Genomic DNA, 57,490 nt, shown 5'->3' on the forward strand with positions numbered 1-57,490 from the left:
CTCGTCCGTTGATCTGTTTCAACGTGCCTTGTGGCGATGCGACTTGCGTGTTGAGTACACAGCCGACCGAGCGGGGCCAGCCAGGGGTGGAAGGCGTCCCGCCCCGCCGTGTCGCGGTCGGCGGCCCCGTCCGCCCTGCTCAGCCCTTCGTGCAGCTCGGCAGGCCCTTGGTGTCGCCCGAGCGGATCTTCTCCAGGGACTTCGTCGCGTCGGCGATCGTGTCGACCTTGACCAGCGTGAGGCCGTCCGGGACGTCGTCGGCGGCGCCGGCGCAGTTGTCGGCGGGGGTCAGGAAGAACTGGGCGCCGGCCTTGCGGGCGCCGACGAGCTTCATGTCGATTCCGCCGATCGGGCCGACCTTGCCGTCGTCGTCGATCGTGCCCGTCCCCGCGACGAACTTTCCTCCGGTGAGGTCCTCCGCCGTCAGCTTGTCGACGATCCCGAGGGCGAACATCAGGCCGGCGCTCGGGCCGCCGACGTCGGCGAGGTGGATGTCGATGGTGAACGGGAAGGTGTGGTCGGTACCGGCCTGGATGCCGACGATCGCGCGGTTGTCGTCCTGAGCCCTCACCGTGGTGATCGTGACCTTGCGGGTGTCCTGGGGCTCTTTGCGCGCCTTCTCCGCGGCGGCGGCGGCCTTGGCGGGGACGACGGTGAAGACGACGTCCTCGCCCGGCTTGCGCTTCACGACCTGCTCGGCGACGTCCCCGGGCTTCTTGATCTCGGTGCCGTCCACCGCGCGGATGACGTCGCCGGCGTGCAGCTTGCCCTCCGAGGGGGAGCCCTTGACGACGCTGGAGACGACCACCCGCGACGCCACCGGGATCTTCAACTGCCGCAGCGCCGCCACCTTGGCGCTCTCCTGGGACTGGTTGAACTCCTCGGCGTTCTCCTGCGTCGACTGCTCCTCGGTCTTCCCGTCGGGGTAGAGGGTGTCGTGCGGCACCACCACGTTGTCGTGGGCCAGCCAGCCGTACAGCGCCTCGACGAGGCTCATCTCGTAGTCCGCCCCGGTCACCCTCACGGTCGTCATGTTGAGGTGACCGGTGGTCGGGAAGGTCTTGTGGCCGGAGATCTTGAGCACCGGCTCGCCGTCGGCGGAGCCCAGCGTGTTCACCGTCGGGCCGGGCGACATCTCCGCGTACGGGACCTTGAAGAAGACGCCTGCGCAGAGCAGCGCGATGAAGACGAGGGTGGAGGCGAGCATCGTCGCAGTGCGGCGTGGCATGGAACGACAGTACGGGACGAGCCTGTGCGAGTACGGCCGGGGCCGGTCCGTACGAGGGCCTCTCGGCGCCTGCGTACGCTCGGGATCACTGTCGGACGACATCCGTACCGGAGGCGGCCTTCTCCATCGCGTCACGGAAGCGCGCGTACCCCGCGAGCTCGGCGATGTCCCCGCTCGTGCGGTTCCGCTGGGCCCAGCCGGCCCATATCGCCGCACCGACAGCAGCGAAAAGCGGAATCAGCAACCAGGCCAGAACTGCCATCGCGACCTCCCTACCCCATGAGTGAACGACTGAGTGATCAGCAGATTAGTCTCATCTGCGAGATCAACGCTCATGGCAGGGGTGCGGTTACGCAAATCGGGGCGGATGAGCCCGGACCGGGTTTCACGGGCGGAATCGCACTGACGACTCGTCAGGGAATGGCCGCGCAGACGGCTCCGGCTCTCGGCAGACTCCCACCCTTCCCCCTGCCTTCGGCGGGTGAACCACCGGTCCCGCGCCTGAGGCTCAACAGGCTCCGACCCACTCCTCGGTGCCGTCCGAGAATCGCTGGTGCTTCCAGATCGGCACCTCGTGCTTGAGGTCGTCGATCAGCTTCCGGCACGCCTCGAACGCCTCCCCCCGGTGCGGGCACGAAACCGCGACGACCACCGCGAGATCCCCGACCGCCAGGTCGCCCACACGGTGGACGGCGGCGAGCGCCCTGACGGGGTACTCGGCGGCCACCTTCTCGGCGATGCGGCGCATCTCCGCCTCCGCCGTCGGATGGCAGGAGTAACCCAGTGTGTCGACATCGGCGCCGCCGTCGTGGTTGCGCACGGTGCCGACGAACAGCGCGGTGCCGCCCGCGGCGTCGTCTCCCACCGCCGCGAAGACCTCGTCGACGGAGAGCGGTGTGTCACGGATCGCGAGCAGCCGGATGGGGTCCTGCGCCGCCTGCTCGCCGGGGTGGTCGTACGTGCGTGCCATGGAGCCATCGTGCCGTACGGCACCGACAGCGCGGAATAGCCCTTCCCACGGATCGGCCCCGGCCGGGCTTGGAGCCTCCTACAGGGACGCCGCGCTCCGCCTAGATCCGGCGGCGTGCCTTGCGGGCGCGTCGCACCAGCGCCGCCGTGCCCAGCAGCGCGACCGTCGCGCCCGCGGCGCCGGCGGCCGTGGCGTCCTTGCGGCCGAGGCGGCGGCCCGCGACGGTGTGCCGGCCCTCGACCTCCTCCAGCAGGGCGGCCAGCACCTCCTCGTTCGTCCACTGCGGACGCCAGCCCGCGTCGTGCAGCCGGCTCACGCTCACCACCCAGGGGTGCATCGTGTACGCGAGGTCGCCCGCGGGAGAGGGCGTGAGGCCGATGCGGTGCAGACGGGCGGCCGCGCCCAGCGCCACCGCCGAGGGCAGCTCCATCCGGCGGATGCCGCTGAGCTCCTCGACCTCCTCCTGCTCCAGCCATCCGTCGCAGCCGACGGCGAGCTCGCCCTCGACCTTCTCCAGCGCCGCGTACTCCAGAGCGCCCACGAGGTCCTCGACATGGCAGAACTGCCAGGTGGGCCGGGATCCGGCGACCACGAGCAGCCGGGGCGACTCGAAGTAGCGGGTCAGCGCGGTGTCGGTGCCGCCGACGAGAACGGCGGGCCTGACCACGGTGACGTTCAGCCCGGGATGGGCGCGGGGCGCGCGGCGGCCGAGGCGTTCGATCTCCAGCAGGTCTCCGACGCCGGTCGCCTCGGCGGTCGCCCGCAGCTCGGCGTCCTCGGAGAGCGGGATGTCGTTGTCGGGCAGCGCCCCGTAGACCATGGCGGAGGTGCACAGGACGACCCGGCGGACGCCCGCCGCCGCGGCGGCGGTCAGGACGGTCTGCGTACCGCGCACGTTGTACGCGGTGCGGGCGGCCGAGTCGGTCTCCAGGTCGAGGTCCAGCGCGAGGTGCACCACGACGTCTACGCCCCGCAGCTTCTCCGCGATCGCCGGGTCACGGACGTCGAGCACGTGCCAGTGCGCCTCGGGGACCTCACCGCGGCGCTCGTCGATCGCGACGACCTGCTTGATCTCGTCGGACGCGGCAAGGCGCCTGGTGAGCAGGTCACCGACGCCCGTGGCGGCACCGGTGACGGCCACGACGGGGCCACGCCCCTCGGGCAGGCGACCGGCGGCCGCGGTTGAGCGGTTTCGCGCTGCGCGAACCTGCGGATCTGGGGAACTCACCAGGCGTCTCCAGCGGTTGTCTTCAATACGCAAGCGAATGACGCATACGCACCAGGTGGCGTCCATCCTGCCGCAGGCCACGTGCCGGCGGGGCACCGAGCCCGCAAGCGGCCCGGATGTCGAAGCCGCACGGCCCCCCGGCCGCATAGGCTGGGTGGTGTTGTCGGGCAGTCGCCGTCGGCGGAGAGCCGGCGGCCCTACGAGCCGAGGAAACCCGTGAGTGACACCCCATTCGGATTCGGCCTTCCGCCGGAGGAGCCGGAGAACGGCGACGAGGGCAAGAAGAGGAATCCCGCCGGAGGTGGCCAGGGCTCCGGCGGATCCCCCTCCAACCCCTTCGGCTTCGGCGAGGGCGGCGGGGACAACCCCTTCGCCGCCATGTTCGGCTCGCTGAACCCCAACGATCTCGGCGCGGCGTTCCAGCAGCTCGGCCAGATGCTGAGCTACGAGGGCGGCCCGGTGAACTGGGACATGGCCAAGCAGATCGCCCGCCAGACGGTCGCCCAGGGCACGCCCGACGGGACCAAGGACGCGAGCGTCGGCCCGGTGGACCGCACCGCGGTCGAGGAGGCCGTGCGGCTCGCCGACCTGTGGCTGGACGGCGCGACCTCGCTCCCCTCGGGCGCGAGCACGGCCGTGGCGTGGAGCCGCGCGGAGTGGGTCGAGGCGACCCTCCCGGCCTGGCAGCAGCTCGTCGACCCGGTCGCCGAGCGCGTCGGTCTCGCCATGGGCGACGTGCTGCCCGAGGAGATGCAGGCCATGGCGGGCCCGCTGATCGGCATGATGCGCTCCATGGGCGGGGCGATGTTCGGCCAGCAGATCGGGCAGGCGGTCGGCGTCCTGGCCGGCGAGGTGGTCGGCTCGACCGACATCGGTCTGCCGCTGGGCCCGGCCGGCAAGGCCGCGCTCCTCCCGTTGAACGTGGACGCCCTCGGCAAGGACCTCGGCGTGCCGAAGGAGGAGGTGCGGCTGTACCTCGCGCTGCGCGAGGCGGCCCACCAGCGGCTCTTCGCCCATGTGCCGTGGCTGCGCTCGCACCTGTTCGGAGCGGTCGAGGGGTACGCCCGCGGGATCAAGGTGGACACGTCCAAGCTGGAGGACGTGGTCGGCCAGTTCGACCCCTCGCACCCCGAGCAGCTGCAGGAGGCGCTGCAGCAGGGCATGTTCCAGCCTGAGGACACCCCGGAGCAGAAGGCGGCCCTGGCCCGCCTGGAGACGGCCCTCGCACTGGTCGAGGGCTGGGTCGACGCGGTCGTCCACGAGGCCGCCTCCTCCCGTCTCACGTCCGCGCCCGCGCTGCGCGAGACGTTGCGCAGGCGCCGCGCGTCCGGCGGCCCGGCGGAGCAGACGTTCGCCACCCTGATCGGGCTGCAGCTGCGTCCGCGCAGGCTGCGGGACGCCGCCCGGCTGTGGGCCTCGCTCACGGACGCGCGCGGTGTCGACGGGCGGGACGCCCTGTGGGAGCACCCGGACATGCTGCCGACCGCGACCGACCTGGACGACCCGGACGGCTTCGTGCACCGCGAGCAGCTGGACTTCTCCGAGCTGGACAAGATGCTCGGCGAGGCCGCCGGCGGCACGTCGCCGAACCTCCACAAGCCGGACGCCGCCCAGGGGAAGCCGGGAGAGTCCGGCGAGGAGCCCGAAGGACCGGCCGGCGGCGAGGACGACACCGACAAGTGAGCCTCCACGACGACGCCGTCCTCGTGCTGAAGGGCTACCCGGCCCGCGAGGACGGCCAGGCCGCGCTGCGGCAGACGTATCTGGACCATCTGGCGGCACACCCGGACGGGATGTGGAAGTCCTGCGGTGCGGGGCATCTCACCGCGAGCGCCCTGGTCGTCGACCCGGAGCACGGGCGAGTGCTGCTCACGCTGCACCGGAAGCTCGGCATGTGGCTGCAGATGGGCGGCCACTGCGAGCCGCAGGACACGACCCTGGCCGCGGCGGCGCTGCGCGAGGCCACGGAGGAGTCCGGGATCCCCGGGCTGTCCCTGCTGCCCGGCGGCCCGGTCACCCTCGACCGGCACGCGATCCCCGCGCCGTGCCACTGGCACCTGGACGTGCAGTACGCGGCACTGGCCCCGGCCGGTGCCGAGCCCGCGATCAGCGACGAGTCACTGGACCTGCGCTGGTTCCCGTACGACGAGGTGGCGGACGTCGCCGACGCCTCGGTCGTGCGGCTCCTGGAGCGCACGCGGGCCGCGCTGTAGCACCTACGGGTGAGGGGCGGCCGGCTGAGGTCTCCCGCCGGGAGCGGGGGACGCCGACCGCCCCTGACGCACGTCCCGTCAGTTCCAGGCGTTGTTCTGGTTCTGGGCGTGTGCGCCGTGCTGGCCCACGCCGTACTGGGCGCGCAGGCCCTGCCCGAGGTCCGCGTTCTGCGGGGGCATGACCTCGCTGGGCTGGACGAGGGCGAAGCCCTGCCCGAGGAAGCTCAGCTCCCAGCCCTCCCCGGTGTTGCCGCGGCGGCGGCGCACGTTCGAGTTGTGCGTCTGGGCCTGCATCTGCACGCGGAGCGCGGAGGACCAGGCCACGATGGCGTCGGCGTCCACACTGACGTACTTGTCCGGCGTCACCTGCATCATCAGCGGCTGGCCCGAGGTCATCAGCGCGACCTTGCCCCGGCCGGAGATGTTGAGCTGGTACTTGCCGGATCCGGAGATGCCGTACTGGCTGTCCACCGCGATGACCTCGGTGTGCAGGGTGGAGTCGAGCGCCAGCACATAGGCGCTGTCGACGGTCATGCCCTCCTGGTCCACGTCGACGACGTGGACGTACTGGGCGAGATTGGCGAAGTAGACGGTGCCCTGGCCCGAGCAGCGCATCAGGTCGAGGCCCTCGCCGGTGTTGGCGCGGGCCCTGCGCTGGCTGCTCGTCTGGTACTCGCCGTCGAAGTCGACCAGCCCCTGGTAGGCGACCATCGCGCCCTTGCGGGCGAGGATGTCGTCCTGCCCGGTCAGGGTGACCCTCAGCAGCTGCGGGTTCTGCACGACGTAGCGGTCCTGGGACTGCTGCTCGGCGTAGCCGAAAAGCGGACTCTGCATGGTGTGTTCTCGCTCCCCCTCAGCCCCGGATCCGCAGGCGGTCGGTGCTGTCCTCACTCGGCTGTACGACGACGATGCCCTGGCCCGAGAAGGCCATCTGGTACGCCTCTCCGCTGCCCCGCCCGATCAGGGAGGAGGCCTTGAAGCTGCGCTTGCCCTTCACCTTGAGGTTCGGGGACCAGGCGACGAGGGCGTCCGGGTCGACATACGTCTCGTCCTCGCCGCGGCCGCAGTCGACGACGAGGGGCGTACCGCGGGAGGTCAGGGCGACCCATCCGGTGCCGGCGACCTCCACGTTCCACAGGCCCTGGCCGGCGAACTTGGCGAGGCCCTTGACCTTCTCGACGCCCCACTGGAGGTGGGCGTCGAAGGCCAGGAGGTTGGTGCCGTTGACCGAGATCGAGTCGTTGTTGAGGTTGATCACGACGACGTCGGCGCCGTAGTCGGCGAGGTAGAGCAGCCCGTCGCCGGAGCACTTCATGAGGGGCGCGCCTTCGCCGGTCACCCACTGGGCGGCGATCTGCCGGACGGCGGGCGGGTTGGGCTCGTACTGGACGAAGCCCTCGTAGGCGACCATCGAGCCGGTGCGTGCGTACAGGTCCTGGCCGGTGGCCATGGCGACCTTGAGCATGGTGCGGCCGTGGTTCTCCATCCGGGCCGCGACGGGGGTCGGGGCGAAGCCCGCGAGTTGCTGGTTCATGATCCGGGCTCCCTCAGACCTCGTAGGGCTGGACGACGATGAAGTTGCCGGGGGCGCCCCGGAACTGGAGGTTCACGGTCTCGCCGCTGTGTCCCGGGTAGGCGTTGCGGCGCAGCCGGACCTGGCTGGAGAGGATGACCTGCGAGGCCGCCGACCAGGCGACGATCGCGTTGCTGTCGGCGAACGTCGTGGGCGTGACCGGGAGGACGACGGGGACGCCGTGCGTCTTGACGACGACGGTGCCCGTGCCCTGGAACATCATCGTGAACAGCGCGCCGCCGGGGATGCCGTGGCCCTCGATGCGCCGGACCTCGTGCTGCAGCGACTCGTCGAAGGCGAGCACGTTCTCGGCGGAGACGCAGATGCCGTCGCCCTGCAGCTCGATCGAGTGCAGGTGCGCGCCGTTCTCGGCGAGGAAGACCTGGCCGCGGCCGCTGCAGCGCATCAGCTGCATCTCCTGGCCGGTGGCGTTGCCGACGATACGGCCGGCGAAACCGGCGCCCTTGTAGCTGAAGTCGACCTTGCCCTGGTACATGACCATGCTGCCCTGGCGGGCGAGCACGGGCGTACCGCCCATGGTGAGGTCGACCCGCATCATCTGCTGGTTCTGCGGGGTCCAGCGCTGGCCGGTGGGCGTCTCGCGGTACGGCTGGAGGGCCGACTGGAGGCCGGCGCCGGTCTGCGGCACGCCCTGCGGGACTGCCTGCGGGGCGCCCTGGGGCATGCCGGGCTGCTGGCCGTAGGGGGCGGGTGCGGGCTGGCCGTACGGCATTCCCGGCGGCGGGACCTGCCCGGGCATCTGGCCGGGGACCTGCCCCGGGACCTGGCCGTACTGCGGCTGCTGGGGGTGGGGCTGCGGCTGCTGGGGCTGCGGCTGGCCGTACGGGGACGGCGCCGGCGGCGGCACGGTGGCGGCCGGCGGCGTCATGGGGGCCGCCATGGTCGGAGCCGCGTGCACCTGCGGGCCCGGAGCGGGAGCCTGCTGGGCGGGAGCCGGGGCAGCGGGGGCCCCGTAGGCGGGGGCGGGCTGCGGGGCCTGAGGAGTCTGCGGGGGCTGAGGGGCGCCGAAGGCGGGCGCGGGCGCGGCGGGCGTCGCGGGCGGCGCGAAGGAAGGCGCGGCGGCCTGCGGCTGCTGCGGTGCGGGCTCCTCCTCGGCGACCTCTCCGCCGAAGTTCTTCAGCAGCGCCTCGAGGCCGCCGTCGAAGCCCTGGCCGACGGCGGCGAACCGCCACACGTCCTTGAGGTAGAAGTCGCCCAGCATCACCGCGCGCTCGGTGCTGAACTCCGAGCCGTCGAAGGCGTACCTGACGACCTCTTCGCCGCCCGCGACGATCCGGATGTAACCGGGGCCGATCTGCGACATCTGTCCGGCGCCGTCGATCGTGGCGGTGAAGGACAGCTTGTGGATGCTCGCCGGGATGCGGTCCAGCGTGACGCGGAACGACTCGGTGTCACCGGCCTGCGCGCCGAGAAGCTGGATGGACTCCTCCGGCGACTTCGGCTGGTTGAAGAAGATGAAGTACCGGTCGTCGGAGAGCTGCTCGTTCGCGTCGAGGCCGAAGCAGCTGATGTCGAAGGTCAGTCCAGGAGCAGCGATCTGCACACCTACGTACAGATCCGTTCCCGGTGTCAGATCACTGATCTTGGCCTTGTGGCCCCGTTGGAATTCCCTGGCCATGCGTTACGACCGTCCCCCATCCCGAAATACGAATGCGTCGCGCCAGGCTAACCGCTTGCGGCGACATTGAGCCAAGCCGGTACACATTCGGTACAGGACCGTCGACACCCGATCCGGAACGGGTCGTTGACGGCCGCACTTCGCACCGGGCCGACGCTCCGCGCCCGGCGGCCCTCACTCCTCGCGTGCGGCGGGCAGGTGCGGCAGCCGGCCCGCGGCGACGACGCCTTCGAGGTAGCCGCGGGCCCGTTCGGTACGGGGATAGGCCTCCAGCAGCCGCCAGAAGCGCGGCCCGTGCCCGGGGACCAGCAAGTGGGCGAGTTCGTGGACGAGCACGTAGTCGACGACGTACTCCGGCATGCCCTGCAACCGGTGCGAGAGCCGGATGCTGCCCTCGGCCGGAGTGCACGAGCCCCACCGGGTGTTCTGGTTGGTCACCCACCGCACGGAAGCCGGCCTCGCTCGTCCGTCGAGGTACTGCTCCGACAACCGCTCGGCGCGCTCGTACAGTTCACTGTCGCCGAGGACGCGCTTGCTCTCCTGCGCCGCGAGCTTGTCCAGCATCACGCCGACCCACCGGCGCTCCTCGGCCTCGGACATCCGGGCGGGAATCAGCACGATGGTGCGGTCGCCCTCGCGGTACGCGGAGACCGTTCTGCTGCGCCGGGCGCTCCTGCGGACCTCGACCGCACTCGTGACGGGCCCGCGGTGCGGGTGACGACCGGCGTTTCGCGTGGCTCCCGCGCCGCGCGCTGAGTTCTCCCCGGTGAGTCGCGGGGAAGGGTCGACGGGCACGCCCCGACGTTACCCGCTGTCAGTACGGGAAGTCCCGCCCCGGGGACGGTTCTCGCTTGATCCACTCCATGGCTGCACGATTTGAACGACTAATACGCCGCACCTGTGGACAACTTTCCCCACGCCTCGCCGCGGCCGGGCATTCTGACAGCGGTCCGAAGAGGGAAGACCAGGGAATTCACCGGGGGAACGGGGACGGATATGCATCCGATGATGAAGCCTGCCCTGCGGCGGGCATGGCGCGACCGCCAGTCCGTGCAGGTCGGGGTGACACGCGCGCATGCGGTGACGGTGGGGCCGCTGGACACCGCGACCGGCTCGCTCATCGACCTGCTGGACGGCACCCGGGGACTGGATCTCCTGCGTGCGGAGGCTCGCACGAGGGGACTGCCGGACGGGCGCGCCGACGCTCTGGTGGGCCGGCTGGCGGCCGCTGGGCTCCTGGACGACCCCGGAGCCGGCGGACCGGCCGCGGACTCGCTGCGCAGGAGACCCGACGCCGTCGACCGGCTGCGTCCGGACCTGGCGTCCCTGTCCGTGGTCCACTCCGAGCCGGGCGGAGCGATGCGGAGGCTGGCGGCGCGGCGGGCCGTACGGGTCCAGGTGCGCGGCGCCGGACGCGTCGGCGCCGTGATCGCGGCGACGCTGTCCGCGGCGGGAGTGGGGCGGGTCGAGGTCCTGGACAGCGGGTTCACCGAGCCGGGGGACGTCACACCCGGCGGACTGACCGCCGAGGACATCGGGCAGCGGCGGGACGCGGCGGCCCGGCGTCTGGTCCGCCGCTCGGCGCCCGACCGCGCTCCGCGCAGGGCGGAGGTCGCGGAGCCGGGGGGCGGCGAGCCGGCGCTCGCTCTCGTCGTGGTGGCCCCGCGCGACGGGCTCGGCGTCTACGCTCCGGACCCGTTGCCCGCCGAGGACTGGGTCACCGCCGGTATTCCGCATCTGTACGCGGGAGTTGTGGAGGCGACGGGTGTGGTGGGGCCGCTGGTGGTGCCGGGGAGCACGGCCTGCGCCACCTGTCTGGACCGTGAGCGGACCGAGCGCGATCCGGCCCGGTCGATACTGCTCGCGCAGTGGCGTTCCGGGCGGCGCAGGGCGGTGCCTTCGGCCTGTGACGCCGCGCTGGCCACGCTGGTCGCCGGGCTCGCGGCGTGTCACGCGCTGTCCTTCCTCGACGGTGACCTGCCCGCGAGCGCCGACGCCCGCTGGGAGGTGTCGCTGCCGTCGGTGCAGTGGCGGTCCGAACGGATCGCGCCCCACGCCGACTGCCCGTGCGGTGCCGCGGGCAGGACTGAGAGCAGAGACACCTCGGGGATCGGTCCGACGCACGAGACAATGGCCGGGTAGCCGCCGTCAACGGCGCGATGCCGTGAGGCAAGTGCGGCACGCCGGCTGGGAATTGGAGGGGCGTATGTCTGATCTTCCCCGGAAGGCGGTCACTCGTACCGCGAAGTTGGCCGCACTGCCGCTGGGCTTCGCCGGCCGTGCCACATGGGGACTCGGCAAGCGGATCGGCGGCAAGTCCGCGGAGATCGTGGCCCGTGAACTGCAACAGCGGACGGCGGAGCAGCTGTTCAAGGTGCTCGGCGAGCTGAAGGGAGGCGCGATGAAGTTCGGGCAGGCGATGTCCGTCTTCGAATCGGCGCTGCCCGAGGAGGTCGCCGGCCCCTACCGCGCGGCACTGACCAAGCTGCAGGACGCCGCTCCCCCGATGCCGACGCGCACCGTCCACGCCGTGCTTGCGGAGCGGATGGGCGAGGAGTGGCGCGAGCTCTTCCTGAGCTTCGAGGACAAGCCCTCGGCCGCCGCTTCCATCGGCCAGGTGCACCGGGCGGTGTGGCACGACGGTCGCGAGGTCGCGGTCAAGGTGCAGTACCCGGGCGCGGGTGACGCCCTGCTGTCGGACCTCTCCCAGCTGAGCCGCTTCGCCAAGCTCCTGGGCCCCCTCGTCCCGGGGATGGACGTCAAGCCGCTGATCGCCGAACTGCGCGACCGGGTCTCCGAGGAGCTGGACTACGAGCTGGAGGCGCAGGCACAGCGCGAGCACGCGGCGGAGTTCGCGGGCGATCCCGATGTGGTCGTGCCGGACGTGGTCCACCAGTGCGACCAGGTGCTGGTGACCGAGTGGATCGACGGCATACCGCTGGCCGAGGTGATCGCCGACGGCACACCTGAGCAGCGCGACCGCGCGGGCCAGCTGCTCTCCCGGTTCCTCTTCTCGGGCCCCGCCCGTACGGGACTGCTCCATGCCGACCCCCACCCGGGAAACTTCCGGCTCCTTCCGGGAGAGGACGGCGAGCCCCTGCGGCTCGGCGTGCTGGACTTCGGCACGGTGGACCGGCTGCCGGGCGGGCTTCCGCCCACCATCGGCGCATGTCTGCGGATGACGCTGGCGGGCGAGGCCGAGGCCGTCTACCGCATGCTGTGCGAAGAGGGCTTCGTCAAGGAGACGATCGACCTCGACCCGGAGGCGGTGCTCGAGTACCTGCTGCCGATCATCGAGCCGGCGGAGGCCGAGGAGTTCACCTTCACCCGCGGCTGGATGCGCGCGCAGGCGGCGCGGATAGCCGACATCCGCTCCCCGGCACACCAGTTGGGCAAGCAGCTCAACCTGCCGCCCGCCTATTTGCTGATACACCGTGTGACATTGAGCACCATCGGTGTGCTCTGCCAGCTGAACGCGTCGGTGCGGCTGCGGGAGGAGCTGGAGGACTGGCTGCCCGGGTTCCTCGATCCGGAGGAGGCGGAGAGCGGCACTCGCGAGGCGGTCGGGGAGCGGGACGTACTCGGCGCGGACGTGGCGCTGGAAGCACAGGGCTGACCGGAGGACCGGCCGGCGAGCGGCGGTCGGGGGCGGCTGGTGCGCGGTGTCACCACCAGGTCGAGTCGAGCCTGCCCTCGATCGCCCGGAGGTTGGCCCGTGCGCAGTCCTCGCACAGGTAGAGGCGGACCCCGTTCTCCACGGAGAAGGTCCAGGTGACCGGCGTGCCCTCGGCGGTCGCACCGCATGCTGAGCACACGGTGCTCTCCGCGTCCGGTGCCTGCTCCCCCTGCTGTCCGGGCTGCGGCGTCTTGTCCTGGTCCACCTCGCGACGATACCGCCGCGTCGGCCTCCCGCGCGGGCAACGCACCGCGGGGGCCGGTCCGTTCGGACCGGCCCCCGCGGGGACAGCGTGTGCCGTCAGTGCATGACGGCCATGGCCAGTGCGCGGCGGGCGCGCATCGACACGCGCTCGGCGCGGCGCTGCATCCGCCGGGCGGCGACCAGGCGCACGGCCTGGCGTTCCGCATCGGCTTCGCGCCGGCGCTCATGCATATGCGCACGTGCCAGGGCTTCTGGGATGAGTTGCATTTCGCGAGTCCTGTTCTGACGCGAGGCGTTCGCGCCGATGGTGGTGACAGCTGGGGTGGCGGAGCCTGACGGCTCGCTGGCGGAAGAGGTCATCGGGGCCTGCTTATGGGGATCGTGCGTGACGGGTCGGTCGATGGTTCCTGCGGTGCTCATGCCGCGACCGGGTTCTTGCGCGGGCGACCACGCGGCCGCTTGCGGGCGACGACGACACCCTGGACGAAGAGCTCTCCGCCCCACACACCCCACGGCTCACGCCGCTCCTTGGCGCCGGCGAGGCACGCCTCGATCAGCGGGCAGGTGCGGCAGAGGGACTTGGCGTACTCGACGTCGGCCGGCGACTCGGCGAAGAAGACCTCCGGGTCGTAGGAGCGGCAGGGAACCGGTACGCCGAGGTTCTCGATGGCGTCGTCGAGCGCGGTCAGCGCGGTGAGGGGAGTCAAGGTGGAGTCCTCGGGAAGGGCGGGCGGGGAGATCGGCTGGGAAGGCGGTACGGACGGGGCGTGCGCTTCGAGTTGCACGGTGTGTTGTTCCTCGTCTGTCGTGCCGGCCGGTCGGCCGGTTGGCTGTTGGTACCGGGTGCTTCTGGTCCCGAGGCCCCTTCGCTCTGTCATCCCTCTGGGGAAAACAGAAGGGCCGCGGATCCCGGGTGGGGTTCCGCGGCCCTGAAGGCGCCGGCCTGATGCTGGATCAGGCTGGATCACTCCAGGGTTCGAGCCCACGGAAGGCCCACGTCGAGTGGTGGTGCGTCGTCTGCTGCTGGGTCTTGGCACTGGCCGCCGCGAAGGCATAGGCCCGAGCCTCTGCCGCTGCTACTCCTGCTTCCAGTGCCTTGGTCGGTCGCTCATTGCGCTCCAGGAGGGGGAGACCGCCCAGGCCGGACACGGGAAGCGCGGCGAAGTCGCCGGACATACCGGTGCCGATGAACGCGGAGGAGAAGCCGAGCGAGCAGGCGGAGGCGGCAGAGCGATCGGTCATTTTGGCGGTGCTGATGAAGCTGGTCTTGATGCTGATCACTGGAATCGCCTCCTCTCGGCGTCTCGGGGACCGGGCGAGCCGGTCGCGGTATTCGGATAAGTACAGCACGAGGACAGGGCTTCAGAGAAGCCGCCGTGCTCGTGGTTAAGAACCTATGGGGCTTGCCTGGGCGGGCGCAAACTATTTTTTCGACGAGTTTGCATCAGTCCTCCTCGTCGGCCCCCATCGGCTCATCACCTGCGCAGATGGCCAGAACATCGGCGCCGAAGCGCTCCAGCTTCCGGCCGCCGACCCCGGAGATGCCGGCCAACTCGCCCTCGGTGTCCGGCACCGCCTCGGCGATCGCCATCAGCGTCTTGTCGGTGAACACGCAGTACGCGGGCTGGCCGAGCTCCTTGGCCCTGTCCGAGCGCCACTCGCGCAGCCGCTCGTACAGAGCCTCGTCCATGTCCGAGGGGCAGTCCTCACAGCGCATCAGCTTCATCTCACCGGCATCAGTGAGGGTCTTGCCGCAGACCCGGCACAGCACCGGCCCGCGCCGCTTGCGCCTGCCGCCGCTGCCGCGCTCGACACCGCTCGTCCCACCGGCCCCGCGGCTGCCCGGCGCGGCCGATCCGGGACGCAGGCCGTTCAGGAAGCGGCTCGGGCGGCGGGAGGCGCGGCCGCCCGGCGAGCGGGACAGCGCCCACGACAGGCACAGGTGGAGCCGGGCGCGCGTGACGCCCACATAGAGCAGTCGGCGCTCCTCCTCGACCTGCTCGTCGGTCTTGGCGTAGGTGATCGGCATCATGCCCTCGGTGAGGCCGACCAGGAACACCGCGTCCCACTCCAGTCCCTTCGCCGAGTGCAGGGAGGCGAGGGTGACGCCCTGCACCGTGGGGGCGTGCTGCGCGGCGGCACGCTCGTCGAGCTCGGCGACGAGATCCGCGAGCGTGGCGCCGGGCTTGGCGCGGGCGAAGTCCTCGGCGAGGCGGACCAGTGCCGCGAGGGACTCCCAGCGGTCGCGCACCGCGCCCGACCCCGCGGGCGGCTCGGTCGTCCAGCCCTTCGTGGAGAGTACGGCCCGGACCTGGGCGGGCAGGTCCTGCGCGTCGTCGAGCAGGGAGTCGTTGGACCCCGCCCGGGCGGCGCCGCGCAGGGCGACCCCGGCCTCGCGGACCTCCTGGCGCTCGAAGAAGCGCTCCGCGCCGCGCAGCTGGTACGGCACGCCCGCGTCGGCCAGGGCCTGCTCGTAGACCTCGGACTGGGCGTTGATCCGGTAGAGAACGGCGATCTCGCCGGCCGGGACGCCCGCGGCGATCAGGTCGCGGATGCGGCGGGCGGTGCCTTCGGCCTCGGCGGGCTCGTCCCCGTACTCCACGTAAGCCGGCTCGGGGCCGGGATCGCGCTGGGAGACCAGCTCGAGACGGTGCTCGGCGGCGCGGCCGCGGGCCTGGCCGAGCAGTCCGTTGGCCAGGTGCACGACCTGGGGTGTGGAGCGGTAGTCGCGGACCAGCTTGACCACGGTCGCGTCGGGGTGGCGGGTGCGGAAGTTCAGCAGGTGGTCGGGGGTGGCGCCGGTGAACGAGTAGATCGTCTGGCTGGCGTCGCCGACCACGCACAGGCTGTCCCGGTCCCCGAGCCACAGGTCCAGCAGGCGCTGCTGGAGCGGGCTCACGTCCTGGTACTCGTCGACCACGAAGTGCTGGTACTGGCGGTGGACCTGCTCGGCGATGTCGTGCCGGTCCTGGAGGATGCCGACCGTGAGCAGCAGCACGTCCTCGAAGTCGATGGCCGAGCGGTCGCGCTTGAGCTGCTCGTACATCGCGTAGATCTGGCTGATTTCCGCCGGGTCGCGCGGAGCCTCCCGCAGGGACTTGGCGACCGCGGCCGGGTAGTCGGCGGGCACGGTCTGGGTGACCTTGGCCCACTCGATCTCGCTGGTCACGTCCCGCAGCTCGTTGCGGTCGAGGCGGACGCGGCAGCGGGCGGCGGCCTCGGCGACCAGCTGGATCTTGCGCTCCAGGAGCCGGGGCAGGTCGCCGCCGACGGCTTTCGGCCAGAAGTACTGCAGCTGGCGCAAGGCCGCGGAGTGGAAGGTGCGGGCCTGGACGCCGCCGGCTCCGAGCTGGCGCAGTCGGCCCCGCATCTCACCGGCCGCCCGGTTGGTGAACGTGACCGCGAGCACGCTGGCGGGCTGGAGTATCCCCGCGCGGACGCCGTAGGCGATGCGGTGGGTGATCGCGCGCGTCTTGCCCGTGCCGGCGCCGGCCAGCACACACACCGGGCCGTGCAGGGCCGTCGCCACCTCGCGCTGCTCGGGGTCGAGCCCGTCGAGCACCGCGTCGGCCGACTCGGGGACCTGCGGGAAAAGAGAGGAGTGCGTTGCTGCTGTCACCCCGCCATGCTGCCAGTTCCCGGGAGGCGGGTGCGGCGGTTGTCCACAGGGACCCGGTATTCGTCATACGAACCGGCACAGGCCGCGTACCCGCCGGCACAGGGCGTGCACACGCGGCACCGGTGCGCCGGATGCCGTCGTCAGCGGGTTCGGGAATCGCCGGGCCGGTCGCTTACGTTCTAGGGCGAGGTGAACACGCACCCGCGAGCTGAGGAGCACGAGAGACGATGCAGGGCACTGTGACGATGTACAGCACCACCTGGTGCGGCTACTGCCGCCGCCTGAAGAGCCAGATGGACCGCGAGGGCATCGCGTACACCGAGGTCAACATCGAGCTGGACCCGGAGTCGGCGGCCTTCGTCGAGAAGGCCAACGGCGGCAACCAGACCGTGCCGACCGTCCTGTTCCCGGACGGTTCCACGCTGACGAACCCGTCGCTCGCCCAGGTCAAGCAGAAGATCGGCGCCTAGCACGTCCCCGTGCGGGGCCCCGCGGCAGCGGGGTCCGGACGGTCAGAGCACATCCCCGGGCCTGGGCAGCGGCTTGCCGTACCAGAGCTCGATGAGGCGGGCCGCGATCGAGATGCCGTACGGAGGCAGCACCTCCCCGGACTCGAACGCGGCCCGCAGGTCCTCCCGGGAGAACCAGCGCGCCTCGTGGATCTCCTCACCGTCCACGGTGATCTCCGACGAGGTCGCCTGCGCGGTGAAGCCGAGCATCAGACTGGAGGGGAAGGGCCAGGGCTGGCTGGCGACGTACTGCACGTCGCCGACGGTGACGCCCACCTCCTCGCGCACCTCCCGCCGCACGGACTGCTCGATCGACTCGCCGGGCTCCACGAAGCCCGCGAGCGTCGAGAAACGACCCTCGGGCCAGTGCACCTGGCGGCCGAGCAGGGCACGGTCCTCGTCGTCCGTGACGAGCATGATCACGGCGGGGTCGGTCCTCGGGTAGTGCTCGGCGCCGCACGCCTGGCAGCGGCGGATGTGCCCCGCTGCCGCGATGACGGTGCGCTCGCCGCAGCGTGAGCAGAAGCGGTGCAGCCGCTGCCAGTTCTCCAGCGCCACCGCGTGCACCAGCAGCCCCGCGTCCCGCGGGCTGAGCAGCAGACCCGCCTCGCGCAGCCCCGCGGGCCGGGCCGACTGGTCCATACGGCCGGGCAGCGCGTCCTTCTGGAGGGCGAAGTAGCGCACCCCGTCCTCGTCCGTGCCGAGGAAGTAGCGGTGCGTCTCGGTGACCGGCGCCTCGAAGGCGGGCGTCATGACCAGCTCGGTGCGGCCGTCCGGCGTGTCGTCAATCAGCGCCTGGCCGCCGGAGACGACGAAGACCCGGGTCGTGGGGTGGCTCCACGCCGCAGCGAGCCATGCCTCGTCGAGACGGTTGTGCGCTTCGCGGTCGATGCCGCTCGGCGCGGTCAGCGCGATGGGGCGGTCTGCGGCGGCGTAGCTGTCGGTGCTCACGGTGTTCTTCCAACTCCCCCGGGGTGATAGGTGTCGGTTCAGCGAAGTGCGTCGGCCAGGTCGCCCCACAGGTGGGCGGAGGCTTCCACGCCCTTGACGAGGAGGTCGAGCTCGACCTTCTCGTCGGGTGCGTGCCAGCCGTCGGACGGTACGGAGATGCCGAGGAACAGGACGGGGGCGTCGAGAACGTCCTGGAGGTCGGCGGCCGGGCCGGAGCCTCCCTCGCGGGTGAAGCGGATCTTCCGGCCGTTGAAGGCGCGGCTCATGGCCCGTACGACCGACCGCAGGGCCGGGTGGTCCAGCGGCGTCAGGCACGGACGGGTGGCGGCGCCGAAGACGATCTCGTGGCGGATCCCGGCGGGTACGCGGTCGGCGACCCAGTCGGCGACGGCCCGCTCGATCTTGTCCGGCTGCTGCCCGGCCACCAGCCGGAACGACAGCTTCACGAAGGCCGACGACGGGACGATCGTCTTGCCGCCGGCGCCCTGGTAACCGCCGCCGATGCCGTTGACCTCGGCGGTCGGGCGGGCCCAGATGCGCTCCAGCGTGGTGTACCCGGCCTCGCCGAGGGTTCCGTGGGACTTGGCGGTGCGCAGCCACGACTCCTGGTCGAAGGGCAGCTCGGCGAACAGCTCCCGCTCGGCGTCGTCCAGCGGCGCTATGCCGTCGTAGAAACCGGGGACGGTGACCCGCTCGTCCTCGTCGTGCAGGGCGGCGACGATGCGGGCGGCGACCGTGGCCGGGTTGGGGACGGCGCCGCCGAACGAACCGGAGTGGATGTCCTGGTCGGGGCCGTACAGGGTGATCTCGCAGTCGGCGAGGCCCCGCATGCCGGTGCAGACCGTGGGCGTGGTCTCGGACCACATGCCGGTGTCGGAGACGATCACGGCGTCGGCCGCGAGGCGGTGCGCGTGCTCCTCGACGAGCGCACGGAAGTGGGGAGAGCCCGACTCCTCCTCACCCTCGACGAGCAGCTTGAGGTTGACGGCGGGTGCCGTGCGGCCGGTGGCGGCGAGGTGCGCGCGTACGCCGAGGGTGTGGAAGAACACCTGCCCCTTGTCGTCGGCGGCGCCCCGCGCGTACAGGCGGCCGTCTTCGACCACCGGCTCGAACGGGTCGGTGCGCCAGCCGTCCTCGCGGGCCGCGGGCTGCACGTCGTGGTGACCGTAGACCAGCACGGTGGGCGCGTCCGGGTCGCTGGACGGCCACTCGGCGAACACGGCGGGAGCGCCCGGCGTCGGCCAGACCTCGGTGACGGGGAAGCCGGTCTCCGCGAGCTTGGCCGCGAGCCACTCGGCGCTGCGCCGTACGTCGTCGTCGTGGTCGGGCTGCGCCGACACGGACGGGATCCGCAGCCACTCGACGAGGTCGTCGACGAAGGCGGTGCGGTGCTGCTCGATGTACGTACGGACGGCGTTGTCCGGGGTCTCGCTCATGCTCCTGAGCCTAACGGGCGACCGGCTCCGGCTCGTCGGCCGTCCCACCCAGCAGGATGCGCTCCAGCCCCGCGCGGTCGGGGAGCCCGCCGGGTCGGACGACCTCCCCGCTGCGGACGAAGACGAACGCGGCGGAGACGGCGTCCAGCGGGACGCCCTGCTGCTCGGCCCAGGCGAGGCGGTAGACCGCGAGCTGGAGGGGGTCGGCGGAGCCGTCGCGGGCGGTCTTCCAGTCGACGATCTCGTACGTGTGCTCCCCGGTGCGGTACACCGCGTCGATACGGCCCCGTACGACGCGGCCCGCGAGGGTGATCTGGAACGACGCCTCGACGCGGTACGGGGTGCGGCGGGCGTACTCGGTGCGGTAGAACGCGTCCTTGAGGGCGGCGAGGTCCTGCTCGTCGGCGATGTCGTGCACGTCGGCGACGGCTCCCGGGGCGCCCGGAGCCCCCGGGAGGTCGTCCGGGTCGAGCATCGGCAGCGGCAGCTCCTCGAACCGCGACTCCACCCAGGCGTGGAACCTGGTGCCGCGCCGCGCGGCGCGCTGCGGTGGCCGGGGCATGGGGCGGGCGAGGTCGCGGGCGAAGCCGTCGGGGTCGGCGGCGAGACGCAGGAGCTGCGAGGCGGACAGGGAACGCGGCAGCGGGACGTCACGGGTGGAGGCGCGGGCGCGGCGGAGTTCGCCGGTGAGCGCGTCGAGATCGCGGTCCCACGAGGCGATGGTGCGGGCGTCCTCGGGAGTGAGGTCCCCCACCCCTCCCCCTACGCCTGGCGGCGTGGGGGGACCCCCACTTCCCTGGACCAGGGGCGTGCCCCCGGACCCCCGGGGCGGCCGATCGTCGGACGCGGGGGCTGACGCCCCCTCGCCCCGGGTCGCGCCCGCTTCGCGGCGCGAGGGCGAGCCGGCCCCGGCTCCGCCGGGCTCGCGGTTCGCGGGAGGCGCGGGGACCGGGCCGGCGGACTCGCGGCGACGTGAGGACGAGGCTGTGGCCCCGTCGCCGGGCTCCCCGTCCGCGAACGGTGCGGTGACCGATCCGGCAGATTCGCCGTACGACGCGGGCGTGGGGATCTCCTCCCCAAGCTCCCCGTGCACAGGCGGCGCGGGGACCGGGCCGGCGGACTCGCGGCGTCGCGCCCCGTCGCCGGGCTCCCCAGGCGGCGCGGTCGCCGGTCCATCGGCCTCGCCGTACGACGCGGGCGGCTCCCGGTGGGTGTGCTCGGGCGACCGGTCCTGTTGGTGGGGGACGAGCGGCGGGGTGGCCATGTCGTCGTAGGGGGGCTCCTCCTCGTCGGCCGGAGGCTCCTCGGGCCACTCCCAGTCGTCGGGCGCGTCCGGAGCGGCCGGATCAGCCGCAGGCCCGGGCGGTGCCGTCGTGAGGGACGCCATGTGGGCCAGCACGGTCTCCGCCGCCTTGCGGCGGCGGGACAGGGACTCCGGATCCAGGGGCAGCGGCCAGGCGTGGTCCGCGTCCGCCGCCCGCAGCGCAGGGTTCTCCGCGTCCTCCTCGGGCTCCTCCGCCCAGACCTCGATCTCGCCGTGGCCCTGCGCGCAGTGCTCGTACAGCGCCTGGAGGAACGACGAAGGACCCCGGCGGCGCTTCTGGCTGGGGCCCCACCAGTGCGCCGAACCGAGGAGGAGGGAGCGGGGGCGGGTGAAGGTCACGTATCCCAGGCGCAGTTCCTCCGTGTACTGGTGGTCCTTCATCGACTCCTTGAACGCCTTCAGGCCCCGCGCGTCCCACGACCGCACGTCCGGGAGCGTGTCCGCGTCCCCCCGCAGCGCGTGCGGGAGCACCTTGGCCTGCGAGGTCCAGGACTCGCGCGCCTGGTCGTTCGGGAAGTGCTTGGCGACGAGCCCCGGCACGGCGACGACGTCCCATTCGAGGCCCTTCGACTTGTGCGCGGTCAGAACCTTGACGGTGTTCTCGCCGCCCGGGAGGGCGTTGTCCAGGCCCTTCTCGTACTGCGCGGCGGTCCGCAGGAAGCCGAGGAACGCCAGCAGCGTCGCCTCGCCGTCCAGCGCGGCGAACCCGGCCGCGACGTCCATGAAGTTGGCGAGGGTCTCACGCCGCCGGGCCGCGAGGGCGTGCGGGGAGGCGGACAGCTCCACCTCGAGTCCGGTGGCGGACAGCACCCGGTGCAGGACGTCCATCAGCGGATCGGCCAGCGCCCTGCGCAGATCGCGCAGCTCGGCCGCGAGACGCGCGAACCGCACCCGCGCGTCGGCCGAGAAGGGCAGGCCGTCGTCCTCCCCGCCGCCCGGCTCCAGGAAGGTGTCCAGGGCGTCGGCCAGCGAGACGACCTCGGCCGGGTCGGTGCCCTCGACCGCCGCCGCGAGGCGCTGGTCGGGGTCGTCGTCGGCGCCGGTCCGGTGCACCAGCAGCCGTGCCCGGCGGCCCAGGAGTGCCAGGTCGCGCGGCCCGATCCGCCAGCGCGGACCGGTCAGGAGGCGTACGAGTGAGGCGTTGGCTCCCGGGTCCTGGAGGACCTCGCACACGGCCACCAGGTCGGCGACCTCCGGCAGGTGCAGCAGCCCGGACAGGCCCACCACCTCGACGGGGACGTCACGGGCGACGAGGGCCGCCTGGATCTCGGGGAAGTCGCCTGCCGTACGGCACAGGACCGCGATCTCGCCCGGCTCCTTGCCGGTGCGCACCAGGTGGGCGATCGAGTCGGCGAGCCAGTCGATCTCCTCGGCGTGCGTGGGCAGCAGGGCGCAGCGGACGAGGCCGTCCCGCTCGGCGCCGGGCGCGGGCCGCAACGCCTCCACCCCTTCGTGCATCGCCCGCAGCGGCGCCGCCAGGTGGTTGGCCAGGTGCAGCAGCCGGCCTCCGCTGCGGCGGTTCTCGCTGAGCGAGAAGCGGGCGGCGGGGCTGCCGTCGGCGAAGGGGAAGTGGAGCGGGAAGTCGTCCAGGTTGGCCACGGACGCGCCGCGCCAGCCGTAGATCGCCTGGCAGGGGTCGCCGACCGCGGTGACGGCGTGCCCCGTGCCCTGCCCGAACAGCCCGGACAGCAGCAGCCGCTGCGCCACCGAGGTGTCCTGGTACTCGTCGAGCAGGACGACCCGGAACTCGTCCCGCAGGATCGTGCCGACCTCGGGTCGGGTGAGCGCGAGTTCCGCGGAGAGAGCGATCTGGTCACCGAAGTCGAGCAGATCGCGCTCGCGCTTGGCCGCCCGGTAACGGACGGTCAGATCGAGCAGCTCGCGGCGGGCCGCCGCCGCTTCGGGGACCTTGCGGAGGTCGGCGTTGCTCAGCTTGGCGGTCTCCAGGATGCCCAGCAGCTCGGTGTCGTACGCCGCGAGCCGCTCGGGGGGCACCAGATGCTCCGCGAGTTCCGCGTCGAGTGCGAGGACGTCGCTGACGAGCGAGGGGAAGGACCGGGTGAGCGCCGGATAGGGGCCCGGGGCTTCGCGCAGCACGCGCGCTGCGAGCTGGTAGCGCGTGGCGTCGGCGAGGAGCCGCGCCGACGGCTCGAGCCCTATGCGCAGGCCGTGGTCGGTCAGCAGCTGGCCGGCGAAGGCGTGGTACGTCGAGATGCGGGGCTCGCCGGGAGGGTTGTCGGGATCGATCGCGTCCGGGTCCGTCACCCCCGCCCGTACGAGCGCGGTCCGGACGCGCTCGGCGAGCTCGCCCGCCGCCTTGTTGGTGAACGTGAGGCCGAGGACCTGCTCGGGCGCGACCTGGCCGGTGCCCACCAGCCACACCACGCGCGCCGCCATCACCGTCGTCTTCCCCGAGCCGGCGCCGGCCACGATGACCTGCGGGGCGGGCGGCGCGGTGATGCAGGCCGTCTGCTCCGGGGTGAACGGGATGCCGAGGAGCTCCTTGAGCTGCTCGGGGTCGGTGATGCGTGCGGTCACCTCAGAGAGGCTAATGGGGACCGCCGACAGCGGCGGTCCCCATGGGCCGGGAGCGGAGGCGAGGCTCAGGGCGTCGTCGCACCGTCGCCCTCGCGGGAAGCGGATCCGGAACCGGAAACGGATCCGGAGCCGGAACCGGAACCGGAAACGGAACCGGAGCCGTGACGGGAACCGGTGTCTGCGCCCGAGCCCGTTTCGGCGGCGGATCCGGAGCCGGATGCGGAGTCTGATCCGAAGGCGGCGTCACCCGAATCCGAGCCGGCGGCCGGGCCCGCCCCCTCGGTGCCGGTGTCGTCGGCGGCGCCGTCCGTCCCGGTCGCCGCACCCGGCTCGGTGCCGGAATCGGCACCCGCCGCGCCCGGTCCCGCCGGCTCGAGGTCCGCGTCCGTGCCCGTCCCGGTGCCGAACTGCGCGCCGCCGAGCTGCCCCAGGTCGAGGACCTCGTTCGCGGGTGGCGCCGTGACCTTCACGGGCCTGTCGAAGTCGGAGAGCGCGACCGTGCCCGGTTGGCCGCCGCCCTTCTTGACGACCTTCAGCAGGTACGGCTTGCCCTCCCTCGCCACGTACGCGGTCGTCGTCTGACTGCCCTTCTTCTTCACCAGGGTCGCCACGGGTACGCCGTCGATCTCACTGTCCTCGCCGAGCGTCAGGCCCGTACGGTCCGCCTTCTTCTCGCCCAGCTCGGCGAGCATCTCGTCGAGGTCGCACACGCCCTGCATCTCCTTGACGGCGCGGGCCGGCATCTTGATCCAGCGGCCCTTCATCAAGTCGATCACGGTGTCGCTGTTGCCCGCGTCCGGCGAGGCGGTGCCGCTGCGGCTCAACGAGGCGCGCCAGAACGCCTCGTCGCCCTTCATGTAGAGCACCTCGCCGAGCCTGCGGAGGTCGGCGCGGCCGCTGTTGACACCCAGACGGCCCGTGCAGTTGTCCTTCGCGTCCATCGCGAGGTCGACCGACACCCGCTGTCCGTCGGCCTCGATCGCACCCTTCATGCGCAGCGACGAGGCCGCCTTCGTCGTCTCCACCGCCTTCTGGGCGATCTGATCGGCGCTCAGGCCCTTCAGGGAGTCCCCCGTCGCACCGGTCGTCTGGGCGGCGGGCACCCGGCCCGCGCCCGCCGCGCGCTCGGCCTTGACGCCGCCGTCCTGGGAACAGCCCGCCAGCGCGGCGATCGCGCTCACCCCCGCGATCGCCGTGGTCAGGGACTTTCTCGTGGCCGCCATGTGTCGCTCCTCGAAGATCCGCCTGCCGCAGCCCGTACCGACTGCCGTGGACCTTCATTGGATGCAGGCAAAGGGAGAAAATGCCGACAAAAACACCGATCATTCCACTATTTGGCGGCCTTCCGGCTGAGCGCTGCAGGAGGCGCGGAACGCGCAGTGCGTGCAGTGCTGGCCGGTCGACGGCGTGAAACGCTCGTCGAGCACCCGGCCGGCGGCGGTGGCCAGCAGTTCGCCGACCCACTCCCCCGAGAGCGCCTCCTGCGCCTGCACCTTGGGCAGTGCCTCGCCGCCCTCCTTCGTGGCGGCGGGCTGGCGCAGCTGGACGAGTTCGGCGCCGCCGGGCTCCGGTCTGCGCCCGTCGAAGACCTCGTCGACGGCCCCTTCCCGGACGGCCAGCTGGTACACGGCGAGCTGCGGGTGGCGGGCGACCTCGTCCCGGGTGGGCGACTGCTTGCCGGTCTTGAAGTCCACGACGTAGGCGCGGCCCTGGGCGTCCTGTTCGACACGGTCCATGGAGCCGCGGATGCGCACCTCGTACTCGCCCGCCTCCAGGGCCACGTCGAAGTCGTGCTCGGTCGCCGCTGGTGTCCGTCCGCCGCGGTCCATGACGTGCCACCGCAGGAAGCGTTCGAGCGCCACGCGCGCGTGCTCCTTCTCCTGCTTCGACTTCCAGGGGGCGTCGAAGACGAGGGCGTCCCAGACGGAGTCGAGCCGTTCCATGAGGACGGCGAGGTCGGCGGGGCTGCGGCCGGACGCGACCTCGTCGGCGAGCACGTGGACGACGTTGCCGAAACCCTGGGCGGCGGTGGCCGGGGCGTCCGCCCTGACCTCGCGCCCCAGGAACCACTGGAGCGCACACGTGTTGGCGAGCTGGTCCAGGGCGCTGCCCGAGAGGGTGACGGGCCGCTCCCGGTCGCGCAGCGGTACGGCGCTGTGCGTGGGGTCGGACATGCCCCACCAGCGGTACGGGTGCGCCGAGGGCACCAGGGGCTGGCCCTCCTCGTCGGTGAGCGCCGCGAGCCGGGCCAGACGGCGCGCGGCGGCGTCACGCAGTTCCGGGGAGGCGTCCGGGTCCACGGTGGTGGCCCGCAGCTCGGCGACGAGCGGGGCGACGGCGAGGGGACGGCGGGGGCGGCCGGTGACGTCGCGGGGCTCGGTGCCGAGCTCCGTGAGGAAACGGGAGGGCTGGTCGCCGTCGTCGGCGGGGGCCTTCACGGCGGTGACGACGAGCCGGTCGCGGGCACGGGTGGCGGCGACGTAGAAGAGCCGGCGCTCCTCGGCGAGGAGCGCGCCGGGGGTGAGGGGCTCGGCGAGGCCGTCGCGTCCGATGCGGTCGGCCTCCAGGAGCGAACCGCGGCGGCGCAGGTCCGGCCACAGGCCCTCCTGTACGCCGGCGACGACGACGAGACTCCACTCGAGTCCCTTCGAGCGGTGCGCGGTCATCAGCCGTACGGCGTCGGGGCGGATCTGCCTGCGGGAGAGGGTGTCGGCGGCGATGTCCTGGGCGTCGAGCTCCTCGATGAAGTTGAGCGCGCCGCGCCCGCCGGTGCGTTCCTCGGCGCGCGCGGCGGTCTCGAAGAGGGCGCAGACGGCGTCGAGGTCGCGGTCGGCGTTGCGGCCGGCCGCGCCGCCGCGGAAAGCCGCGCGCTCCAGGCGCTGCGGCCATGAGGTGCCGTCCCACAGCAGCCACAGCGCCTCTTCGGCGGTGCCGCCGCCTTCGAGCAGCTCCCGGGCCTTGCGCAGCAGGGCGCCGAGCCGCTGGGCGCCGCGGGCGTAGGCGGGGTCGTGGGCGACCAGGCGCTCGGGCTCGGCGAGCGCGCGGGCGATGAGCTGGTCGGATGGAGGGGGCAGGCGGTTGCCCCCGGCCCGCTCCTCGTCGCGCAGGGCGCGGCCGAGGCGCCGGAGGTCGGCGGAGTCCATACCGCCGAGGGGCGAGGCGAGAAGGCTGAGCGCGGTCTCGGTGTCGAGCCACGAGCCGACGTCGCCGGGGCCGCGGTCGTCCTCGGGGTGGGGGTCGTCGCCGTCCTGGTCGTGGGGGGCGTTCCCGGCCGATGCCACGGCCCCCTCGGCGTGGGTGGCGTCGCCGGCCGATGCCACGGCCCCCTCCCCGTGGGGGGCGTCCCCGGTGCCGTCGCCCGCACCCTCAGCGTGCGGGACGTCATCGCCTGGGGCGGGCGCTTGCTCGGCGTGTACGGGCCCACTCGCGTCCTCCGCGGCCGCGCCGCCCGACTCCGCACCACCGGAACCGCCCACCACCGCTGCCGCGCGCGGTGCGCCGCCGCTGACCGCGGGCACAGCAACGGCCGTACCGCCCGCGTCGACACCCGCGTCCGGGCCGGGCGCGTCCCCGCCGAAGGCCGACACGTTCCCGGCAGCCGCGCCCTGCACATCTCCCTCCACCACCGGCACGTCCCCGGCGGCCCCGCCCAGCGGCCCCTCCGCCCCCGGCGCGGCCTCGGCAGCCGTACCCCCCGGATCCGGCGCGGCCTCGGCAGCCGCGGGCGACGGGGCAGCCGGGTCCGTGCCGGCCGGTGCGCGGCCGGCTTCCGTGCCGCGTGCCGCCGCCGTCGCCGCCGCTCGGAGCGCCGTGAGGAGCGGGGCCACGGCCGGTTCATGACGCAACGGGATGTCGTCGCCGTCGACCTCCAGGGGAACGCCCGCCGACGTCAGTGCCCGCCGCAGGGACGGGATCGTGCGGCCGCCCGCGCGGACCAGGACCGCCATCTCGTGCCAGGGCACCCCGTCCTCGAGATGGGCGCGGCGCAGGATGTCGGCGATGTTGTCGAGCTCCGTGGACGCCGTCGGATAGGTGTACGCCTCCACCCGGCCGCCCTTCCGGACCGCCGCCAGGTCCCGGTGCGCCCGCACCTTGTCCGCCGGGAGCCTGGTCAGCGGCATGCGGCGGGTCAGCAGACGCGTCGCCTCCAGGAGCACGGCCCCGCTGCGCCGGGAGGTCGTGAGCACGGCGACGTCCGACGGCCTGCCGTCCGCGTGCCGGAAGGCGTCGGGGAAGTCGAGGATGCCGTTCACGTCGGCCCCGCGGAAGGCGTAGATGGACTGGTCCGGGTCGCCGAAGGCGACCAGCGTGCGGCCCCCGCCCGCCAGCGCCCGCAGCAGCCGCACCTGCGCCGGGTCGGTGTCCTGGTACTCGTCCACGAACACCGCGTCGTATGGAAGATCCCTGGGCGACAGCGCGGTCTCCGCCAGCAGCACCGCGCGGTGGACCAGCTCCGCGTAGTCGAGTACGCCCTGCATGTCGAGCACGTCCAGGTACTCGGCCAGGAAGGCCGCCGCCGCGCCCCAGTCGGGGCGGCCGGTACGGGCAGCGAAGCGCGACAGGGCGTCCGGGCCCAGTCCGAGCTCGCGGCTGCGTGCCAGCACCGCCCGCACCTCGTCGGCGAAGCCGCGCGTGGTGAGGCAGGCCCGCAGCTCGTCGGGCCAGCGCACCCCTGCCATGCCGTGCCGCTCCAGGTCGATCTGGCCGGCCAGCAGTTCGCGTACGGCGAGGTCCTGCTCCGGTCCGGACAGCAGCCGCAGCGGCTCGCGGAACAGATCGGCGTCCTGGTGGGCCCGCACGAGGGCGTAGCAGAAGGAGTGGAACGTGGTCGCCTGCGGTCCGTGGGCCCCTCCGAGCCGCAGCGCCATGCGGTCGCGCAGCTCGACCGCGGCCTTGCGGCTGAAGGTGAGCACGAGGAGGCGCGCCGGGTCCGCACCCCGGGCGATCCGCGCGGCGACGGCCTCCACCAGCGTGGTCGTCTTTCCCGTGCCCGGCCCGGCCAGGACCAGCAGCGGCCCGTGGCCGTGGTCAACCACGGCGCGCTGCGCCGCGTCCAGGTGAGGGGGTTCCACGGGGACCGGCGGGGTGCGCACCAGCCGGTACGCGCCCGGGGCCTTCCGGCGCACCTGGTGCGGGTACGCCGTACGCCCGGTTGTGGAGGAGGAACTCACGTGGATCGCCGGTCCTGGTGGGTGTGCTGATGAGGAGGGTGCGGCGCGTGCCGCGCGCAAGGGACGCTACGCCCTGCCGCGCCGCGCGGGCAGCGGTCGCGTCACGTACCCCGTACGGTCGTCGGACCGCCCGCAGCGCCGCCGTTTGGCGGAAGCTGTCCTATGTGAGCCCCGTTGTGAGCCTCTTCGCTGTGAGGCACATCTCCCGGAACGGCGTCGTCCGGGCCCGCCTCGCGCCGCTCCACGCCGTCCCACCGCGCCCGCTTCATGTCGAGGCGCGGCAGATGTCCCTCGGCGACGCGCGACGCGTCCCGCAGGGGGGTGCCCTCCGCACGGTAGTGGTCCAGGGCGCGCAGCTCGTGGCCGGGCAGCAGGACCCCGTCGGCCCGCACGACGCGCCACCACGGCACGGGGCCGCCGTAGAGCGCCATCACACGGCCGACCTGGCGGGGTCCGCCCTCGCCGAGCCACTCCGCGACGTCCCCGTACGTCATCACGCGGCCCGGTGGGATCAGCTCGGCGACCTCCAGCACCCGCTCCGCGTATGCGGGGTACTGGGGCAACTCGTCCATGCGGTCGTCCATCCGACCCATCCTGCCGCATGCCACCGACAGCGCCCCGGAGAGGGTGCGAACCGGCACACAGACGGCAAAGAGGGGCATCTCGCGTGCCCGACGCCTCCGCGTTACACCCTGATGCCCCCCTGTGTCGTTCCGTCGTGCCACCATCGTGCGGGCGGTGACTGGTGATACGAGATCAAGAAGAGACCGAGACGGCGAAGGAGCAGGGCGTGCAGCCTTCGAAGGCGGCAGGCGGCCCTGAGCGCGAGCCGGAGGCGGAATTGCCTGCTCCGCCGACCGGCCAGGACGCCGCGCAGCCGTCGGCGGACCGGGAACCGACGGCCGGCGGGGACTCCGCCACGCCCTCGAACGCCCCGTCCGGCACCGACGCCGCCCCGCCCCCGGACGACGGCACCGCCCCGCCCCCGGACGACGGCACCGCCCCGCCCGCCGGAGCAGGCGAGCCCACGGGTGGGCCGCACGGCTCCACGCGTGTCGACGTGAGCCGTTCCGACCGGGTCTCCGGTGACGAGCCGCTGCTCGCCGCCCGGGTCCACCGCCCCTCCGATCTGATGCGGCTGCTGGTCGGCATCCTGGCGATCGCCGTCGTCCTGGCCGTCGCCGCCTTCGCCCAGGGCACCACCACCGGTCTCGAGTCGGACATCAGCAAGGGCACCGGCCAGGCCCCGGACCTGCTGGTCAAGCTCGCGGGTCTGGTGTCCAGCATCGCCGTGCTGTGCGTCCCGGTCGCCTTCGCCATCGAGCGCCTGATCAAACGGGACGGGCTGCGGATCGCGGACGGCGTGCTCGCCGCGGTCCTCGCCCACGGCGTCACCCTCGCCACCGACCTGTGGGTCTCCCGCAGCGCCCCCGGCAGCCTCCAGGACGCGCTGACGCAGCCGCAGTCGAACGGCCTGACGGACCCGGTGCACGGCTATCTCGCGCCCGTCATCGCCTACATGACCGCCGTCGGGATGGCCCGCAGACCGCGCTGGCGCGTGGTGCTGTGGGTCGTCCTGCTGCTGGACGCGTTCGCCATGCTGGTCGCCGGGTACACCACCCCCTTCTCGATCATCCTGACCGTCCTCCTCGGCTGGACCGTCGCGTACGGCACCCTCTACGCGGTCGGCTCCCCGAACGTCCGCCCCACCGGCCAGAACCTGCTCGCCGGACTGCGCCACGTCGGCTTCCACCCGGTGTCCGCGATGCGTGCCGAGGACACTGCGGAGAACGCCGACCAGGACCGCGGCCGGCGCTATCTGGTCTCGCTGGAGGACGGCCCCCCGCTCGACGTGACCGTCGTCGACCGCGAGCAGCAGGCGCACGGCTTCTTCTACCGGGTGTGGCGGCGTCTGACCCTGCGCTCGATCACCACGCGCCGCTCCATCCCGTCGCTGCGCCAGGCCCTGGAGCAGGAGGCGCTGCTGGCGTACGCGGCGATCGCCGCCGGGGCCAACGCGCCCAAGCTCATCGCCACCTCCGAGCTCGGTCCCGACGCCGTGATGCTCGTGTACGAGCACCAGGGCGGGCGGGTGCTCGACGCGCTGGAGGACAAGGAGATCACCGACGAGGTGATCCTTGGCGCCTGGCGTCAGGTGAAGGCGCTCCAGTCCCGGCGCATCGCGCACCGCAGGCTCGCCGGGGACGCGATCCTGGTGGACCAGTCCGGCCGGGTGGTCCTGACGGACCTGCGCGGCGGCGAGATCGCGGCCGGGGACGTGGTCCTGCGCATGGACATCGCCCAGCTGCTGACCACGCTCGGTCTGCGGGTGGGCGCCGAGCGGGCGGTCGCCGCGGCCGTGGAGGTGCTCGGCCCCGACAAGGTCGCCGACTGTCTGCCGCTGCTCCAGCCGATCGCGCTCACCCGCTCCACCCGTGCCACGCTGCGCCAGCAGGCGCGCGAGCGGGCGCAGCGCGAGCGCGAGGCGGTGCTGGAGGCATCCGCGGCGGCCAGGAAGGCCCGTACGCCGCAGGCGGCGGCCGACGACCGCAAGGCGGCCCGCAAGGTCGAGCGCGCGGAGAGGCAGGCCGACAAGCGGGCCATGGACGAGGCGATGGAGGAGGCCCGCGAGGAGGACCTGCTCTCCCAGATCCGCCGCCAGGTGCTGCTGATCCGCCCGCAGGCCCCTGTGGAGCCGGTCCGGCTGGAGCGGATCAGGCCCCGTACGCTCGTCAGCTTCATCGCGGGTGCCGTCGCCGCGTACTTCCTGCTGTCGCAGATCGCGGGGATCGACTTCGGCACCGTCTTCGACAACGCGCACTGGGGCTGGGTCGCCGCCGCCCTCGCGTTCTCGGCGCTCAGCTACGTGGCGGCGGCGATGAGCCTGCTGGGCTTCGTCCCCGAGCGGGTCGGCTTCGGGCGGACCGTGCTCGCGCAGGTGGCGGGATCGTTCGTCAAGATCGTGGCCCCGGCCGCGGTCGGCGGCGTCGCCCTCAACACGCGCTTCCTCCAGCGCTCGGGGGTGCGACCGGGGCTCGCCGTGGCGAGCGTGGGCGCCTCGCAGCTGTTCGGGCTGGGCGCGCACATCCTGCTCCTGCTGTCCTTCGGCTACCTGACCGGAACGGAGCGGACGGCCTCGTTCACACCGTCGAGGACCGTGATCGCGGGCCTGCTCACAGTCGCCGTGCTGGTGCTGGTCGTCACAGCCATCCCGTTCCTGCGCAAATTCGTCGCCACCCGGCTGCGCTCGCTGTTCGCCGGGGTGGTGCCGCGCATGCTCGACGTGCTCCAGCGGCCGGTGAAACTGCTCACCGGCATCGGCGGCATGCTGCTTTTGACCGGCGTGTTCGTGATGTGCCTGGACGCTTCGCTGCGCGCGTTCGACGGCGGCAACCAGTCGATCAGCTACGCGAGCATCGCCGTGGTGTTCCTCGCGGGCAACGCCCTGGGCTCGGCCGCGCCGACACCGGGCGGTGTGGGAGCCGTCGAGGGCGCGCTCGTGGGCGGCCTGCTGCTGGTGGGCGTGCCCAAGGAGGTCGCCGCGCCCGCCGTGCTGCTGTACCGCACGATGACGCTCTGGCTGCCGGTGCTGCCCGGCTGGTTCGCCTTCAATCACCTCACGCGCAAGGGCGCGCTCTGACAGCGGCCGTCCGCCGGACCGCCCGGGAATCACCCGCCCGGAGCAGCGGGGCCACTCGTACGGTGCCTTGACCGGTCCGCCACCCGCATGGCCCGTTCGCCCGTGCGGAGCATGCCGCGCCGTCGCACGATGGCCCTATGCCGACCACTCGTGCAGCGGCCCGTACGGCCGCCGTCGCCACCGCCGCCGCCGTCCTGCTGACCGCCGCGGGCTGTGGGGGCGGCGGGGGGAACGACGAGGACCGCCCCAAGGATCTCGCCGCCCAGCAGCTGGAGTGGCAGCCCTGCCCGGCGCCCTCCGAGGCCGAGGGCGGCGGGCCGAAGCCGTCTCCGCTGCCGGGGGGCACCATATGGGAGTGCTCGTTCCTGGACACGCCGCTCGACTGGGACGAGCCGGACGGCGAGACCATCGAACTGGCGCTCATCCGCGCACGCGCCCGGGACCGGGCGAACCGCATCGGCTCCCTCGTCTTCAACTTCGGCGGCCCCGGCGGCTCGGGCGTGGCCACCCTGCCCGCCGCCGCCAAGGACTACGGCGCCCTGCACACCCGCTACGACCTGGTGAGCTTCGATCCGCGCGGGGTCGGCCGCAGCGTGCCCGTCGAGTGCCTGGACGACCGGGAGATGGACACGTACGTGGCGCAGGACTCGACGCCCGACGACGCGTCGGAGGAGGAGAGGTTCGTCGAGGGCATCCAGTCGTTCACCGACTCCTGCGAGGAGAACTCGGGCAGTGAGCTTCCCCATGTCGCCACCGTCGACGCCGCGCGCGACATGGACCTGATCCGCCAGGTCCTCGGCGACGACAAGCTGCACTACTTCGGGATCTCGTACGGCACCGAGCTGGGCGGTGTGTACGCGCACCTGTTCCCGCAGCGGGTGGGCAGGGCGGTGTTCGACGCGGTGGTCGACCCGAGCGAGAACTACGAGCAGGGCTCCCTCGGCCAGGCCGAGGGCTTCCAGCTGGCGCTGACCAACTTCCTGAAGGACTGCGTGAACCGCGGCGACGACTGCCGGCTCCCCGGCTCCACCGTCGAGGAGATGCAGGACTGGATCATCGGGTTCCTCAACGGCCTGGACAAGAAGCCGATCGCCGGCATCGGGGAACGCAAGCTGACGCAGAGCCAGGCGCTGAACGGCATCGCGCAGACGCTGTACTCCCGTCAGTACTGGGAGCTGCTGGAGCAGGGACTCGACGAGGCGGAGGGCGGCAACGGCGCGCTGCTGCTCGCGTTCTCCGACGCGTTGACCGGCCGCTCGGACACCGGCACCTACAGCAACATCCAGGCGGCCGGCATGGCCATCGGCTGCGCCGACTCCAAGGAGCGGTACACGCTGGAGCAGACCAAGGCGAAGCTGCCCGCGTTCCGCAAGGCGTCGCCCGTGTTCGGCGACTTCCTGGGCTGGGGCCTGCTGAGCTGCACCGACTGGCCGGTGCCGGGCATGTGGTCGCACCCGGACGTCTCCGCCCCGGGCTCCGCGCCGATCGTCCTCATCGGCAACACGGGCGACCCGGCCACCCCGTACGAAGGGGCGAAGGCGATGAAGGAGGCCCTCGGCAAGGGGGTGGGCGTCCAGATCACCTACCGGGGGCAGGGGCACGGCGCGTACGGCAACAGCGCGTGCGTGAACCGCGCGGTTGACGGCTACCTGCTGAACGGCAGGGTGCCGAAGGACGGGACGGTCTGCCGGTAGGCCGGGCAACGGCAGGGGCCCCGGACCGCACACGCGGTCCGGGGCCCCTGCACCGTCCTGATCAGTAGACCGGCTTCTCCGGCTCGATCTGGTTGACCCAGCCGATCACGCCGCCGCCGACGTGCACCGCGTCGGCGAAGCCCGCCGACTTGAGCACCGCGAGGACTTCCGCACTGCGGACACCCGTCTTGCAATGCAGGACGATCTTCTTGTCCTGCGGCAGGTCCTGGAGGGCGCTGCCCATCAGGAACTCGTTCTTCGGGATCAGACGCGCGCCCGGGATCGAGACGATCTCGTACTCGTTGATCTCGCGGACGTCGATGATGTCGATGTTCTCGCCGTCGTCGATCCACTCCTTGAGCTGCTTGGGAGTGATCGTCGAACCGGCAGCCGCCTCCTGGGCCTCCTCGGACACGACGCCGCAGAAGGCCTCGTAGTCGATGAGCTCGGTGACGGTCGGGTTCTCGCCGCAGACCGCGCAGTTCGGGTCCTTGCGGACCTTGACCTGGCGGTACTGCATCTCCAGGGCGTCGTAGATCATCAGTCGGCCGACCAGCGGCTCACCGATGCCGGCGAGCAGCTTGATCGCCTCGTTGACCTGGATGGAGCCGATGGACGCGCACAGCACGCCCAGCACGCCGCCCTCGGCGCAGGAGGGGACCATGCCCGGCGGCGGGGGCTCCGGGTAGAGGCAGCGGTAGCAGGGGCCGTGCTCGGACCAGAAGACGGAGGCCTGGCCGTCGAAGCGGTAGATCGAGCCCCAGACGTACGGCTTGTTCAGCAGCACGCACGCGTCGTTGACCAGGTAGCGGGTCGCGAAGTTGTCCGTGCCGTCGACGATCAGGTCGTACTGGCTGAAGATGTCCATCACGTTCTCGGCCTCGAGCCGCTCTTCGTGGAGGACGACGTTCACGTACGGGTTGATGCCCTTGACGCTGTCGCGGGCGGACTCGGCCTTGGAACGGCCGATGTCCGCCTGGCTGTGGATGATCTGACGCTGCAGGTTCGACTCGTCGACCTCGTCGAACTCCACGATGCCGAGCGTGCCGACACCGGCCGCGGCGAGGTACATGAGGGCCGGCGAACCCAGGCCGCCGGCGCCCACACAGAGCACCTTGGCGTTCTTCAGCCGCTTCTGCCCGTCCATCCCCACGTCGGGGATGATCAGGTGGCGGGAGTACCTGCGGACCTCGTCGACGGTGAGCTCAGCAGCTGGCTCGACCAGGGGTGGCAGCGACACGGGGACTCCGTAGATCGGTATCAGTACGGTTGTTCTTCCGGTAACACTGCCACGGCCCTTCTCATTCCGAGACACCCGGTCCGATCTGCGAGACAATTTCGTCCCAGTAGCCGGGCAGCGCCTCGTATGGGCGACTTTGCCCCTTTCTTGTGTCCGGGGACCCCCGGTCGGTGAAGAAGATCGTCCCGGCCCCCTGCCAGCGTGCGATCCGGGTGGCCTCCATCAGGTGCGTGCGCGGCACCCCGTGGACGAAGTGCGCGAACCGCTCCGGCGGGTAGTCCGCCGTCCACTCCGCCACCTGCGACCAGCGGTAATCCGTCCACGGCCCGGAGAACGTGACCAACTGGTCCGCCGCCTCCGCGTAGCCGGGATACGGGTGCGTGCCGTGCCCCAGGACCAGGTGCCCGCCGCCCGTCATCGCGTCCAGCGTGGCCGTGGTGCGCCGCACCTGCGCCAGGTCCGCGCGCTCGACCGGACAGCGGTCGAGGAGGAAGCCGTCGACCCGGTACCAGTCGGCGAAGTGCTGAGCGTCACAGACGATGTCGCCGAACGAGCGCTGTCCGTGGGCGAGGTCGAGATGCCCGAGGACGCGGACCCCGGCGTTCTTCAGCCGGCCCGCCGCCTCGAGGCAGTGCGGGTCGGGCAGGGCGCCGGGACCGTCCGCGACATTGAGGACCACCCAGTGCAGCGGGGCCCCCGGCCGGGTCAGCTCGGCCCATTCGACGGGCGCGAGCAGCGGATGGGCGTATCCCGGGATGCCGAAGCCAAGCCTGTCCGCGCCGGTGGCCGAGAGCGTGGTTCCGGAACTCGTCAGATGCGGCATGCCGCCTCCATCCAGATGTCGGCGAGGGATTCCTCGAGGTTGATGCGGGGCCGCCAGCCGAGCCGGTCCCGCGCGGTGCGCACGTCGGCCTGCTGCCAGCCGCCGCACCCGTCGGGGTACGGGGAAGGCGTGGCGGCCAGGTGCTCGACGACGGACTCGGTGCGCGGGGCGCCGATGCCGGGGCGGATCGAGGGAGCGTCCAGTTCGTGCAGCGCGCCCGCGTAGCCGGCGACGCGGGCGAGGGTCGCCGCCGCGTCCCTGAGCTTCACCGCGCGCCCGGTGCCGATGTTGACGACGCCCTGCGCGGCGGACAACGAGGCGGCGTGCACGGCGCGCGCCACGTCCCGCACGTCGACGAAGTCGCGCTGCACGCCGAGCCCGCTGAGCTTCAGCTCCCCGTCGCCCTGCTGCATCGCCCGCCGCATCGCCTCGGCGAGGCGGCCGAGCGGGGAGCCGGCCGGGGTGCCGGGTCCCACGGGCGAGAAGACCCGCAGGACGACGGCGTCGAGTCCGGAGCCGAGCACCAGCTCGGTGGCGGCGAGCTTGCTGACCCCGTACGGCCCGCCGGGGCGCGGCACGGCGTCCTCGGCCGTCGACGAGCCCTGCTGGGACGGGCCGTACTCCGAGGCGCAGCCGATCTGCACGAGCCGTGCGCCGCAGCCGCTGCGGCGCAGCGCCTCGCAGACGGTGGCGACGGCGACGGTGTTGTGCCGGGTCAGCTCGCGGGCCCCGCCGCGGGTGGCGCCCGCGCAGTTGATGACGACGCCCGGGTGGACGGCTCCGAGGAAACGCGTGAGCGCGCCGGGGCTGCCGCCGGAGAGGTCGAAGCGCACGTCGGCGTCGTCGCCGCGGCCGAGCGTCGTGAGGTGGACGGCCGGATCGGCGAGAAGCCGGTCGGCGACGAACCGTCCGAGGAATCCGTTGGCACCGAGCAGTAGCACCCTCATCGTGCGGCTCCTCGGTGCCGACGGGCCGTGTGCGGGTGGTGCGGGGTCATGCGCAGTCTCCTTCGGATCTTGCCGTGCGATGCCATGGGCGCCGGGTGTCGCGGTGTCGGCTCCGCGGACCACGTCGGCCTGTTCCATCGGTGTGCGGATGTTCAGCGGGTGTGGGCGGAGGCCCGGGCGAGCACCGCGAACGCGTGGGCGGCGAGTCCCAGCGCGGCGGCCCCGCAGGCCAGCAGGGGTACGGCCGCCGTGCCCCACACCGCGACGAGCGCCTCGACGGGGCGTGCGACGACGTCGAGGCCCGGCAGCCTGCCCGACAGCAGCAGGGCCGGAGCCGCGGCCTCGGCGGCGCAGGCGGCGGCCAGGGCGGCCGACGCGGGCTCCGGGAAGCCGTGGACGACGAGCAGCCGGGCCAGGAAGAGCAGCGTGCCGAGGACCGCTGCCGGCCCGAGCGTCCCCGCGCCGGGCAGGACGAGCCCGGTCAGTGCGACGAGTGCGCCGAGCGCGGCGACGTACAACAGCAGGACGGCGAGCAGCAGGGGGCGGGTCCCGGCGGCGAAGTCGTCCAGTCCGCGGCTGGCGCCGAGCCTGCGGCGCGCCCGTGCGGCGAAGAGGTCCGCGCACCAGGCCGCCGGGGCGACCGCGAGCGCGAGCACGACGACGGGGGCCGGGGTCAGGGGCCAGGGGCCGTCGGGGCCTCCGGCGAGGATCTCGGCCGTCAGCCCTTGGCCGCCTGCCGCGTAGAGGAGCAGCCAGAGTGTCCACAGGCGGGCGGCGGGGAGCGTACGGCCTCGGGCGCGCAGCGGGCCGCTGCGCAGCGCGAAAAGGAGCGCGAGGCCCGTGGCGAGTGCGCCGATCACGCCGGACGCGAGCCGGGCGGTGCCCTCGGTGGCGACGGTGCCCGCGACCGCGAGGGCGCACACGAGGCCCGGCAGCAGCGTCGTCAGGTACGTCCCTGCCCGCCCTGCGCGCGAATCGGCGGCGTGCGCAGGGCGGTCGTCGGTGGTCGCGGGGACGCGCTCCGCCCGCGCGAACATCTCCTCCGCGAGCGAGAACACGTCCCGGTGCCGGAAGCGGGCGGCCGTGCGGTCGGTCAGCCCGTGGGCCTCGAGCCCGGCGGCGATCTCCAGGGGGTCGACGGCCTGTTCGCACAGGTCGCGGTGCCGGTGGATGAGCCCTTTGACGGGATCGACGCCGCCGCGCCGCACGGCGCCGCTGGCGGACTCGCCCCGAACGGGCGCGCGGGCACTGCCGAAACGGTCCCGCACGGCCGCGCCGCGCGTGACCGCACCGTCCTGTGCGGGGCCGCCCTTGCTCTCGGCGGGCGCCTGGCGGTGTCCGTCCGCCCGGGGACCACCGGCGGCCGCCGGGTCGACGGCACCGGGGGGTGCGCCCGGCCCGCCGTGGGCCAGGCCGCCGGCGGCCTGGGGCTCCGAGGGCGCACTGGTCGGTGCCGTACGCACGGCCGCCGGGTCGACGACACCGAGAAGTGCGCCCGGCCCGCCATGGGCCCGGCCCCCCCCGCCCTGGGGCTCCGGGGGTGCGCCGGTCGGTGCCGTACGCACGGCCGCCGGGTCGACGGCACCGAGAAGTGCGCCCGGCCCGCCATGGGCCCGGCCGCCCCCGGCCTGGGGCTCCGAGGGCGCGCCGGCCGGTGCCGTACGACGGGGGGGCTCGGCAGCGCGGGCCCCGTCCAGGGTCTCGCCCTCCCCGAAGGATCGGTCCTGCACGCCCGCATCCCGGACACGCTCCGGGCCGCCCCCGCGCCCCGGCGCACCGCCGGCCGGCCCCCCGCCCTCCACGCCGGACCGCTCCCGCTCGGAGGAGGGCTCCGGGCCAGCCCCCCGAGCGCCACCGGGCGGGGACTCGGCGCGCATGTCGTCGAGTGCCGTGAGGGCCGCCAGGGCCCACACCGCGCGGACGTGGTCGTCGCCGACCGCGGTCTCCCGGCCTTCGCCGGGGTCCTGGCGCACGGCCGTCGGCTCCTCGGGGGCCGTGTTCCCCGTGACGCGTGAGGCGTTCACCGGCCTGCCTCCTTACCGGTCTCGGGTGCCGAGCCGGCGCCCACGAGCCCCGGTCCGGGGGCCGCCGCCCAGCTCGGCATGTGCGTGCCCGCGCCGCCCGCCCAGCCGCCCGGCACGTGCGCCTCGGCGGGATGCGCGAAGGGCAGCGGCTCCCCGTCGGCGTCGACGGCCTCCCGCTGCACCGGCGAGTGCGAGATCAGCTCCAGGTAGATGCCGCGAAACGCCGTCAGGTTCTGTTCCACGGTGAAGAGTTCGAGCGCCCGGGCACGCGCGGCCGCGCCCAGCCGCGCCCGACGCTCGGGGTCGCGCAGCAGCGCCAGGCACGCGTCCGCGAGCGCCCGCGGATTGCGCGGGGGCACGACCAGCCCCGTGCCGCCGATGACTTCGACGACCGCGCCGACGTCCGTGGACACCGTGGCCCGGCCGCAGAACATCGCCTCGACCAGGCCGACCGGGAACCCTTCGACCACGCTGGACAGGACGACGACCGCGCCGGCGGCGTAGGCGTCGGCCAGTTCGGGCGTCTCGGGGCCGCCGATCTCCTCGAAGGAGACCGGATTGTCCCCGACGGCGTGCGCGTCCGCGGCCTCGTCGGGGAAGAGCTGCGCGGCCAGGGCCCGGCAGTGGGCGAGGTAGGTCGCGGCCTCCTCGCCCTCCGCCGGTGCGCCGAAGAGCCGCAGGCGAGCGGCCGGCTCCTCCTTGCGGACTTCCGCGAAGGCGTGCAGCAGAGCGACGAGGTCCTTGGCCGGCTCGATCCTGCCGACCCAGACGAGGGTGTGTCCGTCCCCGGCGTCGTCGCTCTCGCCGACGGCCGCGAAACGGTCCGCCTCCATGCCGGGGTGCACCGTGCGCTGCCTGGAGCGGTCGGCACCGCACTTCTCCTGCCAGCGCCGGGTGTGGCCGTTCCCCGGGGTGATGACGGCGGCCTGCCGGTAGATCTCGGCGGCGAGTCGCCCGTGGAAGCCGGCGAGCATGGCTCGCACGGGAGCGCTCAGCCCGGCCTCGCGCCCGGCGAGATAGCGCGCGCGCACGTGGACGCCGTACTCGGTGACCAGCAGCGGGACTCCGCAGAAGCGTTTGGCCACAAGGCCGGGCAGCGCCGCCGGTCCCCCGGACGCGGCGTGACAGAGGTCGGCCGAGGGCAGGGCGTCGTCCTCGTACCAGTCGAGCGACAGGGGGCGCAGGGCGTGCTCCAGGCGGTCGGCGACGCCGAGCACGTCGGCGACGGTCACCCCCCTGAGGGCGCGGTGCGCGCCGGGCGCCCGGCAGGCGGACTCCAGGGTGTCGAGGGCGGCTTCGGACCGCAGGGCCGCGTGCAGTCCGCCGTGGTCGCGGGCCAGGTCCGCGAGGCCGTACAGGCCGTCGGCGAAGCCGTCGCCGCCGGCGCAGATCCCCGCCGCCAGGTCCCCGAAGTGCCCGGCGAAACGCCGCCGTTCGCGCCGCCCGTGGCGCACGCCGTCGTCCGCGGGCCCCGACAGCCGCGCCGTGCGCACCTGGCGCACCTGGGGCGGCAGAGCGGGCAGCGCCTCCTGCCGGGCGCCGCGGCTGAGCGCGTAGACGTCGAACTCGTGCTGCGCGAGGCCGCGCACCAGCCGGTCGCACCAGAGCCCGGACTCACCTGCCGTATACGGGTAGCCACCGTCCGTGAGCAGTCCGATCCGCACGCGTGCACCCCCGATCTCCCTTGTGGACGGCCGCCGTTGGTTTCCGGCGGCTCAACAGCGGGACGACGTTATGCGGATGTGGCGGTGGCGCGACGGACGGTTGTCCATCGCGCCACCAGAAGGGGTGAATGCACGTAACTTTCGCACCCAGGTAGCGTTCCGTCGCGCTACAGTGCGTTCTCGTCACGCAGAGTCATGTTGCGGCCAGCTCCGCGCGGCCTCAGTTCCCGGGGTGCACCCAGGGGTTCGGCTTGCACTCGACGCCGCCGATGTTCAGCGACTTCGTCTGCTGCTGCATCACCGGCGCCAGTGCCCCCGGCGTCTGGCAGTTCACATGGTTGTGGCCGAGCCGGTGCCCGACCTCGTGATTGATGAGCATCTGCCGGTAGGCGAACATCGCGCCCGGCCCGTACGTCTCGGCGCCCTGCGCCCACCGGTACGCGTTGATCATCACGCGCTCCGTCGACGCGGAGTCGCACGAGACGTTGTCGACGGTGGTGTCCAGACCGGACTTGGCACACCAGGTGGCGGTCGTGCCGGGGCTCGCCAGAGTGATGACGAAGTCGGGCCGGCCCGACGAGATGCGCTCGAAGGTCATGGCCCCGCCGTGCGCCCAGCTCCGCTCGTCGTTCAGCGTCTCCTGGACGGCCCGGGCGAACAGGCCCCGGTCCAGGGCGAGCCCCTTCTCGACGTCGATCCGATAGCGGACCTTGCGCCCCGTGCCGGGCGCCCTGTCCAGTCCGGGCACCGCCTCGAATTCCCCGGACGCCCGCAGTTCGGGATCGATGGGGAACTGCCGGGCCATCAGCTGCTGGTACGTCGCAGGCGCCGGCGCGGGCGGCCGCGCCGCCTCCTGCGGGGGTGTCGCCCTGCCGTCGGACCGGCCCGGGCGCTCCTGCACGGCCCCGCGGTCCTGCCCCGGCGGCCGGGCGCCGGCGCTGTCGTGCCGGTCGACGGCCACCTGGCCGGCGACGACGACCGCGAGGACCGTGGTCACGGCGGCGGCCGCGACGCCGGTGAACGTGCGCCCCTTGCCGCCCTTGGCCGGAGGCCCCCCGGCCTCGTCGCTGCCGTGTGCCTCGGTGTCGGGCCCCGCCTCGGGCTCGGGGGCCGGATCGCCGCCGGGCCCGTACGGGTCACGGGCCGGGCCGGCCGCCGGTGCGTCGAAGGCCTCGACGAACTCCCGGCGCGGGCCCGGTATCCGCGGCCCGCCCACCGTGACGGGCGGCGGCACGGTCCGCACCTGCTGCTGCGTACCGGTCTGCCAGTCGCCCCAGCCGCCCCCGGACTCGCGGTGCTCGGGGTGCCCGCCCCTGGCCGGCCCGGCGAAGGGTCCGGTCCCGGCGGAGGTGTGCTGCTCGGGGCCGGAGCCCGCCGACCGCCTGCGCCGACCGCTGCCGGGCCCGGCCACGGCGGCGTCCCGCTCCCCGGAGACCGGACCGGGTGCGCCCCCGGAGCCGGCGCCCTTGGGTGCGGGGCCCTTGCGGCTGTGTCGTCCCACGCCCCGGATCAGCTCCCACTGCAGTCGTCGAGCAGTTCCCGGAATGCCTGGGCGACCGTTTCCGGGTACTCCATCATCGCAACGTGCCCGGCGTCCGGGAGCGTCAGCAGCCGGGAGTCCCGGAACGCCGCTGCCGCCTTGCGCGCCATACGGTACGAGACGAGCTGGTCCTTGCGCCCGTAGACGAGCAGGGTCGGCGCGAGGACGCGCTGCGCCTGACGCCACAGTCCGTGCTGCCCGCCGAGCGTGTACGCATCAACGATGCCACGCGCCGACCTGCTCATCGCGTCCCAGAAGTACGGAAGGCGCATGCGCCGCTCCATCTCGGCGACCGCGTTGCGCAGCGCCTCCTCCGTCACCCGTGTGGGGTCCCCGTAGCAGAGGGCGAGTACCCCGCGGGTGCGCTGTTCGGCGCTCCATCCCTGCGTCATCCGCGCGAAGAGCAGGGCCACTCCGGGCAGGGCCAGCAGCCCGGTGGGAATGGCCGACCGCTGCACGCGCAGCTCGGGCAGCGCGGGCGAGACCAGGGTGAGTGTGCGCACCAGGTCGGGGCGAACGGCCGCGACCCGGGTGCACACGGCGCCGCCGAGCGAGTTGGCGAGCAGGTGGACGGGCCCGCGGCCGCTCGCGTCCAGGAAGCGGATGACCGCGCGGGCGTGCCCGGTGACCGAGTAGTTGCCGTCGTCCGGCGGTGGCGAGTCACCGAAGCCGGGCAGGTCGACGGCTTCGCCGTCCACCACGTCCTCGAGCTGTTCCATCAGCGCCGACCAGTTCTGCGACGAGCCCCCGAGGCCGTGCACGAACAGCGCGGGCGGCAGCCCGGCGGTGGCCGGAGGGCGGGAACGGACGGTCAGAGTGAGGCCCGGCAGGGTGACGGAGCGCAGCTCCTCGCCCTCGGCGACGTGGACGGTCGCGACCTTGGGGGCCACCGCGGCGTTCGCGGCGGCGGTGCCCGGCAGCTCGGTCGAAGACATGCGGGCAATGTTACGAGACGATCACGCCATGACTCGTGTGTTCGGTGTCACAGATGCGGCACGTACCGCGTAGCGCCCGCCATCAGGAACTCCTAGGCTCGTACTAAACGGCGGATTCCAGGGAAAGCGGTGCGGTATGACAGTCGATCCCACTGAACCCGAGACCTTCGCCGAGGACGACGACACCGCCACGACCGACGACTCGGAGGTCCCCGAGGCCGACGCCGCCGAGCAGCACGCCGACGTACGTCCGGAGCGGGACGATCCGGTGAACCGCGTCGATCCCGACGCGGCGAACGAGGCGGACGCCGCCGAACAGGCACGCGTGGTGGCGCTCGACGAGGACGACTACCGGTGACCTGCCGCGCTTGCCGCCGGTATGTCAGCGTATGGCCCGCCAACAGCCAGCTTCCGTGACTGTCCGGTCCGTGAAATTCTGCGTCCGCGCCACGCACTCCGCCGTTACCCAAAAGTACGATGGCGGCGCGGCGCACAGCGCGTACGGAAGAACTGTGCTTGTTCACCACCTTGGGAGGCGGCGTGACAGCCATCGAGCAGACAGAGGCGGCGCGCCCGCGGGGCACACGCCTGCCACGCCGAGCCCGCAGAAACCAGCTCCTGGGTGCGGCCCAGGAAGTCTTCGTGGCTCAGGGCTACCACTCGGCCGCCATGGACGACATTGCCGAGCGGGCCGGCGTCAGCAAGCCCGTGCTCTACCAGCACTTCCCCGGAAAGCTGGAGCTCTACCTCGCGCTGCTGGACCAGCACTGCGAGTCGCTGCTCCAGGCGGTCCGCACGGCGCTCGCGTCGACCACGGACAACAAGCTGCGCGTGGCGGCGACCATGGACGCCTATTTCGCCTACGTCGAGGACGAGGGCGGCGCGTTCCGGCTCGTCTTCGAGTCCGACCTGACGAACGAGCCCGCGGTCCGCGAGCGCGTGGAGCGGGTCTCGTTGCAGTGCGCGGAGGCCATCTCGGACGTGATCGCCGAGGACACCGGCCTCTCCAAGGAGGAGTCGATGCTGCTGGCCGTGGGCCTCGGCGGCGTCTCCCAGGTCGTCGCGCGCTACTGGCTCTCCAGCGGCTCCGGCATCCCTCGGGACACGGCGGTGCAGCTGCTCACGTCCCTCGCATGGCGGGGTATCGCGGGCTTCCCGCTGCACGGCAGCGAGCAGCACCCGGCCGAACAGCACTGAAGCTGTTCGCTCCTGGCGTTCCCCGCCCGCGCCTGCCGTATCCGGTGTCCCGGCTAATGTGTGCTCCGTACGGCGCGTTGATCGCGCAACGCAACTGACCGTTCGGAGGGACATAGCCGTGGAGGTCAAGATCGGCGTGCAGCACGCGCCCCGGGAGATCGTTCTGGAGAGCGGGCAGTCCGCCGAGGAGGTCGAGCGCGCGGTGGGCGATGCGCTGGCCGGCAAGGCGCAGCTGCTCAGCCTGACGGACGAGAAGGGCCGCAAGGTCCTGGTGCCGGCCGACCGTCTCGCCTACGTGGAGATCGGCGAGGCGACGGCGCGACGTGTGGGATTCGGCGCCCTGTAAGCACGGGGCCGAGCACATCGGGCGAGGGCCCGGCGGTTTCCCGCCGGGCCCTCGCCCCTTTCCTGCCCGATGCCGGATTCCCCAGTTCAGGGCCCTATTTGGCCCACTCGGGGGAGGGTTGTGATCCGTTGCCCCGGGGTAGTACGGGCTGTGACCGTTCCTGCCCGCGCCGGTGTCCGTGAGGTGATCAGCAGTGCTCCTGGAAGCGCTCGGTTCCGTCCTGATCGGCTTGGTCCTCTCCTGGGTCGCGACGCGCCACCTCGCCGAACGGCTCCCGTCCCGCCGGGCCGTCTTCACCACGGGCACGCTGGGCGCACTGTTCGGCGCCTATGTGACGCATGTGGCGCTCGGTCCCGGCCATGAGCTGGCGACCCTGATCGGCTCCGCGGCGATCGGCGCGGTGCTGCTGTCGCTGCTGCTGCGCCCCTCCACCCGCAGACTGCACCGCGCGTTCCCTTTCTGAAGGGCGAGGACGACCGGCCGCGCGAGGAGGGACGGCCGGGCAGGAAGCCCGGCCGCTTCAGGCGGCACTGAGGTGCGCCCCCTCCGAGCGGGACGCGGAAGCATCCGGCCGGCCGCCGGACGAAAGCCCGGCGGCCGGCCGGATGCGTGCGTGTGAGGCCCGACGCTCAGGCGGCCAGCCCCAGGGCCGCCATCCGCTTGGTGTGCGCCTTGGTGATCCGGGAGAACATCTCGCCGACAGCGGCCAGGTCGAAGCCGTCCGCCACACCGCCCACGAGCATCGTCGAGAGCGCGTCGCGTTCGGCGACGACCCGCTGCGCCTGGGACAGCGCCTCGCCCATCAGCCGCCGCGCCCACAGGGCGAGCCGGCCGCCGACGCGCGGGTCGGCCTCGATCGCGGCGCGGACCTTCTCGACGGCGAAGTTCCCGTGACCGGTGTCGTCGAGGACGGCGAGCACCAGGGCCCGGGTGTCGCTGTCCAGGCGGGCCGCCACCTCGCGGTAGAAGTCGCTGGCGATGGAGTCGCCGACATACGCCTTGACCAGGCCCTCGAGCCAGTCCGACGGAGCGGTCTGGCGGTGGAAGTCGTCCAGTGCCTGGGCGAACGGCTCCATCGACGTCGTCGGCTCCGCCTCGATGGCCGTGAGCCGGTCCCGCAGCTGCTCGAAGTGGTGGAACTCCGCCGAGGCCATCTTCGCCAGCTCCGCCTTGTCGCCGAGCGTGGGCGCGAGCTTCGCGTCCTCGGCGAGGCGCTCGAAGGCCGCCAGCTCGCCGTACGCGAGCGCGCCCAGCAGGTCCACGACAGCGGCGCGGTACTGGGGGTCTGCGGAGGCCGCGGCCCAGTCCTGGGCGGCGATCCCGGTGTGTTCAGTGGCGTTGTCAGGCGTCTCCATGCAGCGCACAATAGCCCGCCCGCCGATCGGGGGAAGGGCCTGGTCAGCCGTGCCCCGAAGACGTTTCCCGGGAATTGCCCCAACACACATGCGCGATTCCGGGGTACAGTGGTAATGCGCCTGCTGAGCATCAGCTTTTTTTGTCTGCTCGGTGGGCCGTCTGATGAATGAGGATGCCCGGTCGGTGGCCCGATCGGCTCCGACCCGACCGCCCTCCACGCGGACCGTGCGCACACAGGTGCGTGCGACCGCAGATGAGGGTCCCTCCAGCGGCACGACGCTCGAGCGACGGCAGTGGTCCCGCGCCATCCGGCCAATCCACGGCCGGCCCAGTATCCAGGTGCGGTACGACCCCCAGCGTTCGCCTCGCGCCGCGTCTCACAGAAGAGGCAACACCCTGACTACGCAGCCCAAGACTTTCCGGGATCTCGGAATCCTCCCCGAGACCGCCGAGGCCCTCGAGGCCGTCGGCATCGTTTCCCCCTTCCCCATCCAGGAGATGACGCTCCCCGTCGCGCTCTCCGGCACCGACGTCATCGGCCAGGCCAAGACCGGCACCGGCAAGACGCTCGGTTTCGGCCTGCCGCTGCTGGAGCGCGTCACCGTCCCCGCGGACGTCGAGGCCGGCCGTGCCCGGCCCGAGGAGCTGACCGACGCCCCGCAGGCGCTCGTCGTCGTCCCCACCCGCGAGCTGTGCACCCAGGTCACCAACGACCTGCTGACCGCCGGCAAGGTGCGTAACGTCCGCGTGCTCGCCATCTACGGCGGCCGGGCCTACGAGCCCCAGGTCGAGGCGCTCAAGAAGGGCGTCGACGTGATCGTCGGCACCCCCGGGCGCCTGCTGGACCTCGCGGGCCAGAAGAAGCTGAACCTCTCGCACGTGCGCGCGCTCGTCCTCGACGAGGCCGACGAGATGCTCGACCTGGGCTTCCTGCCCGACGTCGAGAGGATCATCCAGCTGCTGCCGGCGCGCCGCCAGACCATGCTGTTCTCGGCGACCATGCCGGGTGCGGTCATCGGCCTCGCCCGCCGCTACATGTCGCAGCCCACCCACATCCGCGCCACCTCGCCGGACGACGAGGGCGCGACCGTGGCCAACATCACGCAGCGCGTGTACCGCGCGCACTCCATGGACAAGCCGGAGATGGTCTCCCGCATCCTGCAGGCCGAGGGCCGCGGGCTGGCGATGATCTTCTGCCGTACGAAGCGGACCGCCGCGGACATCGCCGACCAGCTGGCCCAGCGCGGCTTCGCCTCGGGCGCGGTCCACGGCGACCTCGGCCAGGGCGCTCGTGAGCAGGCGCTGCGGGCCTTCCGCAACGGCAAGGTGGACGTGCTGGTGTGCACCGACGTCGCCGCGCGCGGCATCGACGTCGAGGGCGTCACGCACGTGATCAACTACCAGTCGCCCGAGGACGAGAAGACCTACCTCCACCGCATCGGCCGCACCGGCCGCGCGGGCGCGAGCGGCACCGCCGTGACGCTGGTGGACTGGGACGACATCCCGCGCTGGCAGCTGATCAACAAGGCGCTGGAGCTGGACTTCAACGACCCGGTCGAGACGTACTCCACGTCCCCGCACCTCTTCGAGGAACTGAACATCCCGGCGGGCACCAAGGGTGTCCTGCCGCGCTCCGAGCGGACCCGCGCGGGTCTCGCGGCGGAGGAGGTCGAGGACCTGGGCGAGACGGGTGGCCGCGGCCGCCGGTCGGCGCCGACGGCCGTGCGCGAGGAGCGCCCGGCGCGTACGCGGACGCCGCGTCAGCGCCGGCGTACGCGCGGCGGGACCGAGGTCGCCGCGCCGTCCGTGCCGGAGCAGTCCGCCGGCCCCGCCGACGAGCCGACGCAGCCGCGCACGCCGCGCCGCCGTCGCCGCACCCGGGTGAGCGCGCAGGCGGCGCCGGAGGCGACCACCGCCGTGGAGACGGTCGAGGCCGCCGTCGCCGTTGCCGAGCCCGCCGTCGAGGCGGAGGAGGCGCCCCGTCGGGCGCGCCGCCGCACGCGTGCGTCGGAGGCCGTCGAGGCGTCGGCGTCCACCGTGGTCGCGGAGGAGAGCGGGACGGCCGCGGAGACGGCGGAGGCCGCGGAGGACAAGCCGCGCCGCCGCCGCACACGGGCCGTGACGCCCGAGGTCGAGGTCGAGCAGGCGGGTGCCGCGGTGGCCGTCCAGGAACCGGAGGCGGAGACCAAGCCGCGCCGCCGCACGCGCGCGACGAAGGCGGTCGACACCGCCGAGGCCGCGGAGCCGGAGACCAAGCCGCGCCGCACCCGTGCGACGAAGGCGGTCGACACCGCCGAGGCCGCGGAGCCGGAGACCAAGCCGCGCCGCACCCGTGCGACGAAGGCGGTCGAGACGGCGGAAGGCGCCGAGCCGGAGGCCAAGCCGCGCCGCACGCGCGCCACCAAGGCGGCCGAGACGGCGGAAGGCACGGAGACCAAGCCCCGCCGCACCCGTGCGACGAAGGCGGTCGAGACGGCGGAAGGCGCCGAGCCCGAGGCGAAGCCCCGTCGCACGCGTACGCGCAAGGCGGCCGAGCCGAAGGCCACGGCGGCCGCCGGTACGGCGACCGAGGCGGAGGCGGAGCCCAAGCCGCGCCGCACCCGCACGCGCAAGGCCGTGGCGCAGCCCGAGAGCTGACGCCACCGCGCACCGAGACGGCCCGGCCCCGGAAGGGGTCCGGGCCGTCGGCCTTTCCCCACCTGGCCCCTCCCCACAAGGCCCACAGATGGGGCTCCGTCACGGGCCCGCGCAGGGGCGCAGACCGCCGGACGGCCCGTCCCGCGGACGCCACTCCCCCGGCCCCGCGCTAGCCTCGGGACCATGAGCCGGCCGCCCACCTTCGTACCGCCCGCCTGTGCCCGGTCGTTCCTCCTGCCGACCGTGCGCGGTGACTTCGCCGTGCTCGACGCGCGGCCGTCCTCCGGGAGCGTGCGCGGCACCGTGCTGATGCTGCCCGGGTACACGGGGAGCAAGGAGGACTTCATCGCCCTGCTCGAACCGCTCGCCGACGCCGGTTACCGGGCCCTCGCGGTCGACGGGCGCGGCCAGTACGAGACCGACGGCCCCCGCGACGAGGAGGCTTACGCCCAGGGCGAGTTGGCCCGCGACGTGCTGGCGCAGGCCGCGGCAGCCGGCGGGAGCGTGCATCTCGTCGGGCATTCGCTCGGCGGGCAGATCGCTCGCGCCGCCGTGCTCCTGGACGCCTCGCCGTTCCTGACGTTCACCCTGATGTCCTCCGGCCCCGCCGAGGTCAGTCCCCCTCAGCGGCAGCGGGTGAAGCTGCTCGCCGACGCGCTCGGCGTGATGACGATGGACGAGGTCTGGTCGGCCATGCAAGCCATGGAGGCGGCCGCTCCGGAGGACCTGGACGCCTCACGGAACGGCGACCGGGAGGACCTGCGGCGGCGCTGGCTGCGCCACAACCCCGCTCAACTGCTCGCCACGGGACGGCAGCTGATCTCCGAGCCGGACCGGATCGACGAGCTCGCCGCGGTGCGGCCGCTGCCCAAGCACGTGCTGTCCGGGGAGCGCGACGACACCTGGCCCGTCCCGCTGCTGGACGAGATGGCGCGCCGGCTCGGCGCGCACCGGACCGTCGTCGCGGGCGCCGAGCACTCCCCCAACACCGACCGCCCCCGGGAGACCGCGGAAGCCCTGGTGCGGTTCTGGGACCGGCAGTGACCGCCCCCTCAGAACTGGGACTGCAGGTGCTGCCAGAAGCCGTCCCGCAGCGCGCGCCGCAGCACCGCGTGTCCGCGCAGTGACCGCTGCAGGAGCCGTTCCGCCTCCATCAGCAGGTCCTGGTCCACAGGGCCCGGCAGGTAGGGGTGGCCGGGCAGCAGCTCGGCCATCGCGGCATGCCCCCGCTCGCCCAGCCAGGCCGCCGCGATCCGGGCGCCGATGACGCGCACCTCGTCGCGGGAGGGCGGTGGCGCGCCTTCGTTCTCGTACGTCGTGACGGGCCGGCGGGTGATGTAGGGGCGGCAGAAGTCGAGGTCGAACGTCCGCCGGCTGTCGACCTCCCAGAGCAGCGGCTCCGCCTGGTTGCCGCCCTCGGCGGCCTCGATGCCCCACAGGTGGACGCGTGCGCCGTAGCCCTGCGCCGCCTCGACCGCCGAGACGAGGTCCTCGTCGCCGCCGATGAGGGCCGCGTCGCTGATGGCGCGGTGCCGGGCGAGGGACTCCAGGTCGGAGCGGATCAGGGAGTCGACGCCCTTCTGCTGGTTGTTCGCGTTGAGGTTGCCGAGGCGCACCTTGACGTCGGGCAGTTCCGCGATGGACTGCTGCTCGGGGGTGTGGATACGGCGCCGGGCGCCGTCGTACCAGTACACCCGCAGCAGGCGGCTGTCGGCGAAGATCGTGCGCGCCTTGTCGATGAGGGCCTCGATCAGCCCTTCGGCATCGAGGTCGAAGGCCCTGCGGTCCTCGGTGCCCGCCACCAGCAACCCGGCCGCAGCATAGACGTAACCGGCGTCGACGAAGATGGCATGGGTCGAAGGGGTCGTGGCGACCTCGGCGAGCATCCGCTGCAGGAGCTCATTGGTGCGTTCCAGGCGGGCGGCGATGCGGGCGATCTCGGCGTCGTTCATACGGGGCTCATTGTCCGTTGCCGGGGCACTACCCGCCAGTAGTTAGGCATCCGAAAAATTTCCTTAGCGTAGGGAATGTTTGCAGGATGCATCGCGTTGTAGACCTCAGTACCCAGACGGAGTATTCCGTCTGCCAGCAGTTCTCCTTCAGGAGGATCAGACGAAGGGAGAAGCCGTGCGCTTCGAGATCATGCGACTGGACGACGTCGACGGCACCGCCGTGGACAGCACCGTCGTGGACGCCGCCTCCGTCAACCGGATCGTGCAGCAAGCCGCTTCCATCGGCCAGCGCATCCTCATCCGGCCTGCCGAAACCTCGGCTTCGTAGCCCTTACGAGCCTTCACGCGACGCGCCCCCGTACGGGAGATCCGTACGGGGGCGCGGCATGTCGTGCGGCCTCAGCCGCCCTGGATCACCTGCCGGACGCCGTTGATGATCTGCTGCACGGCGATCGCGGAGAGCATCATGCCCGCCAGCCGGGTCACCAGCACGACACCGCCGTCCTTGATGACGCGGATGATCACCAGCGAGTAGCGCATGGTCAGCCAGAGCACGACGTGCATCACGGCGATCGCCGTCCACACCGAGAGCTGTTCGCCGGCGGTGTCCGCGTGCTGGACGGCCAGGATGACCGAGACGATCGCGCCCGGGCCGGCGAGCAGCGGCATGCCGAGCGGCACCAGGGCGACATTGACGTCCTTGGTCTGCTTGGGCTCGTCGGTCTTGCCCGTGAGCAGGTCGAGCGCGATCAGCAGCAGGAGCAGTCCACCGGCGATCATCAGCGCCGGCACGGAGACGTGCAGGTAGTCCAGGATCTGCTGGCCGAGGATGCCGAAGACGGTGATCACGCCGAACGCGACGGCGACGGCCTGCCAGGCCATCCGGCGCTGCACCTTGGTGGCGCGTCCGGAGGTCAGGGCGAGGAAGATCGGGGTGATCCCGGGGGGATCCATGATGACGAAGAGGGTGAGGAAGAGGGAGCCGAAGACGGCAGCGTCGAACACGGTGAAGGGCCTTGCGGGAGAGGGGTGTACGAGGGGCGGCGGGTCCTACGGGCGCGTTCCGCCCGTGCCCGGCACCGGGAACGCGCCCGTGGCGCGGCGGGTGATCTCGCCGTAGATCTCCGGGTCGGTGGTGTACTCGCCGAGCCGGCAGGTCTTGCGGCTGCCGTGGTAGTCGCTGGAGCCGGTCGTCAGCAGACCGAGCTCCCCGGCGAGGCCGCGCAGCCGTGCGCGCGCCGCCTCGTCGTGGTCCATGTGGTCGACTTCTATGCCGTCGAGCCCGTGCGCGGCCAGTTCGGCGATGACGCTCTCGGGGACGGTGCGGCCGCGCTTGACCGCGAGCGGATGCGCGAAGACGGTGACCCCGCCTGCGGCTTTGACGAGGCGGATGGCCGTGAAGGGATCCAGCTCGTGCTTCTCGACGTACGCCCGGCCGCCGTCGGCGAGCCAGGCGGGCGTGAAGGCGTCGGAAACGGAGTCCACGACGCCCAGTTCGACCAGGGCCTCCGCGATGTGCGGGCGGCCGACGGAGCCGTCGCCGGCGATACGGGCGACCTGCGCCCACTCGACGGGGACGCCTAGTTCCTGGAGCTTGCCCACCATGGCCCGGGCGCGCGGCACGCGGTCGTCGCGTACGAGCTCGCGCTCGCGCAGCAGTTCGGGCTCCTCGGAGTCGAAGAGGTACGCGAGCATGTGCAGCCCGACGCCGTCGAGGCGGCAGGACAGCTCGGCGCCCGTGACGAGGGTGAGCCCCTCGGGGAGGGCGGCGGCGGCCTCGGCGTGGCCGCGGGTGGTGTCGTGGTCGGTGAGGGCGACGACGTCCAGGCCGGCGGCGACGGCGCCGCACACGAGCTCGGCCGGGCTGTCCGTACCGTCCGAGGCCGTGGAGTGGGTGTGCAGGTCGATGCGCACGCGTGACTCCGGGGCTCGGGACGGACAGGGGGACGATCCAGGATAACCGGACCGGACGCCCTTTCCACGCCATGCGGGGGCTCCAGGCGTAAGGCGACCCGTCCGGTACGGGTCCTTACCTCATGGCGGGCGAACGCGGCGTGCGCCCGTCCTACGACAGCAGTCGCGGCGACAGCGCCCCGCAGGGCAGCAGCTCCACCTCGGCGCCCGCGTCCCGCAGGTCCGTCAGCACCAGCTCGTCGTACATCAGCAGCCCCGACCGCTCGGGCCACACCACGGCCCACAGCCACAGCCCGCGCGCCTCGCCGGCGAAGACGGCGCGGTCCTCCGGCGCGCCCTCCACATGCCACAGCGGGGTCGGACGGCCGGCGGCCAGCATCTTGACCTGCGGCGACCGCTCCACGCGGATGTGCGGGCCGGGATCGGGGCCGTCGATGCCCGCGTACCGGGCTCCGAGCCCGACGCCCAGCTCCTCGGCGACCAGCAGCAGTTCACCGATGCCGCCGAGGGGCCCGGGGCCCGAGCACGCCACGGCGGTGGCGCGGCCGCCACTGCGGTCGTCGCCCGCGTAGGCGACACCGGTGAACAGCCAGCCGACCGGCAGCGGCCAGGGCATCCACACAGGGACCCGCGCGCGGTGCACCACGACACCGAGGGCCTCGACACTGGGCGGGATCACCGGCTGCAGCGGGTGCACGGCGCCGTGCACATCGCACTGCCAGGAGTCGGCAAAGAGACCGGGCGCCCTCACCCGGCCACCGCACTTCGGGCAACTGGGTTCGCCCCTCATAGGGGTCAACGGTCCTCTCCGGTCGACGCCGCGTCAAGGACGATCACCCGTCCGGAGCGTGCTCGGCCGGGGGCCACGCAGATGCGTGGCGCATTAATTAGCGTCGCTAACTTACTGGTGCGCGCGCCACGCCTCCGGGCGGAGGAGCAGCCGAGTGGAGCGGCATCCCCACGACCTGCGCGCCGGCCGGCATCGCGACACCGGCCGGGCCGCGACCCTCCGGACCCGGCACGCCCCGCTCACCCGTGAGGCCGGGGAACCGGCACCCCGCGGCACGGCCTCACCGCCCTCGCCAACAGGCCTCCGGCAGGCCGGATTTGGGGCCGTCAGTCCAGGGCCACGGACCTGCGCAGCGGATCGCGCAGGTCCGTGCCGCGCGCCAGCCAGCGCTCCTGGAGCTCCGCGGCTCCGTGCACCCGCTTCCACGCGGCCTCGTTGGACGTCATCGGCAGCAGCGGGAGGAACCGTACGGGGTCCATCGGCTCGTCCAGTTCCAGGTCCTCCACCAGGCCGCCCGGCTCCGCCACCAGCACCGAGCTGAACGGCGCGCCCGGCCACAGCGGTTCGCCGACATCGAGCGAGGCGCCCGGCGCCACGACGACGCCCTCGACCTGCGGGGAGGCCGCCAGTACGGCGAGGGGCCGCAGCACCTTGTCCGTGTCGGCGAGCCCTGCCCGCACCGACAGGACCAGCTCCGCGCGCGGACCCGCCACCGGGTCGGCGAAGGCCGCGGTGGGGTCCGTCATCGGCTGGGCGGACATGCCGAGCGTGACATACCTCACGATGTCCTCGCCGTCACCACGGAAGCGCAGGACCTCGATGCGGTCCGTCCCCAGGAAGGTGACCGCGGCGCGCGCGTCCGGTTCGCCCAGGGCGCTGTGCAGCCGGGCCTCGACCAGAGCAAGAACATCGTTCATGTCGCGAGCATAAAACGCGTACGGAGCGGGCAAACACAGGGATTGACCCGTAGTCGGCTGATAGGCTTGGCCGCTGGTCGGGCAGTACGCCGGGGGGACCACCCTCCTGCAGCAGCCGGAGGCGTGCTCTCCGGACCCGACGACACGTCATCCCCCAAGGGGGACCGGCCGGAGGAGGTGAGGCTGCGGTGGATCGAAGTCGATCGTGCAGTACCAGCAGCTCTTCCGCACGGCACCGCTCCTCGCGCCACGTCTGATCAGGCGATCCACGGACCGGTGAGCTGAGGCCTTCCCGCACGGGCCCACGGCATTTCGCACACGGAAGAGCACTTCGTTTTTGCCTGTCTGTAGCGAACGCCGTCACCGCGATCCTGCGGTGCCGCCCGCTTTGCGGACGTATGTCTCTCACGTCCCCATTCCGGGCTGCGCCACGCCATTCGCCGACGGCCTCTCCGTGAAGGAGCCAGCCATGTCGATGATCCGTGACTTGCGCGCAGCGGTCCGTCCGTCCCTGCGCAAGGGCACCACCCCCTACAGCACCTACGACGCGACGCGTGACCCGTCCGCCTCCAGCGCGGTGGTCGACTGCGCCGTCTACCGCGACGGCAAGCGGCTGGAGAGCGCCGCCTGCCAGACGCCGCACGAGGCGATGCTGCGGGTGCGCGAGGGCGGCGGCTTCGCGTGGATCGGGCTGCACGAGCCGACCGAGGCCGAATTCGCGGGCATCGCCGCCGAGTTCGGGCTCCACCCGCTCGCCGTGGAGGACGCGGTCCACGCCCACCAGCGGCCCAAGCTGGAGCGGTACGACGACACCCTGTTCACCGTCTTCAAGACGATCCACTACGTCGAGCACGCCGAACTGACCGCGACCAGCGAGGTCGTGGAGACCGGCGAGGTGATGGTCTTCACCGGACGGGACTTCGTCATCACCGTCCGGCACGGCGGCAAGGGCTCGCTGCGCGCGCTGCGCCACGGGCTGCAGAAGGACGCGGAGCTGCTGGCCAAGGGGCCCTCCGCGGTGCTGCACGCGATCGCCGACCATGTCGTCGACGGCTACATCGCGGTCGCGGCGGCCGTGCAGGACGACATCGACGAGGTGGAGATCGACGTCTTCTCCGCGCCCGCCAAGGGCAGCACGCGCGGTGGCGACGCCGGGCGGATCTACCAGCTCAAGCGCGAGGTGCTGGAGTTCAAGCGGGCCGTGTCCCCGCTGCTGCGGCCGATGCAGCTGCTGAGCGAGCGGCCGATGCGGCTGATCGACCCGGACATCCAGAAGTACTTCCGTGACGTGGCCGACCACCTCGCCCGGGTCCAGGAAGAGGTCATCGGCTTCGACGAGCTGCTGAACTCGATCCTCCAGGCCAACCTGGCGCAGGCGACCGTCGCGCAGAACGAGGACATGCGCAAGATCACCTCCTGGGCGGCCATCATCGCCGTGCCCACGGCGGTCTGCGGGGTCTACGGCATGAACTTCGACTACATGCCGGAGCTGCGCTGGCAGTACGGCTACCCGATGGTGCTCACCGGCATCGCCGTCGTCTGTTTCGCCATCCACCGGACGCTGAAGCGCAACGGCTGGCTGTGACCGGCCGGCCGGTCGATAGGCTGCGGGCATGACATCCCATCTCGGCCAGGCGCTCGTCGAGGAGGCCACGAAGAAGTCCGGCCTCATCTGGGTGCGTGGCGACGGCCCGGCGCGCGCCCTGTGGCACGTGTGGCACGACGGCGCCGCGCACGTCGTCGGCGACGGCCCCGGCGAGCAGCCCCTGCCCGGCCTGACCGACGGCGGGACCGCCGAGGTCGCCGTCCGCAGCAAGGACAAGGGAGGCCGCCTGGTCGCGTGGACGGCCGCGGTACGCGAACTGGCGCCGGGTTCGGAGGCGTGGGAGGCGGCCGTGGGCGAGCTCAAGGGCAAGCGGCTGAACGCGCCCGACGCGGAGCGGATGACGGAGCGCTGGGCGCGCGAATGCCGTGTCCTGCGGCTGGAGCCGCGCGACACGGCGACCGAGCTCCCGGACGGATCCCTGTCGGCGCCGCCGCTCCCGAGCCCCGCCATCACCCGCCGGCCGATCCCGGCGGCCCTGCCGAGGCTCCTGCTGAAGCGCCGCGCCCGCCGCGGCTAGGCCGGGCCTGCGGCGGCGACCCGCCGAGGGGCGTCTCGCGCCGGCTCCGGCACGGGCCGCCCTCCTCACCGGTACGGCGTGCGCGACCGCCCGGAGGCGGCAGCCCCGCGACGGGATGCGACCAGCCAGGGTCCGGACCGAATCCGGCAGGCCCGGACGGCAGCGGTCCGCCGGGCGCGAGAGGCCACCGGTGCACGACACGTGCGGCAGGGCCTCGCCGTTCCCCCCGCGCCGCGCTTCCGCGTGTGCCGGCGCACGGCCGAGCCGTTCGGTGCCCGGCCCGGCACCATGGAAGGGAGCGTACGAGGAGGGCAGCATGGTCACGCTGCATATCGAGCACGCGATCACCGACCTCACCGCCTGGAAGACCGCGTTCGACGAGCACGCCGACTTCCGCCGCAAGCACGGCGTGCGCGCGTACCGCGTCCAGCAGCCCGTCGACAATCCGGCGTACGTCGTCGTCGACCTCGAGTTCGCCACCGCCCGTGAGGCCGAGCGCTTCCGGGACGCGCTCGTCGCGGACGTCTGGCCGTCGCGCGAGAAGGCGCCCGCGCTGATCGGCACGCCCGTCACGAGGGTCCTCGACCTCGTCGAGGAGGGTTAGGCCGCTGTCGGACCTGCCGGGCTCCGGCCCCCTCGCCGATCCGGCCTGATCCGAGCGAGAACCTAGTCGCCCGAGGTCTTCGGAAGCTGGCCGCCGTAGTCCAGGATCTCGTCCCGCGACGGCTCGGCCAGCTCGAAGTCCTTGTCCCAGTCCCCGAGCGTGAGCACCCCCGCGCCGCCCGCCCGCGTGAACTGCAGCGGATACGGCTTGCCCGTCAGCGACACGTCCAGCACGCCCCCCTCACCCTTGGCGGCGAGGACCTTGATGGCACGTATGCCCCCCACCTGGGTCCGGTCCCCCTTGCTCAGCTCGCCCTGCATGCCGAGAAGCCCGTCGAGCAGCACGTCCATGTCCGTGAAGCCGCGGAACTGCTTGTACGAGGGGTCCCCCTGCGGCACCTTCACGTACTTGTCCTCGAGCTTGTCCGCGGCCTCCTCGTCGGAGCTGCTCGGCTCCTCGCCGTCCTTGCCGTCCGCGTGACTCCAGAAGCCGGCGTCGGCCTTCAGGAAGAGGGTGTCGCCGATGCGCAGCAGTTCGAAGGTGTTCTCCTTCGACGTCACCGACCCGGTGCCGCCGTCCTGCTTGAGCCGCATGTTCAGCTTGTACGTGCCGCCCTTGCTGACGAGCGTGCCCGACAGCCGCACCGCGGTGGCCCCGTCGGCGGCCACCCGCGCCTTGTTCTCGATCTCCTGGGCCGTCAGCTTGCCGATCCCGTTGGTGCCCGCGTCCGGATCCTCGCCGCACGCCGTGACCCCGGTGGTCAGTCCGGCAGACAGCACGACGGCAAGCAGGGCACGACGGGCCCGGCCGGCCGAAAGGAGGGGAGTCACCAGCGCCCTGCCTCTCGTCTCGGGGGATGGCAGACCGC

At 72.8% G+C, this 57,490-nt stretch carries 50 protein-coding genes; 17 read left to right on the forward strand and 33 right to left on the reverse strand.

The window, feature by feature from the left end; all coding sequences use genetic code 11:
* Positions 1-139 precede the first annotated feature (139 nt).
* The 4 genes from AB0K02_RS16730 to AB0K02_RS16745 all read right to left on the reverse strand — a co-directional run bounded on the left by AB0K02_RS16730 (position 140) and on the right by AB0K02_RS16745 (position 3,426).
* Positions 140-1,228, reverse strand: coding sequence for a PDZ domain-containing protein (locus tag AB0K02_RS16730; protein WP_365993179.1), 1,089 nt, complete (start codon positions 1,226-1,228; stop codon positions 140-142).
* An 85-nt stretch (positions 1,229-1,313) separates the two neighbouring features.
* The gene (locus AB0K02_RS16735) at positions 1,314-1,490 is read right to left on the reverse strand and encodes a hypothetical protein (RefSeq protein ID WP_177153800.1); all 177 of its coding nucleotides are present in this window, start codon (positions 1,488-1,490) and stop codon (positions 1,314-1,316) included.
* A gap of 246 nt (positions 1,491-1,736) precedes the next feature.
* Positions 1,737-2,198 carry a molybdenum cofactor biosynthesis protein MoaE gene (locus AB0K02_RS16740; RefSeq protein ID WP_365993180.1) on the reverse strand — a complete coding sequence of 154 codons (462 nt, stop codon included), beginning with the start codon at positions 2,196-2,198 and terminating at the stop codon, positions 1,737-1,739.
* 100 nt (positions 2,199-2,298) lie between these two features.
* On the reverse strand, positions 2,299-3,426 hold the full coding sequence (locus AB0K02_RS16745; RefSeq protein ID WP_365993181.1) for an SDR family oxidoreductase: 1,128 nt from the start codon (positions 3,424-3,426) through the stop codon (positions 2,299-2,301).
* Positions 3,427-3,642: 216 nt separating this feature from the next.
* On the opposite strand from AB0K02_RS16745, the gene AB0K02_RS16750 reads away from it, so the two are divergent.
* On the forward strand, positions 3,643-5,109 hold the full coding sequence (locus AB0K02_RS16750) for a zinc-dependent metalloprotease (protein ID WP_365993182.1): 1,467 nt from the start codon (positions 3,643-3,645) through the stop codon (positions 5,107-5,109).
* On the forward strand, positions 5,106-5,639 hold the full coding sequence (locus AB0K02_RS16755; protein WP_365993183.1) for an NUDIX hydrolase: 534 nt from the start codon (positions 5,106-5,108) through the stop codon (positions 5,637-5,639). The genes AB0K02_RS16750 and AB0K02_RS16755 overlap by 4 nt, the downstream gene beginning before the upstream one ends.
* A gap of 78 nt (positions 5,640-5,717) precedes the next feature.
* On the opposite strand, the gene AB0K02_RS16760 is transcribed toward AB0K02_RS16755, so the two are convergent.
* From AB0K02_RS16760 to AB0K02_RS16775, 4 genes are all read right to left on the reverse strand, one after another.
* Positions 5,718-6,473: an AIM24 family protein gene (locus AB0K02_RS16760; protein ID WP_365993184.1), complete on the reverse strand. Its 756-nt coding sequence runs from the start codon at positions 6,471-6,473 to the stop codon at positions 5,718-5,720.
* A 19-nt stretch (positions 6,474-6,492) separates the two neighbouring features.
* On the reverse strand, positions 6,493-7,173 hold the full coding sequence (locus AB0K02_RS16765) for an AIM24 family protein (RefSeq protein WP_365993185.1): 681 nt from the start codon (positions 7,171-7,173) through the stop codon (positions 6,493-6,495).
* A gap of 13 nt (positions 7,174-7,186) precedes the next feature.
* Positions 7,187-8,851: a TerD family protein gene (locus AB0K02_RS16770; RefSeq protein WP_365993186.1), complete on the reverse strand. Its 1,665-nt coding sequence runs from the start codon at positions 8,849-8,851 to the stop codon at positions 7,187-7,189.
* 174 nt (positions 8,852-9,025) lie between these two features.
* Positions 9,026-9,646 carry a M48 family metallopeptidase gene (locus tag AB0K02_RS16775; RefSeq protein WP_365993187.1) on the reverse strand — a complete coding sequence of 207 codons (621 nt, stop codon included), beginning with the start codon at positions 9,644-9,646 and terminating at the stop codon, positions 9,026-9,028.
* A 201-nt stretch (positions 9,647-9,847) separates the two neighbouring features.
* On the opposite strand from AB0K02_RS16775, the gene AB0K02_RS16780 reads away from it, so the two are divergent.
* Together AB0K02_RS16780 and AB0K02_RS16785 are read left to right on the forward strand one after the other, a co-directional pair.
* Positions 9,848-10,993 carry a TOMM precursor leader peptide-binding protein gene (locus AB0K02_RS16780; RefSeq protein WP_365993188.1) on the forward strand — a complete coding sequence of 382 codons (1,146 nt, stop codon included), beginning with the start codon at positions 9,848-9,850 and terminating at the stop codon, positions 10,991-10,993.
* Between the two features lie 64 nt (positions 10,994-11,057).
* Positions 11,058-12,467 (forward strand): AarF/ABC1/UbiB kinase family protein, encoded by a 1,410-nt coding sequence (locus AB0K02_RS16785; RefSeq protein WP_365993189.1) that lies wholly within the window; start codon positions 11,058-11,060, stop codon positions 12,465-12,467.
* Positions 12,468-12,516: 49 nt separating this feature from the next.
* Here AB0K02_RS16785 and AB0K02_RS16790 read toward each other — a convergent pair whose 3' ends face one another.
* The 5 genes from AB0K02_RS16790 to AB0K02_RS16810 form a co-directional block, all read right to left on the reverse strand.
* Positions 12,517-12,732 carry a hypothetical protein gene (locus tag AB0K02_RS16790; protein ID WP_365993190.1) on the reverse strand — a complete coding sequence of 72 codons (216 nt, stop codon included), beginning with the start codon at positions 12,730-12,732 and terminating at the stop codon, positions 12,517-12,519.
* 95 nt (positions 12,733-12,827) lie between these two features.
* On the reverse strand, positions 12,828-13,151 hold the full coding sequence (locus tag AB0K02_RS16795; protein WP_365993191.1) for a hypothetical protein: 324 nt from the start codon (positions 13,149-13,151) through the stop codon (positions 12,828-12,830).
* Positions 13,148-13,516: a WhiB family transcriptional regulator gene (locus AB0K02_RS16800; protein ID WP_365993192.1), complete on the reverse strand. Its 369-nt coding sequence runs from the start codon at positions 13,514-13,516 to the stop codon at positions 13,148-13,150. The genes AB0K02_RS16795 and AB0K02_RS16800 overlap by 4 nt, the downstream gene beginning before the upstream one ends.
* Positions 13,517-13,685: 169 nt before the next feature.
* Entirely contained in the window at positions 13,686-14,012 is a 327-nt protein-coding gene (locus AB0K02_RS16805) for a hypothetical protein (RefSeq protein WP_365993193.1), read from the reverse strand.
* A 163-nt stretch (positions 14,013-14,175) separates the two neighbouring features.
* Positions 14,176-16,350, reverse strand: coding sequence for an ATP-dependent DNA helicase UvrD2 (locus AB0K02_RS16810; protein WP_365993194.1), 2,175 nt, complete (start codon positions 16,348-16,350; stop codon positions 14,176-14,178).
* 227 nt (positions 16,351-16,577) lie between these two features.
* Here AB0K02_RS16810 and AB0K02_RS16815 point away from each other — a divergent pair, with 227 nt between their 5' ends.
* Positions 16,578-16,820, forward strand: coding sequence for a mycoredoxin (locus tag AB0K02_RS16815; protein WP_177150610.1), 243 nt, complete (start codon positions 16,578-16,580; stop codon positions 16,818-16,820).
* 42 nt (positions 16,821-16,862) lie between these two features.
* Here AB0K02_RS16815 and nudC read toward each other — a convergent pair whose 3' ends face one another.
* The 6 genes from nudC to AB0K02_RS16845 form a co-directional block, all read right to left on the reverse strand.
* Positions 16,863-17,810 (reverse strand): NAD(+) diphosphatase, encoded by a 948-nt coding sequence (gene nudC, locus AB0K02_RS16820; RefSeq protein ID WP_365993195.1) that lies wholly within the window; start codon positions 17,808-17,810, stop codon positions 16,863-16,865.
* 38 nt (positions 17,811-17,848) lie between these two features.
* Positions 17,849-19,246 (reverse strand): dipeptidase, encoded by a 1,398-nt coding sequence (locus AB0K02_RS16825; protein ID WP_365993196.1) that lies wholly within the window; start codon positions 19,244-19,246, stop codon positions 17,849-17,851.
* Between the two features lie 10 nt (positions 19,247-19,256).
* A complete protein-coding gene (locus tag AB0K02_RS16830) occupies positions 19,257-23,108 on the reverse strand; it encodes a UvrD-helicase domain-containing protein (protein ID WP_365993197.1) in 3,852 nt (1,283 codons plus the stop codon).
* Positions 23,109-23,173: 65 nt separating this feature from the next.
* Positions 23,174-24,331 (reverse strand): hypothetical protein, encoded by a 1,158-nt coding sequence (locus AB0K02_RS16835; protein ID WP_365993198.1) that lies wholly within the window; start codon positions 24,329-24,331, stop codon positions 23,174-23,176.
* A 99-nt stretch (positions 24,332-24,430) separates the two neighbouring features.
* Positions 24,431-28,279: a UvrD-helicase domain-containing protein gene (locus tag AB0K02_RS16840; RefSeq protein WP_365993199.1), complete on the reverse strand. Its 3,849-nt coding sequence runs from the start codon at positions 28,277-28,279 to the stop codon at positions 24,431-24,433.
* A 101-nt stretch (positions 28,280-28,380) separates the two neighbouring features.
* Positions 28,381-28,872, reverse strand: coding sequence for an MGMT family protein (locus tag AB0K02_RS16845; RefSeq protein WP_365993200.1), 492 nt, complete (start codon positions 28,870-28,872; stop codon positions 28,381-28,383).
* A 152-nt stretch (positions 28,873-29,024) separates the two neighbouring features.
* Between AB0K02_RS16845 and AB0K02_RS16850 the strand changes: the two genes are divergently transcribed.
* Both AB0K02_RS16850 and AB0K02_RS16855 read left to right on the forward strand, forming a co-directional pair.
* Positions 29,025-31,919 carry a lysylphosphatidylglycerol synthase domain-containing protein gene (locus tag AB0K02_RS16850; protein WP_365993201.1) on the forward strand — a complete coding sequence of 965 codons (2,895 nt, stop codon included), beginning with the start codon at positions 29,025-29,027 and terminating at the stop codon, positions 31,917-31,919.
* Positions 31,920-32,056: 137 nt separating this feature from the next.
* Positions 32,057-33,613 carry an alpha/beta hydrolase gene (locus tag AB0K02_RS16855; protein ID WP_365993202.1) on the forward strand — a complete coding sequence of 519 codons (1,557 nt, stop codon included), beginning with the start codon at positions 32,057-32,059 and terminating at the stop codon, positions 33,611-33,613.
* 61 nt (positions 33,614-33,674) lie between these two features.
* Here AB0K02_RS16855 and moeZ read toward each other — a convergent pair whose 3' ends face one another.
* From moeZ to AB0K02_RS16890, 7 genes are all read right to left on the reverse strand, one after another.
* Positions 33,675-34,853, reverse strand: coding sequence for an adenylyltransferase/sulfurtransferase MoeZ (moeZ, locus tag AB0K02_RS16860; protein WP_177150619.1), 1,179 nt, complete (start codon positions 34,851-34,853; stop codon positions 33,675-33,677).
* Between the two features lie 61 nt (positions 34,854-34,914).
* Positions 34,915-35,676, reverse strand: a complete 762-nt coding sequence (locus AB0K02_RS16865) for a spherulation-specific family 4 protein (protein WP_365993203.1) — start codon at positions 35,674-35,676, stop codon at positions 34,915-34,917.
* On the reverse strand, positions 35,664-36,623 hold the full coding sequence (locus tag AB0K02_RS16870) for an NAD-dependent epimerase/dehydratase family protein (protein WP_365993204.1): 960 nt from the start codon (positions 36,621-36,623) through the stop codon (positions 35,664-35,666). Before AB0K02_RS16870 ends, AB0K02_RS16865 begins: the two co-directional genes overlap by 13 nt.
* Positions 36,624-36,775: 152 nt before the next feature.
* Positions 36,776-38,647: a hypothetical protein gene (locus AB0K02_RS16875; RefSeq protein WP_365993205.1), complete on the reverse strand. Its 1,872-nt coding sequence runs from the start codon at positions 38,645-38,647 to the stop codon at positions 36,776-36,778.
* On the reverse strand, positions 38,644-40,311 hold the full coding sequence (locus AB0K02_RS16880; protein WP_365993206.1) for a DUF3492 domain-containing protein: 1,668 nt from the start codon (positions 40,309-40,311) through the stop codon (positions 38,644-38,646). The genes AB0K02_RS16875 and AB0K02_RS16880 overlap by 4 nt, the downstream gene beginning before the upstream one ends.
* A gap of 220 nt (positions 40,312-40,531) precedes the next feature.
* Complete coding sequence (locus AB0K02_RS16885) at positions 40,532-41,812, reverse strand: DUF3152 domain-containing protein (protein WP_365993207.1); 1,281 nt, start codon at positions 41,810-41,812, stop codon at positions 40,532-40,534.
* A gap of 8 nt (positions 41,813-41,820) precedes the next feature.
* Positions 41,821-42,786: an alpha/beta hydrolase gene (locus tag AB0K02_RS16890; RefSeq protein WP_365993208.1), complete on the reverse strand. Its 966-nt coding sequence runs from the start codon at positions 42,784-42,786 to the stop codon at positions 41,821-41,823.
* A 136-nt stretch (positions 42,787-42,922) separates the two neighbouring features.
* On the opposite strand from AB0K02_RS16890, the gene AB0K02_RS16895 reads away from it, so the two are divergent.
* The 4 genes from AB0K02_RS16895 (at position 42,923) to AB0K02_RS16910 (ending at position 44,792) form a co-directional block, all read left to right on the forward strand.
* Entirely contained in the window at positions 42,923-43,144 is a 222-nt protein-coding gene (locus tag AB0K02_RS16895) for a hypothetical protein (RefSeq protein ID WP_365993209.1), read from the forward strand.
* Between the two features lie 182 nt (positions 43,145-43,326).
* Positions 43,327-43,983, forward strand: a complete 657-nt coding sequence (locus tag AB0K02_RS16900) for a TetR/AcrR family transcriptional regulator (protein WP_177150627.1) — start codon at positions 43,327-43,329, stop codon at positions 43,981-43,983.
* A gap of 118 nt (positions 43,984-44,101) precedes the next feature.
* Entirely contained in the window at positions 44,102-44,329 is a 228-nt protein-coding gene (locus tag AB0K02_RS16905; RefSeq protein ID WP_365993210.1) for a DUF3107 domain-containing protein, read from the forward strand.
* A gap of 193 nt (positions 44,330-44,522) precedes the next feature.
* Complete coding sequence (locus AB0K02_RS16910; protein WP_365993211.1) at positions 44,523-44,792, forward strand: hypothetical protein; 270 nt, start codon at positions 44,523-44,525, stop codon at positions 44,790-44,792.
* A 166-nt stretch (positions 44,793-44,958) separates the two neighbouring features.
* Here AB0K02_RS16910 and AB0K02_RS16915 read toward each other — a convergent pair whose 3' ends face one another.
* Complete coding sequence (locus AB0K02_RS16915) at positions 44,959-45,684, reverse strand: ferritin-like fold-containing protein (RefSeq protein WP_365993212.1); 726 nt, start codon at positions 45,682-45,684, stop codon at positions 44,959-44,961.
* Positions 45,685-46,183: 499 nt separating this feature from the next.
* Between AB0K02_RS16915 and AB0K02_RS16920 the strand changes: the two genes are divergently transcribed.
* Both AB0K02_RS16920 and AB0K02_RS16925 read left to right on the forward strand, forming a co-directional pair.
* On the forward strand, positions 46,184-48,322 hold the full coding sequence (locus AB0K02_RS16920) for a DEAD/DEAH box helicase (RefSeq protein WP_365993213.1): 2,139 nt from the start codon (positions 46,184-46,186) through the stop codon (positions 48,320-48,322).
* 183 nt (positions 48,323-48,505) lie between these two features.
* Positions 48,506-49,366, forward strand: a complete 861-nt coding sequence (locus AB0K02_RS16925) for an alpha/beta hydrolase (RefSeq protein ID WP_365993214.1) — start codon at positions 48,506-48,508, stop codon at positions 49,364-49,366.
* 8 nt (positions 49,367-49,374) lie between these two features.
* Here AB0K02_RS16925 and AB0K02_RS16930 read toward each other — a convergent pair whose 3' ends face one another.
* A complete protein-coding gene (locus AB0K02_RS16930) occupies positions 49,375-50,274 on the reverse strand; it encodes an NYN domain-containing protein (protein ID WP_365993215.1) in 900 nt (299 codons plus the stop codon).
* Between the two features lie 175 nt (positions 50,275-50,449).
* Between AB0K02_RS16930 and AB0K02_RS16935 the strand changes: the two genes are divergently transcribed.
* A complete protein-coding gene (locus AB0K02_RS16935; RefSeq protein ID WP_177150633.1) occupies positions 50,450-50,602 on the forward strand; it encodes a hypothetical protein in 153 nt (50 codons plus the stop codon).
* Positions 50,603-50,673: 71 nt separating this feature from the next.
* On the opposite strand, the gene AB0K02_RS16940 is transcribed toward AB0K02_RS16935, so the two are convergent.
* From AB0K02_RS16940 to AB0K02_RS16955, 4 genes are all read right to left on the reverse strand, one after another.
* A complete protein-coding gene (locus AB0K02_RS16940) occupies positions 50,674-51,279 on the reverse strand; it encodes a MarC family protein (RefSeq protein ID WP_365993216.1) in 606 nt (201 codons plus the stop codon).
* 45 nt (positions 51,280-51,324) lie between these two features.
* On the reverse strand, positions 51,325-52,188 hold the full coding sequence (locus AB0K02_RS16945; RefSeq protein WP_365993217.1) for a PHP domain-containing protein: 864 nt from the start codon (positions 52,186-52,188) through the stop codon (positions 51,325-51,327).
* Positions 52,189-52,339: 151 nt separating this feature from the next.
* Positions 52,340-52,978 carry a DUF6758 family protein gene (locus AB0K02_RS16950; protein ID WP_365993218.1) on the reverse strand — a complete coding sequence of 213 codons (639 nt, stop codon included), beginning with the start codon at positions 52,976-52,978 and terminating at the stop codon, positions 52,340-52,342.
* Positions 52,979-53,304: 326 nt separating this feature from the next.
* On the reverse strand, positions 53,305-53,895 hold the full coding sequence (locus AB0K02_RS16955; RefSeq protein ID WP_365993219.1) for a suppressor of fused domain protein: 591 nt from the start codon (positions 53,893-53,895) through the stop codon (positions 53,305-53,307).
* 469 nt (positions 53,896-54,364) lie between these two features.
* Between AB0K02_RS16955 and AB0K02_RS16960 the strand changes: the two genes are divergently transcribed.
* From AB0K02_RS16960 to AB0K02_RS16970, 3 genes are all read left to right on the forward strand, one after another.
* Entirely contained in the window at positions 54,365-55,480 is a 1,116-nt protein-coding gene (locus AB0K02_RS16960; protein ID WP_365993220.1) for a magnesium and cobalt transport protein CorA, read from the forward strand.
* Between the two features lie 28 nt (positions 55,481-55,508).
* Positions 55,509-56,018, forward strand: a complete 510-nt coding sequence (locus AB0K02_RS16965) for a hypothetical protein (protein ID WP_365993221.1) — start codon at positions 55,509-55,511, stop codon at positions 56,016-56,018.
* A 316-nt stretch (positions 56,019-56,334) separates the two neighbouring features.
* Positions 56,335-56,622, forward strand: a complete 288-nt coding sequence (locus AB0K02_RS16970) for a hypothetical protein (RefSeq protein ID WP_365993222.1) — start codon at positions 56,335-56,337, stop codon at positions 56,620-56,622.
* A gap of 62 nt (positions 56,623-56,684) precedes the next feature.
* Here AB0K02_RS16970 and AB0K02_RS16975 read toward each other — a convergent pair whose 3' ends face one another.
* Positions 56,685-57,452: a hypothetical protein gene (locus tag AB0K02_RS16975; RefSeq protein WP_365993223.1), complete on the reverse strand. Its 768-nt coding sequence runs from the start codon at positions 57,450-57,452 to the stop codon at positions 56,685-56,687.
* Positions 57,453-57,490: the final 38 nt, after the last annotated feature.

The organism is Streptomyces sp. NPDC049597 (genome assembly GCF_040675505.1).
GTDB lineage: Bacteria > Actinomycetota > Actinomycetes > Streptomycetales > Streptomycetaceae > Streptomyces.

What these genes read in the sequence shown, in the direction of transcription:
- AB0K02_RS16730 (WP_365993179.1), bottom strand. Translation starts at nt 1,228, where the DNA reads ATGCCACGCCGCACTGCGACGATGCTCGCCTCCACCCTCGTCTTCATC.
- AB0K02_RS16735 (WP_177153800.1), bottom strand. Translation starts at nt 1,490, where the DNA reads ATGGCAGTTCTGGCCTGGTTGCTGATTCCGCTTTTCGCTGCTGTCGGT.
- AB0K02_RS16740 (WP_365993180.1), bottom strand. Translation starts at nt 2,198, where the DNA reads ATGGCACGCACGTACGACCACCCCGGCGAGCAGGCGGCGCAGGACCCC.
- AB0K02_RS16760 (WP_365993184.1), bottom strand. Translation starts at nt 6,473, where the DNA reads ATGCAGAGTCCGCTTTTCGGCTACGCCGAGCAGCAGTCCCAGGACCGC.
- AB0K02_RS16765 (WP_365993185.1), bottom strand. Translation starts at nt 7,173, where the DNA reads ATGAACCAGCAACTCGCGGGCTTCGCCCCGACCCCCGTCGCGGCCCGG.
- AB0K02_RS16770 (WP_365993186.1), bottom strand. Translation starts at nt 8,851, where the DNA reads ATGGCCAGGGAATTCCAACGGGGCCACAAGGCCAAGATCAGTGATCTG.
- AB0K02_RS16780 (WP_365993188.1), top strand. Translation starts at nt 9,848, where the DNA reads ATGCATCCGATGATGAAGCCTGCCCTGCGGCGGGCATGGCGCGACCGC.
- AB0K02_RS16785 (WP_365993189.1), top strand. Translation starts at nt 11,058, where the DNA reads ATGTCTGATCTTCCCCGGAAGGCGGTCACTCGTACCGCGAAGTTGGCC.
- AB0K02_RS16795 (WP_365993191.1), bottom strand. Translation starts at nt 13,151, where the DNA reads ATGAGCACCGCAGGAACCATCGACCGACCCGTCACGCACGATCCCCAT.
- AB0K02_RS16815 (WP_177150610.1), top strand. Translation starts at nt 16,578, where the DNA reads ATGCAGGGCACTGTGACGATGTACAGCACCACCTGGTGCGGCTACTGC.
- AB0K02_RS16825 (WP_365993196.1), bottom strand. Translation starts at nt 19,246, where the DNA reads ATGAGCGAGACCCCGGACAACGCCGTCCGTACGTACATCGAGCAGCAC.
- AB0K02_RS16835 (WP_365993198.1), bottom strand. Translation starts at nt 24,331, where the DNA reads ATGGCGGCCACGAGAAAGTCCCTGACCACGGCGATCGCGGGGGTGAGC.
- AB0K02_RS16845 (WP_365993200.1), bottom strand. Translation starts at nt 28,872, where the DNA reads ATGGGTCGGATGGACGACCGCATGGACGAGTTGCCCCAGTACCCCGCA.
- AB0K02_RS16855 (WP_365993202.1), top strand. Translation starts at nt 32,057, where the DNA reads ATGCCGACCACTCGTGCAGCGGCCCGTACGGCCGCCGTCGCCACCGCC.
- AB0K02_RS16865 (WP_365993203.1), bottom strand. Translation starts at nt 35,676, where the DNA reads ATGCCGCATCTGACGAGTTCCGGAACCACGCTCTCGGCCACCGGCGCG.
- AB0K02_RS16870 (WP_365993204.1), bottom strand. Translation starts at nt 36,623, where the DNA reads ATGAGGGTGCTACTGCTCGGTGCCAACGGATTCCTCGGACGGTTCGTC.
- AB0K02_RS16890 (WP_365993208.1), bottom strand. Translation starts at nt 42,786, where the DNA reads ATGTCTTCGACCGAGCTGCCGGGCACCGCCGCCGCGAACGCCGCGGTG.
- AB0K02_RS16895 (WP_365993209.1), top strand. Translation starts at nt 42,923, where the DNA reads ATGACAGTCGATCCCACTGAACCCGAGACCTTCGCCGAGGACGACGAC.
- AB0K02_RS16915 (WP_365993212.1), bottom strand. Translation starts at nt 45,684, where the DNA reads ATGGAGACGCCTGACAACGCCACTGAACACACCGGGATCGCCGCCCAG.
- AB0K02_RS16920 (WP_365993213.1), top strand. Translation starts at nt 46,184, where the DNA reads ATGACGCTCCCCGTCGCGCTCTCCGGCACCGACGTCATCGGCCAGGCC.
- AB0K02_RS16925 (WP_365993214.1), top strand. Translation starts at nt 48,506, where the DNA reads ATGAGCCGGCCGCCCACCTTCGTACCGCCCGCCTGTGCCCGGTCGTTC.
- AB0K02_RS16930 (WP_365993215.1), bottom strand. Translation starts at nt 50,274, where the DNA reads ATGAACGACGCCGAGATCGCCCGCATCGCCGCCCGCCTGGAACGCACC.
- AB0K02_RS16950 (WP_365993218.1), bottom strand. Translation starts at nt 52,978, where the DNA reads ATGAGGGGCGAACCCAGTTGCCCGAAGTGCGGTGGCCGGGTGAGGGCG.
- AB0K02_RS16955 (WP_365993219.1), bottom strand. Translation starts at nt 53,895, where the DNA reads ATGAACGATGTTCTTGCTCTGGTCGAGGCCCGGCTGCACAGCGCCCTG.
- AB0K02_RS16960 (WP_365993220.1), top strand. Translation starts at nt 54,365, where the DNA reads ATGTCGATGATCCGTGACTTGCGCGCAGCGGTCCGTCCGTCCCTGCGC.
- AB0K02_RS16965 (WP_365993221.1), top strand. Translation starts at nt 55,509, where the DNA reads ATGACATCCCATCTCGGCCAGGCGCTCGTCGAGGAGGCCACGAAGAAG.
- AB0K02_RS16970 (WP_365993222.1), top strand. Translation starts at nt 56,335, where the DNA reads ATGGTCACGCTGCATATCGAGCACGCGATCACCGACCTCACCGCCTGG.